The organism is Kitasatospora sp. NPDC089509 (assembly GCF_044749365.1).
Taxonomy (GTDB): Bacteria; Actinomycetota; Actinomycetes; order Streptomycetales; family Streptomycetaceae; genus Kitasatospora.
On the sequence record NZ_JBIVHS010000002.1, the window covers coordinates 173,015 to 228,984 of the forward strand.

Here is a 55,970-nt window from a genome sequence, read left to right on the forward strand (position 1 = left end):
TGATCAGCGTGGCGGCGGTGGCCCGGCCGCAGCCCTCGCCCACCCCGCCGCGCTTCCTGCTGGACGTCCACCTCGGCACCCTCACCCGCCGGCTGCGCCTGCTCGGCATCGACGCCGCCTACGAGAACCCGGACATCGGCGACGCCGCACTGGCCGCCCGCTCCGCCGCCGAGCAGCGCATCATGCTCTCCCGCGACCGCGGCCTGCTGCGCCGACGCGAGCTGTGGGCCGGCGCGTACGTCTACAGCCACCGTCCGGCCGAGCAACTGCGGGACGTGCTCTCCCGGTTCGCGCCGCCGCTCGCCCCCTGGAGTCGCTGCACCACCTGCAACGGCACGCTGCGCACCGTGCACAAGACCACGGTGCGCGAGCAGCTGCACGACGGCACCGAGCGCTCCTACGACGCCTTCGCCCAGTGCGCGGACTGCGGGCAGGCGTACTGGCGCGGCGCCCACCACGCCCGGCTGGAGGCGATCGTCAGCGAGGCCGTGCGCGACTTCGGCACGGTCGGACGCCCGGACGGTGACGGGGGAGTCGGCAGCGGCATCGGGGGCGTCGGCGGCGCCGGGGGCGCCGTCTCGGGGTAGCGGCCCCGGAATCCCTCGGGGTTGTCTCGGGGTCGGATACGGACCGCTGAGGATGGCGGGCGCTCCGAGCCGCATGGTCTGATCGTCGGCGGGGGACGAGCCCAGGAACTCCGTCGTACGAGAGAGGCCGGGTCGTCGGATGAACGATCAGTCGAACGATCAGTCGAGAGAACGAACGGCGCACCAACCCTTCGAGAGCATCGAGACCGGTGACGCCCCCGTGGTGACCGCCCCGGACGGCGCCCTGGTCCGCCCTCTGCTGGTCCTGGACGGGCGCGGCAGCCTCGCCGTGTTCGAACTGACCCCCGGGCAGGTCACCCGGGCGGTCTCGCACGCCACCGTGGAAGAGCTGTGGCAGGTCACCGCGGGCGGCGGCGAGGTGTGGCGGCGCCAGGACGGCCGGGAGGAGATCCACCGGCTCGGCCCCGGCACGGCGGTGTCGATCCCGCTGGGCACCGCCTTCCAGTTCCGGGCCGACCCGGACGGCGCCGGGCCGCTGTGCATCACCGCCGTCACCATGCCGCCGTGGCCGGGCACGGACACCGAGGCGCGCCCCGAGGAAGGCCCCTGGAAGGCGACCGACCGATGAACCGGGGGACGATCAGCCGGGGGATGCTGCGCCGGCCCCTGGTGGCCGCGCTCTCCGCGCTCACCCTGCTGGGACTGGCCGCGACCCCGGCCGTCGCGGACACCGCCGTCGTACCGCACCTCCAGTCACGGTACGTCACCATGCCCGACGGCGTCCGCCTCGCCGTCGACGTCTACGTCCCGCAGGGCACCCGACCCGGCGCCGCGCTCCCCACCGTCCTGGTCACCCAGCGCTACTGGCGGGCCCGGGTCCTGGCCGGCCAGACGGGCGGCTCCAGCGGCGAGGCCGAGGACTGGAACGCCCGGGGCTACGCCTATGTCGTCGCCGACCTGCGCGGCACCGGTGCCTCCTTCGGCACCCTGACCGCCGAACTGGGCTCCGACGCGGTCGCCGACAGCGGCCCGCTCAGCGACTGGATCGCCGCCCAGCCCTGGTCCAACGGCCGGGTCGGCACCACCGGCGTCTCCTACGGCGGCGACACCGCGATGCTCGCCACCGCCCTCGGCGACCACCACATCGCCGCCGCCGCCCCGATCTCCTACGACTTCGACCCGTACGAGGACCTGGTGCGCCCCGGCGGCCTGCTGATCGAGCCCCGGCTCGCCCCGTACGCGCTGCTGCTGCGCATCCTGGACGGCACCGGCGGCACCACCTGCGAGACCAGCGCCGAGACCCGGCAGCTCTGCGCGCAGGGCGGCCTCACCGGACTGACGCCCCGGCCGGTCGACGGCCCGGACGGCCCGGCGCTGATGGCCGCCGCCCGCGCCGAGCACGCGGACAACGCCAACCTGGTCGAGCTGGCCCAGACCGGCGTCCACCGCGACTACCGCAACGGACCGCAGAGTTGGACGGTCGGCAGCGTCGGGGAGAAGACCGACGCGGTCGAGGACGGCGGGGTGCCGGTGCTGACCCGAGCCGGCTGGCTGGACGCGGGGACGGCCAACGGCGTGCTGTCCCAGTTCACCGGCCTGTCCAACACCCAGGACGACTGGATCGGCCCGTGGAACCACGGCGCCGGCTGGCTCGCCGACCCGTTCCAGCCCGCCCGGCGGCTCACCCGGGCTGAACACGAGGTGAACGACCAGCGGGTGGTCGACTTCTTCGACCACTACGTACGGGACGGCGCCCGCCCCGACGGCAAGCGGCAGGTGCACTACTACACCTTCAACGAGGACGTCTGGCGCACCACCACCCGCTGGCCGGTGCCCGGCACCCGCACCCGGCCGTTCCGGCTCGGCGCCGGCAACACCCTCGGCGGTCAGGACCCTTCCGCCGGCTCCGACCTGCTGCGCCTGGACCCGACCGCCGGCACCGGACCGCTCGACCGCTGGAACACCAACCTCACCGGGGACGAGGTGAGTTACCCCGACCGCGCCGCCGTGGACGCCAAGCTGCTCAGCTACACCACGGCGCCGCTGGCCGAGCCCACCCGGGTCACCGGCAACGGCAAGGTCGCCCTGGACGTCACCGGCCTGGCCGGCTCGGCGAACGGGGCCCTGCACGTGTATCTGGAGGACGTCACCCCCGACGGCCGGACCACCTATCTGACGGAAGGTCAACTCGCCCTCGCCGACCGGGCGGTGGCCGACCGCGAGGACAACCCCGACTGGCGTCGGCTGCGCACGCCGCGCAGCTACGCGGCCGACGACGCCACGCCCTTCCCACCGGGACGGGCGCAGCGGGTGGTGATCGACCTCCAGCCGGTCTCGGTGCTGTTCAGGGCCGGCGACCGGATCCGGCTCACCGTGGCCGCCGCCAACCCCGACTCCTTCCAACTGCTCCCGGCCGACGGGCAGGTGAGCTACCGGATCGGGTACGGCGGGGAGCACGGCTCGGTGCTCGACCTGCCGGTGGTCCGGCCGTGAGGGTGCGCGTGAACGGATAGGACGGACAGGACGGACAGGACGGACAGGACGGACGTTCAGGACCGGTGCAGGCCGAGGGTCCAGGTGCGGGTGGAGTAGCCGCCCATCCGGGTCGGGTGGCGCTCCACCAGCGTCGCCGTCAGGCCCTCGGCCGTCCGGTGCAGCGCACCGGTGTAGCGGTGCCGCTGCTCGGGCGGGAGCGGGTGCAGTTCGGCGAGCACGGCGTCGTCCAGTGCCGGTCCGACGGCGCGCAGCACCCCCGCGTCCAGCACCAGCAGGGTGCCGTCGTCCAGCACCAGTGGCGCCGGGGCCTGGGCGTCGGCCAGCAGCGGGCCGCGCTCGACCGCCCCGCCGGGCAGCAGCCGCACCACCCGGCTCCCGGTGGGGTGGCGGCGGTCCGTCTCGACCACCCGCAGGCCGTCGCCGACCACGTAGTGGCCGTAGCTGCGCCAGGCGTCGACGACGGCGCCGTCCCGGTCGTGGGCCCAGGTGTCGAAGGCGCCGTAGCCCTCCAACCCGAGGACGAAGCGGCCGTCGGCTCCAGGGGTCGTGCCGCGTGTGCCGAGCGCCGCGCCGTGCTCGCCGCGCAGCTCGGCCACCAGAGCGCCGTCGGCGAGGTCCAGCAGCAGGGCCGGGCCGAGGTGGCCCCAGGCGGTGTACTCGAAGGAGCTGGTGGTGACCAGCACCCGGTCGGCGGAGAGGTGCGCCGCGTTCGGCCGCCCCGGGCAGGGCCGCCGCCAGCGGACCCGGCCGGCGGCGTCGGTCAGGCTGAGCTCGCCGTCCCCGCCGTGCACCTCCCACCCGTCCCGCCGGGCCAGCGGCCCCTCCGGGCGCCCCTGCGGACGCCCGCCCGGCTCGTGACGGTGGTCCATGACCGTGGCCTGCCAGCTCCCCATGGCCCGGATGCTATCGGCCGGGCCCGAACGACGGAGGCCGTTTCGACGGGTGCCTACGCGGCCCGTACGGCGGACAATCGCCCCAGGCCCAGGCCCAGGAGTCGAGGAGGAGGCGACGGTGGAACCCGCCGAGTTCGACGTGATGATCGAGATCCCGCAGGGATCGCGGAACAAGTACGTGATGGACTTCGACGCGGGCCGGATCCGCCTCGACCGCACCCTCTTCACCGCCACCCGCTACCCCACCGACTACGGCTACGTGGAGGGCACCCTCGGCGGCGACGGCGAACCGCTGGACGCCCTGGCCCTCGGCGGCGAACCGGCCGTGCCCGGCTGTCTGCTCAGCTGCCGGGCGGTCGGGATGTGGGTGATGCGCGACGAGCGCGGCCCGGACCAGAAGATCCTCTGCGTCCCGGCCCGGGACCCGCGCTACGCCGACCTGCGGGACATCGGCGACCTGCGGAAGTTCGACCTGCTGGAGATCACCCACTTCTTCCAGGTGTACAAGGACCTGGAGCGCGGCGCGTCGGTCGAGGGCTCGCACTGGGCGGGGCGGGACGCGGCGTACGCCGAGATCGCCGGGTCCCGGGAGCGGGCGGCCGGGACCCGCTTCGCCGGCCCGGTCTGATCCCGCCCCGCCGGTGCCCCCGCCCCGGTGCCGCGCGCCCGGCGCTGCTCAGAACCGGGCGTGGCCGAGGATCGCGCGGACCTGGTCGGCGATCGCGGCCTCGTTGTGCTCGAACTCCGGTGAGGTGACCTGGTCCTGCCGGTCCGGCAGTCCGGTGAGGACCGGGGTGTGGAGGTGGCCGCCGGGCAGGTCCGGGTTGAGGTCCAGGCGCAGCCGGTTGGAGCGGTAGGCGACCTCGTTGGAGAGGTAGCCCCCGCCGCCGCCGGCCACCGCGCGGGAGCCGGGGGTGGGCCCGTCCTGGCGGACCACGGGGGCGGTGGCGCCCGCCGGGATCTCGGTGACGGGCGTGTTGAGGAGGACGGGGTAGGGCTGTTGGACGGCCGTCATGGCGTCGGTGGGCAGGGTGGTGCGGATGAACTGCGGTCCCTCGGCGAGGCCCGGGGCGTCGACCGGGTGGGCGCTGGTGCCGCCGGAGAGCGCGCCGACGTTGTCGGTGGCCGGGTCGGCGGAGCGGGCCCGCCCGGCCCAGGCCTCCAGGGTGAACTTGCCGGGGTAGCCCTGGCTGATGCTGGTGACCAGGTGGGCGGACTGTGGGCCGCCGGGCTCCAGGTGGGGGCCGAAGGCGCGCTCGATGATCCCGTGGTCGAAGTCGCCGTAGCGCACCGGCAGCACGACGGCCCGCACCTCGGCGGTGCTGCCGTCGGCGAGGGTGATCCGCCGTCCGTGCAGCTGCAGCACGGCCGCGCCGGCGGGGTTGGCGCGGCGGGGCTCGGTGTCCAGGCCGTACGGGTCGAAGCCGCTGACGAAGATCCGCCGGACGTCGTCGCCGTCGGAGCCGGTGTTCCGGGGATCGCTGAAACCGTCCTCCAGACCGCGCGAGGCGTCCTCGAAGCGGGCCCGCAGGGCGGTGTGGTCGACGTCGAACCGGGGCTGCCACTGGGCGAGTTGGACGGTCATGGCGAGTCGGGCCCAGTACAGCGGCCGGTCGTCGAGGGCGGGCAGCTCGCCGCCGGGCCGACGGCCCTGGGCGCGGTCGAGGCCGGCCTGCCAGAGGGCCCGGCCCCAGGCGTCCACGACGTGGCGGGCGCGGTGGGCGGTGCGGGCCGAGCACAGGGCGGCGGGGAAGCCGTGGAGGACGTCGGCGAGGCCGGAACGCTCGGTGAAGACGGCGGTGCGGGGGTCCCGCAGCCGGGACTGTTCGGCGTCCAGGGGAGCGGTGGTGACCGTCCGGCAACCGGCGGGTGCGGCCTGGGCGGTGGTCGCGGCGGTGGCGGCGGCGGGGGTGAGCAGGGCGGCGAGGGAGGCGGCCACGGCGGTGGCGCGTCTGGCCGTGCGGCGGGCGATCCGGCTCGCGGTGCGGGGTGTATTTGTCATGCCCACCGACGATAGGCGGCGGGCTGACGCCCCGCCAGAGCGCCTGTCCCGTACCCGTAGGCTGAGCGGGTGACACCCCTCGATCCGACCGTGAAGTCCCTGATCACCGACCCGTACGGCGCCTACGACGCCCTGCGCGCCGAGGCGCCCGTCCACCGGGTCGTCGGCCCGGACGGGCTGCCCGTCTGGCTGGTCACCCGCTACCCGGACGTCCGCCAGGCGCTCGCCGACCCCCGGCTGGCCCTCGACCGGACGCACGCCGCTCCCGGCAACTACCGGGGCTTCGCGCTGCCGCCCGCGCTGGACGCCAACCTGCTCAACATGGACCCGCCGGACCACACCCGGATCCGCCGCCTGGTCGCCCGGGCCTTCACCCCGCGCCGGGTCGCCGCCCTGCGCGCACCGATCGAGCGGGTCGCCGAGCAACTCCTCGACGCCGTCGAACCCTCGGGCCGCGCCGACCTGCTGGCGAGCTACGCCGCCCCGCTGCCGATCACCGTCATCTGCGACCTGCTCGGCGTCCCCGAGGAGGACCGGCTGGACTTCCGGGCCTGGACCGACACCCTGATCACCCCGGACCCGGCCCGCCCCGAGCAGGCCCGCGACGCCGTCAAGGCGATGCTCGGCTTCTTCACCGGCCTGATCGCGCGCAAGCGCGCCGAACCGGCCGACGACCTGCTCTCCGACCTGATCGCCGCCCGGGACGAGGAGGGCGACCTCGGGTCCGAGGGCACCGGTGACCGGCTCAGCGAGGACGAACTCACCTCGCTGGCCTTCCTGATCCTCTTCGCCGGCTACGAGAACACCGTCCACCTGATCGCCAACGCCGTCCTCGCCCTGCTCACCCACCCCGAACAGCTCGCCGCCCTGCGCGCCGAACCGGAGCTGATCGAGGGCGCCGTCGAGGAGTTCGCCCGCTTCGACGGCCCGGCCCCGCTCGCCATCCGGCGCTTCCCGCGCGAGCCCGTCACCATCGGCGGCGTCACCGTCCCGGCCGGGGAGACGGTGCTGCTCGCGCTCGCCTCCGCCAACCGCGACCCCGACCAGTTCACCGACCCCGACCGGCTCGACCTGCGCCGCCGGGAGAACGGCCACCTCGCGCTCGGCCACGGCATCCACTACTGCCTGGGCGCCCCGCTGGCCCGGATGGAGACGGCGCTCGCGATCACCGCCCTGCTGCGCCGCTTCCCCGACCTGGCCCTGGACGTCCCGGTCGAGCGGCTGCGCCACCGGCCCACCATGCGGGCCCGTGGCCTGCTGGAACTCCCCGTCCGGTTCTGACCGAACAACACCGGACGGGAGGGAACCGGCGCGAGCTCTACAGCGTTGTCGTGGTCGAACAGCAAGTCGTAGTGAGGTGCAGCGTGATGCGGACGACGGTGGAGGAAACCCGATGAGCGTGGCCCTGACGAAGGGTGGCAACGTCTCCCTGAACCGGCAGGCGCCCGGTGTGCGGTCCGTCCGGGTGTGCCTCGGCTGGACGGTCGGCGCCGGGTACGACCTGGATGCCAGCGCGCTGCTCTGCGGCGCGTCCGGGAAGGTCCCCACGGACCAGCACTTCGTCTTCTTCAACAACCTGCAGAGCCCGGACGGCGCCGTCCGTCACCTCGGTGGTGAGGGCGCCGGCCAGGACCGGGAGCGGATCGAGATCCGGCTCGACGGGGTCTCGGCCGACGTGCAGAAGGTCGTCTTCGCGGTGGCGATCTACGACGCGGCGCAGCGTCGGCAGACCTTCGGGCAGGTGCGCGGCGCGTACGTCCGGCTCACCGACGCGGACAGCGGCGCCGAGGTGGCCCGCTACGACGTGGCACCGGAGGCCGGCAGCGAGACGGCCATGGTGTTCGGCGAGCTCTACCGGCACGGCGCGGACTGGAAGTTCCGCGCCGTCGGACAGGGCTACGCCTCGGGGCTCGCGGGCATCGCCGCCGACTTCGGCGTCGACGTCCTGCAGCCCGCGCCGGCCGCCGCCCCGGCGCCGACCGTCGCCCCGCCCGTCCCCGCCGTCCTTCCCGCTGTTCCTGCTGTTCCTGCTGTACCGAAGACCCAGCCAGCAACAGGGAGTTCACCCGTGACCTGCTTCTTCGACCCCACCCACGGCGTCGGTTCGGCCGTGGTGCTGTGGCAGCCCCAATGGGGCGTGCCCCGCCAGGTCGAGACCTGCGCCGCCTGCGCCCAGCGGGTGCAGACCACCGTCCCGCCGTTCTACACCCCGGCGCAGGCCGGCTACCCCCAGCAGGGCTATCCGCAGCAGGGCTACCCCCAGCAGGTCCCGCCGCAGGTGCCCGCCCAGCACCAGCAGGAGCAGGGCGGCCGCCGCTTCGGCACCGGGGCGATGATCGGCGCCGGCGCGGCCGGCCTGGTCGGCGGCATGCTGCTCAACGAGGCGCTGAGCGACGACGAGCCGCAGGTGGTCGTCAACAACTACTACGAGGACGACGACGACTCCTTCTTCTGAGTCGTCGATCCGGCGGGTTCAGCTGATGACCACGGCCATGTGCTTGTAGGTGGCGTAGCCGTCGGCGAACTCCTCCTCGGAGACCGTCGTGCGGCCCCGCGCGGGGTCGTTGAGCGACACCTTGCCGCCGCTGAACCCGGTGACCACGACGGTGTGTTCGGCGGGCCCCGCGTACAGCACGCTCCGCCCGTCGTACGCCGTGTAGGGGGTGTTGGGGAGGTGTCGCCACAGGTAGTCCACCCAGGCGATCGCCGGGTGGCCGGCCGCCAGCTCGTTCTTCAGCGTCTGGAGGGAGATTTCCTCGCGGTCGTGGAGCACGGTGAGGCCGAAGGTACGGGCGGCCTTGGCCACCGGCGGGTAGTAGACGCCGTAGCCGGTCCCGTCCACCTCCGAGCCGTCCGGGTCGCCGACGAAGGCCACGTAGGGGTCGCCGGACAGCGGGCCGGAGTGCCCGAACTCGTAGTGCACCCGGTCGACGCCGATCTCGTCCAGGATCAGCTGGTCGTCCGCCTTGGTGCCCCGGGCGGCGAGGATCATGCGCAGGGCGGCGGCCTCGCAGTCGTTGGCGAGCTGCTGGTGGTAGTACGGGACGCTGACGGCCGACGCCTCGGACGCTGACGCGGGCGGCGCGTAGCCGGGGCCGGCGGCCAGGGTCGCGGTGGTCAGGACGGCGATCAGTGATGTTCTCAAGGTCATCATCATGACCATGACGCTACGAAGGCCGGTTGCGCTCCGCAGCCGCTGAGCCCCGATCAGGTGACGGAGCGTACGCAATCAGGCCCTGACCCGTGGTCGGCGGCCGTCGCCGCCGTGTGTGCGCTCACCCCTCCGGCCGCCGATACGCCCCCGCCCGGGCGGCCGCCTCGGCAGCCGCGGCCGCGCGGTCGGCGGCGGGTTCGTCGAGCGGCTCGGCAGTGGTCAGCATCCGGTAGTAGAGCGGCGCCGAGACCGCCCGGATCACCTCGAACGGGTCGGTGTCCGGCGGGAGTTCGCCGCGCTCGACGGCCTCGGTGACGCACGGCGCCCACTCCTCGACCCGGCGCCGGTAGAAGAGCCGCAGCGCCTCGGCCGTCCCCGGGTCGCCGTTGGCCGCGACGATGACGGCGCGGAACAGCGCGCCCTGCCGGGGGTCGGCCAGGGTGCGCTGGACCAGGCGGGCGTTGGCCCGCAGGTCCTCGGCGAGTGAGCCGCTGCGGGAGCGCGGCAGCGACTGCTCGGCCATGTCGGCGAGCAGGTCCGCGACCAGGGCGCCGGTGCCGCCCCAGCGGCGGTAGACGGTGGTGCGGCCGACCTCGGCCCGCTGGGCGAGGTCGCCGAGGTCGAGGCCGCCGAAGCCGTGCTCGACCAGGGCGTCCTCGGCGGCCCGCAGCACGGCGGCGCGGACCCGGGCGGTGCGGCCGCCGGGGCGGACGGTGCCGGGCGGGGTGGGCTCGTCGACCATTAACGGGATTCCTGTTCCATTAGCTGGGTGGAGTCTGTTAGCTTCGGTGCCATCCTAACGGAACAGGAGTCCCATTAGGGGCTCCGAGGGGAGCACTCTCATGTCCACGACCACGGAATCCACCGGCATGGAATACCGCCGGCTCGGCGCCTCCGGCCTCAAGGTCCCTGCCCTCAGCCTCGGCACCGGCACCTTCGGCGGCCGGGGCCCGCTCTTCGGCGCCTGGGGCACCACCGACGTTCAGGAGGCCCGCCGCCTCCTCGACATCGCCATCGACGCCGGCGTCACCCTCTTCGACACCGCCGACGTCTACTCCGACGGCGCCTCCGAGGAGGTCCTCGGCCAGGCCGTCCGCGGCCGCCGCGACCAGGTGCTGATCTCCACCAAGGCCGGACTGCCCGTCGGCGACGGCCCCCAGCAGGCCGGCACCTCCCGCGCCCGGCTGATCCGCTCCGTCGACGACGCGCTGCGCCGCCTCGACACCGACTACCTCGACCTCTTCCAGCTGCACGCCTACGACGCCGCCACCCCGATCGAGGAGGTGCTGGCCACCCTGGAGGACCTCGTCCGCGCGGGCAAGATCCGCTACACCGGCGTCTCCAACTTCTCCGGCTGGCAGCTGATGAAGTCCCTCGCCCTCGCCGACCGCCACGGTCGCCCCCGCTACGCCGCCCACCAGGTCTACTACTCCCTGGTCGGCCGCGACTACGAGTGGGAACTGATGCCCCTCGCGGCGGAGGAGGGCGTCGGCGCCCTGGTCTGGAGCCCCCTCGGCTGGGGCCGCCTCACCGGCCGGATCCGCCGCGGCCGGCCCCTCCCGGCAGGCAGTCGCCTGCACGACACGGCCGACTATGGTCCGCCCGTCGAGGACGACCAGCTCTACCGCGTGGTCGACGCCCTCGACGAGGTCGCCGCCGAAACCGGCCGCACGGTACCCCAGATCGCCATCAACTGGCTGCTGCGCCGCCCGACCGTCTCCTCCGTCATCATCGGCGCCCGCAACGAGGAGCAACTCCGCCAGAACCTCGGCGCGGTGGGCTGGACCCTGACCCCCGACCAGATCGCCCGCCTGGACGCGGCGAGCGCGCGGACGGCGCCGTACCCGTACTTCCCCTACCGCCGCCAGGAGGCCTTCGCCCGGCTCAACCCGCCACTGGCCGGCTGACCCGGGAGGGCGCCTACGTTCGGGCGGCGGGTACGACGTTGCGGAGGTGGTAGCCGTCGCCGAAGCGGACCAGGTTGTGGAGTTCGGCCGAGGGGTTGAAGGCCAGGCCGTGGCGGGACCGGCGGGACGGGCGGCGCCGGTGACGGCGGCACCATGCCGCCGCCGCGGCAGCACCGGCTGATCCGAGCCCGCGAGGCGAACGGCCCCTGCGTCCCGACTGTTCGGGGCGCGGGGGCCTTCCCGTGCCAGCGGTACCGAAGTGGTTGCTGAGACGGCAAAAGACTGCAGCGTCTTCCGTTCCCCGCCGTCGCCTGCCAGCATCGGCGCACCGTTCCCGCCCGAGGAGCCCGTCGAGTCGTCGGGTCATCGGGTCGTCAAGTCGTCAGGCCGTCACGTCGTCGAGGAGTCACCGATGCACCGCCCGCCGTCCGGCCCGATCGACCTGCTGCTGCGCGGCGGCACCCTGGTGGACGGCACCGGAGCCGTCGCCCGGCGGGCCGACGTGGCGGTGGTCGGCCGGCGGGTGACCGTCCTGCCGCCGGGTGCCACGGCGGACGCGGCCGAGGTGCTGGACGTCACCGGGCGGGTCGTCACCCCGGGCTTCATCGACGTCCACACCCACTCCGACGCCCTGGCCGCCGCAACCGCCCTCGACGGCGAGGAGCACGGCGCCGGGGACCGTGCCGGGGACGGCGCCGTCGAGGAACTGCGGCTGGCCCCGCTGCTCCAGGGCGTCACCACCGAGATCGGCGGCAACTGCGGCAGCAGCCTGTTCCCCGGGCTGCCCGGCCGGCTGCCCGGGCTGGCCGAGCACCTGCGGCTCACCTTCGGCCTCGGTCCGGTGCGTCCGGCCGCGGACTTCGACGCCTTCGCCGCCGGTCAGCGGCCCGAGCTGCGGCGCAACCACCTCGCCTCGCTGGTCGGGCACGGCACCCTGCGGGCCGGGGTGATGGGCTTCGAGGACCGGCCGCCCCGGCACGGGGAACTGGCGGCGATGTGCGAGCTGCTGGACCGTTCGCTCGCCCAGGGCGCGGCCGGGTTCTCCACCGGTCTGATCTATCCGCCCGGCGGTTACGCCGACACCGAGGAGCTCGTCGCGCTGGCGAGGGTCGCCGCGCGGCACCGCAAGCCGTACGTGACCCACCTGCGGGACGAGATGTCCCAGGTGGAGAAGGCGTTGGAGGAGGCGCTGGAGATCGCGGCACGCTCCGGCGCCGCGCTGCAGGTCTCCCACCACAAGACGGCCGGGCGGCACGCCTGGGGCGCCACCCTGCGCACCCTGCCGCGGCTGGAACGGGCCCGGGCCGAGGGCGTGGACGTGCTGTGCGACGTCTACCCGTACACCGCGGGCAGCACCGTGCTGCACGCGATGCTGCCGCCGTGGGTGAGCGAGGGCGGGCCCGCCGCCCTGCTGGCGAGGCTGGACGAGGCCGAGGTCCGCGAGCGGATCAGGGCGGACATCGCCAACGGCCTGGAGGGCTGGGAGAACACCGTGGGCAACGGCGGCTGGGACCTGATCTCGGTCGCCGCCGCCCCGGCGCGGCGGTCCGCCGAAGGCCGTCGGATCGCCGACCTGGCGGCCGAGCGCGGCACCGACCCGGTGGACTACGTCTGCGAGTTGCTGCGGGAGGGGCGCGGCGAGGTGACCATCATCAGCCACTCGATGCGCGAGGACGACGTACGCCGGGTGCTGGCCAGCCCGCTGTCGATGATCGGCTCGGACGGGGTGCCCAAGCCCGGTCGCCCGCACCCGCGCTGGGCGGGCAGCTTCGCCCGGGTGCTCGGCCGGTACGGGCGCGGGCAGGGGCTGCTGTCGCTGGAGCTCGCGGTGCACAAGATGACCGGGCTGCCGGCCGGGCGGTTCCGGCTGGCCGGGCGCGGGGTGGTGCGCGACGGTGCGGTGGCGGACCTGGTGGTGCTGGACCCGGCGACCGTACTGGACCGGGCGACCTTCGACCGGCCGCTGCTGCCGCCGGAGGGGGTGGAGACGGTGGTGGTGGCCGGCCGCGTGGCGGTCCGCGAGGGGCGGCCGACAGCGGTACGGGCGGGCGAGGTGCTGCGGGTGCGGTGATTCCCGGGCCGGTCCCGCGGCCGCCGGGTCAGGTCGCCCAGCGCTGCTCCAGCGCGGAGCCGATGTCCCGTGCGGCGGCGGAGAGTTCGGCGAGGAAGGCGCGCAGCACCGGGTTGCGGTTGGTGGCCCGGGTGGCCACCCCGACGCGGCGGTGCAGCTGCGGGTGCTCCAGTCGGCAGACCTGGACGCCGGTGCAGTCCGCCAGGCCGAGCGCCGGGATCAGCGCGACGCCCATTCCGGCCCGGGCCAGGTTGACGGTGACCTGGTAGTGGTCGCTGCGGCAGCGCACCCGGGGGCGGAACCCCTCGGCGGCGCAGGCCCGTTCGAGCACCGGTTCGCCGCTGCCGCCGCCGTGGGTGCCGATCCAGTTCTCGTCCGCCAGCTCGGCCAGCCGGACCACCGGGCGTCGGCCGAGCCGGTGCCGTGGCGGCAGCACGATCAGCTGCGGCTCCTCGAAGAACATCCGCACCTCCACCGCCGCCCGGCGGCACCACGGGTCCAGCGGGTGCTCGAAGACCACCGCCGCGTCCAGCCGGCCGGCCTCCAGATCGGGCATCGCCTCGTGCGGCTGGCCCATCACCAGTTCCAGTTCCACCTGCGGATGCCCGGCCGCGAACGCGGACAGTGCCCGGGGCAGCAGTTCCAGCCCGGCCGAGACGAAGAAGCCGATCCGGAGCAGTCCGGCGGCCGCCGCCGAGTGCTCCCGCAGGTCGTCCTCGGCGACGGCCATCAGGTCGGTGATCGCCTGGGCGTGCTCGGCCAGCCGGTGGCCGGCCGGCGTCAGCCGCAGCGACTGCGGCCCCCGCTCCACCAGTGCCACGCCCAACTCCTGCTCCAGTCTGGCGAGTTGGTGTGACACGGCGGAGGGGCTCAGGTGCAGCGCCTGCGCCGCGGCCACGATGGTGCCGCGGCGGGCGATCTCCAGCAGGACGAGCAGTCGGGCACTGTTCAGCATCGACCCAGGGTAGGCTTCCGGGCTTCTCCAGGCTCTTCCGGGCTTCTTCCGGTCCGCTTCACGGCGGCGCGGGCGCCGCTCCGGTCCGCTCCGGTCCGCTTCCGGTCTTCCGGTCAGGCGCCCTGGTGCGCGCCCACCAGCTCCGGAGCCGACCGCGCCGGTCCCTCCCCGGCCACGTCCAGGCGCAGCAGGTCGTACTCGGTCTCCCGGCGCACCACCAGCCGGGCCCGGCCGTCGCGGACGAAGACCACCGCGGGCTTCGGCAGCTTGTTGTAGTTGGACGCCATCGCGTAGCCGTAGGCGCCGGTGACCGGGGTGGCCAGCAGGTCCCCGACCCGCAGGTCCTCGGGGAGGGCGGCGTCGTCGATGATCACGTCGCCGCTCTCGCAGTGCTTGCCGACCAGCCGGGCGCGCAGCGGGCGGGACGCCTCCGGGCAGCGCGGCAGGAAGGCCTCGTAGCGGGCGTCGTACAGCGCGGGGCGGAGGTTGTCGCTCATCCCGCCGTCCACGCTGACGTAGGTGCGCACGTCCGGGATCCGCTTGACGGTGCCGACCCGGTAGAGGGTCAGTCCGGCCCGGGCGACGATCGAGCGGCCCGGCTCGACGCCGACCTCGCCCGACCAGCCCGCGCCGCGCACCGCGGCGTGCACCCGCTCGGCCCAGACCTCGAAGGAGGGGGCGCTCTGCCCGCTCACGTACGCCACGCCCAGGCCGCCGCCGACGGTCAGCCGCTCGACCCCGCTTGCCACCGCGAAGCGGGCCACCGCGGCGGCCCCGTCGGCGAGTTCGGCCGGGTCGAGCACCTGGGAGCCGACGTGGGCGTGCACGCCCTCCAGTCGGACGGCCGACGAGCCCTCGGCCCGGCGCACGGCGGCCTCGGCGGCGCCGTCGGCCAGGCCGAAGCCGAACTTGGAGTCGTGGCCGCCGGTCCGGATCGCCTCGTGGGCGCCGGCCGCGACGCCGGGGGCGACCCGCAGCCGGATCCGGGCCGGGGGCAGGCCCTCGACGTGGTGCAGTCGCTCGATCCGCTCCAACTCGTCGAAGCTGTCGACCACGATGTGGTGCAGTCCGGCGGTCATCGCGGTGCGCAGCTCGGCCTCGTCCTTGTTGTTGCCGTGCAGCACGATGCGGTCCGGCTCCACCCCGGCGTACAGCGCGGTGCGCAGTTCGCCGCCGGAGGCGACGTCCAGCAGCAGGCCCTCCTCGGCGGCGAGCCGGGCCATGGCCGTGCAGAGGAAGGCCTTGGAGGCGTACGCGACGTTGCCCGGGCCGAAGGCGGCGACCGCCTCCCGGCAGCGGCGGCGCAGGTGCTCCTCGTCGTAGACGAAGAGCGGGGTGCCGTGCTGGCGGGCGAGCTGCTCCAGCAGGACGCCCCCGACCGCCAGGCCCTCGGGCCGGATCTCGGCGGTGAACGGCAGCAGACCCGGTTCGACGGGCGGCACAGCGGACACGGCTTTCCTCTTTCGTCCCAGCAGGCGGATGCGCTGCTCATCCTGCGTCCTGGGGGAGGGGGCGAGAAAGCGCATTCTTCCGGGCCTGAGCGGTACCTCTGTCGATGCTCCGGGATCGCCCGTACCGCCTCTGACCTGGTTCGCAGCCGATGAATCCATCGTTGGATCCATTCATAGATCCATCCTTGCATCTATGTTCGCATCCATGGTGCTACGGTGACTCCATGCCCGACACCCAGCCCCCCGCCCGGATCCCGGCCGCGGACCGCGCCTACGAGCTCACCAAGGACCTCATCCTCGGCGGCGGCCTGCCCGGCGGCACGCTGATCAGCGAGGGCGAGATCGCCGAACGCACCGCGCTCAGCCGCACCCCGGTCCGGGAGGCGTTCCTGCGGCTCCAGGCCGAGGGCCTGCTGCAGCTCTTCCCCAAGCGCGGCGCCGTGGTGGTGCCGGTCGGCCCCGGGGAGGCCGAGGACGTGCTGGAACTGCGCGAGGCGCTGGAGAGCACCGCGGCCCGCCGGATCGGCCGCCGCGGCGACGCCGAACTCGCCGAGCTGGTGCGCGGGTTGACCGGGCTGATCGACCTCCAGCGCGAGCCCGCCCGACGGGCCGACGTCGGCGCCTTCGCCGAGGCCGACGAGGCCTTCCACCGGGGCATCGTCACCGCGGCCGGCAACGCGCTCGCCGAACGGTTCTACGAGACGCTGCGCGACCGCCAGCGCCGGATGACCGTCCAGCTGCTGCGGCCGCGACCCGAACGGCTGGCCGGGCTGGTCGACGAGCACACGGCCCTGGTCGAGCGGATCGCGGCCCGGGACCCGGAGGGCTTCGCCGAGGCGCTGCGCGCCCACCTGGACGCCCACCGCTGACGTCCCCTTCCTCGCACCGCCCCGACGGACCGCCGGGACCACCGATTCCGACAAGGAGCAGCACCACCATGAGCACCACCCGGTCGTCCGCCGGTCCCGTCCTGTCCGTCACCCCCGCCCGGCCCTCCGGCCGCCGCCGCTCCTGGCCGGTGGTGGCCCTCGCCCTGGTCTGCTGCGGCTGGGGCGGCAACCAGTTCACCCCGCTGCTGCTGATGTACCGCCACCTCGGCGGCTACTCCGAGGTCACCGTCGACGCCTTCCTGGGCGCGTACGTCCTCGGGCTGGTCCCCGGACTGCTGGTCGGCGGCGCGGCCTCGGACCGCTACGGCCGGCGCCCGCTGATGACCGGCGCGGTGGTGGCCTCGCTCGCCGCCAGCGCGGTGCTGTGCGGCGGTACGGCCGGTGAACTCCCCATCTACGCCGGGCGGTTCCTCTCCGGCATAGCCGTCGGCATCGCGATGGCGGTCGGTACCAGCTGGGTCAAGGAGCTCTCCCAGGCCCCGCACGACCCGGCCGCCGACCCCGGTGCGGGCGCCCGCCGTGCCTCGCTCGCCCTGACCCTCGGCTTCGGCCTCGGCGCGGGCGTGGCCGGGGTGCTCGCCCAGTGGGGCCCGTGGCCGATGGTCACCCCCTACCTCGCCCATCTGCTGGTCACCGTGCCCGTGCTGTTCCTGCTGCCGAGGGCGGTGGAGACCCGGCGCCGCACCGACGCGGTGCGGAGCCTGTGGGCGGACCTCAAGGTCCCGGCGGCCGGGCACCGCCGCTTCCTGCGGGTGGTGCTGCCGATGGCCCCCTGGGTGTTCGGTTCGGCGGGCGTCGCGTACGCCGTCACCCCGCAGCTGGTCGGCGACCGGCTCGGCCACTGGTCACTGGCCTACGCGACCCTGCTGACCGTCCTCACCCTGGGCACCGGCGCGCTGGTCCAGCCGCTCGCGAAGCGCCTGGACTCGCTCTCCTCCGCCCGCGGCATCATCGCCGCGATGGTCCTGATGGCCTGCGGCCTGGCCGTCTGCGCCGCCGACGCCGCCGTCCGCTCACCCCTGCTCGGGCTCGGCGGCGCCGTCCTGCTCGGCGCGGCCTACGGCATCGGCGTGGTCTCCGGCCTGCTGGAGATCCAGCGCCTGGTCGGCCCCGACGACCTGGCCGGCCTCACGGGCGTCTACTACGCCCTCTGCTACTCCGGCTTCCTGCTGCCCGCGCTGCTCGCCGCCCTCTCCTCCCTGGCCTCCTACACCGTGATGCTCTCGGCCCTCACCGCCCTGGCCCTCATCAGCCTCGCCGTGATCACTCTCTCCTCCCGCCAGCGGGCGTCGGCGGCAGATCCGGTCACGGTGCAGAGCCAGGACGGCTAGAACGTGTCGAAAGCGGTCATCCGGCAGGGTGGCCGGACGACGTGGGGCAGAATCGCGGGACGGGAAGGAGAGGCGTTGTGAGCACGGCATCCCAGAGCCCCGATGACTACGGCACCGTCAGCGACCCGGAGCGGGCACTCAAGTACGCGATCCGGCACGTCGCGGGCGACCGCGCCGAGATCATCGAGGGAGTCATCACCCCCATGTCGCCGTCCTGGGCACACGAAGCCGCGGCCGAGATCGTCCGCCGCCAGCTCGGCCCCCGCCTGGACCAGCTCGGCCTGGTGTCCGGCTCCGGCAACCTCGACCTGCCCGGCAGCGAGAACTGGTACATCCCGGACCTGGCCGTCGTGCCCGCCGACCTCGCCGCGAAGACCGAGGGTGCCCTGCTCCCCGATCAGACCCTCCTGATCGTCGAGGTCAGCTCCCCTTCCAACGCGGAGACCGATCGGGTCGTCAAGCGCCGGCGGTACGGCCAGTACGGCGCCCCGCTCTACCTGCTCATCGACCGGCAGAACCGTACCTGCACGCTGTACAGCGAGCCGACCCGCCTCGGCTACGCCGAGGAGAGCGGTCCGCACCCGTTCGGCGCGCCGGTCCACCTGCCGGCACCCTTCGACCTCGCCCTCGATACCACGCGCCTGTAGCTGCCCGCGCGACCGGTTCCGCCCCGCCCGCGCTTCGGGCGGGGCGGAACCGTTTTCGGTCCTGCCGGCGGGGGAGCGCCTGGTCGCGGTGGTCGGACGGGACATAGCAGCAGGCGGTCAAGGGAATTGATCGGTACAGGCACAAAAAGGTAACTCCCGAGAATACTCTCAGTAAATTTCCAGCTAAGTCGAATACCATCCCCTGCAACGCGACGAGCCCCGTCCGCCGCAGCTGAGCGGTGGGGGAGGAAACCGGCGCTATCGGATGTCCAGGTAAAAAACTCGGTCTTATGCCCAATGTGGCGATAAGGCCACCAGCCCCCCCCTTGGAGTTTTCCGTGTCCGACCGCCCGGTCCGTCTCGCCGCCGCGATGCGCCCGCTCGCCGCCCTGGCGCGTCGGCACTGGCCCTCCGCGGGCGAGGGCGCCGGACGGGCTCCGGCGTCGGACCCGGCGTCGGATCCGGTGCAGGCTCCGGCGCAGGGCGGGGCGGAAGCCGGGGCGGAGGAACCGCCGCCGGTGGCCGAGCGGCTGGCGCTGGCGCGGTCCGCCCGGGAGGCGGAGCTCGCCGCCACCGTCACCGGGTTGACCCGCTGCGGCGGTCTGCTGGCCGAGCCGCACCGCGCGCTGCTGCCCGGGCAGCGTCGGGACAGCAACCTCGCCGAGGTGGCCGAGGCGCTCGGCGCGGCCGGGATCGACCACGGCCTGGTGCCCGACCGGCTGCCGCGGCACCGGCTGGCGACAGCCCCCGGCGACCGGCCGGCGGTGCTGGCCGCGTTGTCCGCCGCGTTCGCCGGACAGGCCGTGTACGCCGACCTGCTGGAGCACGGCAGGACGCTCGGCACCGTCCTGGCCGAGCAACTGCCCACCGCCGTAGAGCTGTTGGAGGCGGCGCCCGCGCAACTCCCGGCCGCCGAGAAGCCGGAGCAGGAGCAGGAGCAGGAGCCGGCGCCGGTCGAGACCGGTCCGGTCTGGCCCCCGGACCGGGTCAAGGGCGTGCGGATCTACCGACCCGCCGCGATCGGCGACCTGCTGTACGGCCCCGACACGGGGTGCGACGTCGAGTTCTGGGACGCGGCCGACTCCTCGCCGGGCGCGGTCGCCTCGATCGACGAGACCCCGTTGGGCTGGTGGGTGCCCTCGCTGGCGGCGACCGGCACCACGACCGTCGCCGGGCGGTCCTACCCGGTGGTCGACGTCTTCGCCGCCGACCTGCCGGACCGGGTCACCTTCCCGGTCGACGCCGTGATCACCTGGGTCGACGACACCGACCCCGCCTGGCAGCAGCGCCGGGCCGCCGCCCGGGAGCGGCTCACCGGCACGACGGAGACGGACGGCAGCACGGCCGACGGCCTGGAGGGCGACGCCGACCTGCGCTTCCGCAACCGTGACGAACTGCGGTACTGCCTGCGCTCGTTGGCCGCCCACGCGCCCTGGATCCGGCACGTCCACCTGGTCACCGACGACCAGGTGCCGCAGTGGCTCGCCACCGACCACCCCGGGCTGACCGTCGTCCCGCACCGCGAGCTGTTCGCCGGCACCGGTGTCGGCCCGGTGTTCAACTCCCATGCCATCGAGAGCCGGCTGCACCTGATCCCCGGCCTCGCCGAGCACTTCCTCTACCTGAACGACGACTTCTTCCTCGGCCGCCCGCTCACCCCCGAGGACTTCTTCCTCGGCAACGGCCTGCCGCGCTACTTCCCCGACAGCCGGATCATCCCGCCCGGCCTGCCGGGCCCCGAGGACGACGTCTACGTCGCCGCGATGAAGAACACCCGTGCCACCCTGGCCGACGCCGTCGGCAAGACCTACCCCCGGACCCTCAAGCACGCCCCGCACTCGCTGCGCCGCAGCATCCTGGCGGAGAGCGCGGAACGCTTCGCGGCGGAGCTGCACGGGACGGTCCGGTCGACCTTCCGGTCTGCCGGCGACCTCGCGCCGGTCACCCTGGCCGTCCACTACGCCCACGCCACCGCCCGCTGCGTGGAGGGGCACGTCCAGGACGGCTACTTCGCCACCGACAGCGCCGAGGACCTGGTCCGGCTGGCGGAACTGCGGGACGAGCGCTGGGCCGACTGCTTCTGCCTCGCGGACGGCGAGCTCCTCCCCGGTCCGGCGCAGGAATCGGCCGTCACCGAGTTCCTGCGCTCCTACTTCCCGGTCCCGTCCCCGTTCGAGGCGAAGGCCTGAGCGGGGCCGGCCCGGTGACCGGCTCGTCCTCCGCGCGGGCTCAGACCTCCGCGCGGGCTCAGACCTCGGCGCCGGCCTTCGAACGGGCCTTCGCCGGAAGGCCGTTGGCGAGGTCCTCGGCCAGCAGGCGCCAGGCGATGGCGTCGGCTGCGGTGCGCAGCTGGGGGCTGCGGGGGCGGCCGGCGTCCGCGTCCAGGCGGGCGTTGAGCCAGTCGGACCAGGCGCGGCCGAGGGCGCGGACCTCGTGGCGCCCGGTCTCGGTGGGGGCGAGGCCGTCGCCGTCGCGGGTGAGGTAGCCCTCGGCGGCCATCCGGTCGAAGACCGGTTCCAGCACCTCGGGCGGCAGCTTCTTGCGGGTGGCGATGAGGTCGAGGGAGGCGTGGCCGACGGCCTCGGTGTGCCGGGCCACCTCCATCAGGGCCCAGGCGCCGGCCAGGTCGACCCGGGTGTCGGCGTTGCCGACGATGGTCCGTACGGTGTCGAGGTCCACGCCGCGCACGATCTTGCAGACGGCGTACTCCAGGTGGGGGTCGGAGTCGCTGGTGGTGGGCTGGGCGAAGCCCTCGCCCATGTCGGTGGAGCCGGCCCGGGTGGTGTCGCGCAGCGGCACCTGCTTGAGGAACAGCGCGACCAGGAAGCCGACCACGGCCACCGGGATGGTCCACAGGTACACGGTGTGCAGGGCGTCCGAGTAGGACTGGATGATCGGCGCGGCCTGGTCGGCGGGCAGCCGGTGCAGGCCCTGCGGGCTCTCGGCGGCGTGCACCAGCACCGCCGGGTCGGCGCCGGTGAGCCGGGCCGAGGCGGCCACGCCCTTGGCGAGTTCGGTCTTCAGGCCGTTGGCGTAGATGGTGCCGAAGACGGCGGTGCCGAAGGAACTGCCGATGGTGCGGAAGAAGGTCACCCCGGAGGTGGCGGTGCCGAGGTCGGCGTAGTCGACGGTGTTCTGCACGGCGATGGTCAGCACCTGCATGCTCAGCCCGATGCCGACGCCGAGCACGAACATGTAGAGCGAGGCCAGTGCGGTGCCGGTGCCCGGTTCGAGCCGGGAGAGCAGATAGAGGCCGAGGGCCATCACCAGGGTGCCGGCGATCGGGAACACCCGGTAGGTGCCGGTCTTGCTGACCACGTTGCCGCTGGCGATGGAGGCGATCAGCAGGCCGATCACCATCGGCAGCATCCGCACGCCGGACACGGTGGCCGAGTCGCCGTCCACGTACTGCAGGAAGGTCGGCAGGAAGGTCAGCGCGCCGAGCATCGCGAAGCCGACGATGAAGCTGAGCACCGAGCAGACCGCGAACACCGGGTTGCGGAACAGCCGCATCGGCAGCATCGGTTCGACCGCCCGGGTCTCCACCCAGCAGAACAGCCCGAGCGCCAGCGCGCCGCCGACGAACAGCGCGATGATCACCCCGGAGCCCCAGGCGTACTGGTTGCCGCCCCAACTGGTCGCCAGGATCAGGGCGCTGGCGCCGACCGAGACCAGGGCGATGCCCAGGTAGTCGATCACCGGCCGTACTGCCGAGCGCACCGCGGGGATGGTCCGGGCCGCCGCGAGCACCACCACGACGGCGATCGGGACGTTCACGTAGAACGCCCAGCGCCAGGACAGGTGGTCGGTGAACAGCCCGCCCAGCAGCGGTCCGATGACGGTGGCCAGGCCGAACACCGCGCCGATCGCGCCCTGGTACTTGCCGCGTTCGCGCAGCGGGATGACGTCCGCGATCAGCGCCATGGCCGTCACCATCAGCCCGCCCGCGCCGATGCCCTGCACCGCCCGCCAGGCGATCAGCAGGGTCATGTTGGTGGACAGGCCGCACAGGAACGAGCCGCCGACGAAGACGATCGCCGAGAGCTGGAAGATCATCTTGCGCCCGTACAGGTCGCCGAACTTGCCGGCCAGCACGGTGGCCACCGTTTCGGCCAGCAGATAGGCGGTCACCACCCAGGACATGTGGGCGGCGCCGCCGAGGTCCGAGACGATGGTGGGCAGCGCGGTGCCGACGATGGTCTGGTCGAGGGCGGCCAGCAGCATGCCGAGCACGATGGTGGCGAAGACGACGTTCCGCTGCCGTACGTCGAGCACCGGCGGGGCGGAGGGCTGGGTCTCGGGGGCGACAGTCATGCCGCCAGCCTCGGGGGCGGGCGGGCCGGTCGCGATCCGGTTCGTCCGTTCGAGTGAGCCGGGCGGGCGGTGGGGCCCGGGTGGCGGCCCGTTGCGGGGCGGGCGAGGATGAGCCGCAGCAGAGCCAGGACCAGTCCCCGGACACCGGGAAGAGGCTCCCATGACCTCCCCAGCCGCCCACGACCGCGACGCGGCGCACCCGCACGTACCGCCGCCCGAGACCCCTGCCGTGCCCACCACCCCCGCCGCGCCCGGTCCCCCTGCCGTGCCCGGTACCCCCGCCGCGGGCGGCGCCTCCGCCGCGTCCGGCGGGCGGGCCGAGGCGCGCCGCTGGCGGGCGCTGGCGGTCTGTCTGGTCGCCGGGTTCATGACCCTGCTGGACGTCAGCATCGTGAACGTCGCCCTGCCGACCGTCCGGGCCGGACTGCACATGTCGGACAGCGGCCTGCAGTGGGTGCTCAGCGGTTACGCGCTCGCCTTCGGCCTGGTGCTGGTGCCCTCCGGGCGGCTCGGCGACGCCCGCAGCCGACGGGCCGTGTTCCTCACCGGGCTCGCCCTGTTCACCGCGGCCAGCGCGCTGGCCGGGGCGGCGCAGAACCAGGAGTGGCTGGTGCTGGCCCGGTTGTTCCAGGGCGCCGCGGGCGGGGTGCTGGTGCCGCAGGTGTCCGGCTTCATCCAGATCCTGTTCCAGGGCGCCGAACGCGGCCGGGCGTTCGGCGCGCTCGGCGCGACCATCGGACTGTCCACCGCCGTCGGGCCGCTGCTGGGCGGCCTGTTGATCCACCTGTTCGGCCCGCAGGACGGCTGGCGCTGGGTGTTCCTGGTCAACCTGCCGATCGGCGTGGCCGCCCTGCCGGTCGCCTACCGGCTGCTCCCGCCGCCCCGCCCGGCCGCCGAGCGGGCCGGGCACCGGGACTTCGACCCGGTCGGGGTGGTGCTGCTCGGTGCGGGGACGGTCGCCCTGCTGCTGCCCTTCGTCCAGGAGCAGCAGTGGCACGGCGCGGCCCGCTGGCTGCTGCTGCCGCTGGCGGCGGTGCTGCTGGCCGCCTTCGTGGCCTGGGAGCGGTACTACGCGCGGCGGCGCGAACCGCTGGTCAGCATGGCGCTGTTCGCGGTGCGCCCGTACGCGGCGGGGGTGCTGCTGTCGCTGGTGTACTTCGCCGGGTTCACCGCGATCTTCTTCATCTTCACGCTCTACCTCCAGGCCGGCCAGCACTACTCGGCGTTGACGGCCGGCCTGGCGATCACCCCGTTCGCGGTCGGCTCCGGCGTGGCGGCCGCGGTGGGCGGACGGCTGGTCAGCCGGTTCGGACGGCGGCTGGTGGTGCTCGGGCTGCTGCTGGTGCTGCTGGGCCTGCTGGCCTCGGCGCTGGCGGTGCAGCTGTGGTCGGGGCCCTCGGTGGGCTGGACCACGCTCGGCCCGCTGCTGGTCGCCGGGGTGGGCAGCGGGCTGGTGATCGCCCCGAACCAGACGCTCACCCTCCAGCACGTCCCGATCGCCCGGGCGGGCAGTGCCGGCGGCGTCCTGCAGACCGCCCAGCGGGTCGGCTCGGCGGTCGGCATCGCGGTGGTCGGCTCGGTCTTCTTCGCCCGGGCGACCGGCCCCCACCCCGACTGGGCGCTCGCCTTCCAACTGGGCGTCACGGTGGCGGCGGGGCTGGTGCTGGTGGCCCTGCTGGTGGCACTCGCGGACGAGTGGGCGGGCCGGCGGCAGCGGACCGCCCGAGTCCGCTGACCGTACGGCGGGTTCAGTGGTCGCGGCGCTGGATCACCACCGTCGCCAGGACCACCGAGGCGAGCGCCCACGCCGCGTAAGTGGTCCAGGAGCCGGCGACCGTGGCCGGGTACTCGGTGGGCCGCATCCCCGCCAGGCTGGTGCGGGCCAGGCGCTGCCAGGCCGCGAAGGGCAGGGCGTGCAGCAGGTCGGCGCTCCAGCGGTAGCGCTCGGTGACGAGGGACGGCAGGAAGAACAGCACCACCACGGTGCCCACCACCGCCCCCGCGCTGTGCCGCAGCAGCGTGCCGAGGCAGAGCCCGACCAGTCCGCAGACCGGGGCGAACAGGGCCGCGGCCGCGACGTACCGCAGCGCCGTCGGGTCGGTGATGGACTGCCCGATGCCCCGGTCGGCCAGCACCGCCTGGGTGAGGCCGAAGGACAGGCCCGCGGTGAGCACGCCGAAGCCGAGCAGCACGGCCGTCAGCACGCCCGCCTTGGCCAGCAGGACGGCCCGGCGGTCGGGCACGGCGGCCAGCGTGGTGCGGATCAGCCCGGTCGCGTACTCGCCGGCGATGACGATCGAGCCGAGGCCGCCCGCGAGCAGCATCACGATGTCGGCGGAGCCGATGACGAAGGAGACGTTCAGGGCCTCCTGCTTCATCACCGCCGGATCGCCGTCGCCGGGCGTGTAGTGGTCGTGGGTGTACTGGGCGGACTTGAGGTTGAAAGCGAGGATGAGCAGCCCGCCGACGGCGAGCACCCAGGGGATCGAGCGCAGTGACCAGAACTTCAGCCACTCGGCGGCGAGCAGGTCACCGAAGCGGGCACGGCGTACAGGGGTCCGGGTGTTCATCGGGGCTCTCCGGCGAGGTACTCGACGCTGTCGGCGGTCAGTTGCATGAAGGCCTCCTCCAGGGAGGCGCCGCGCTCGGTCAGGCCGTACAGCAACAGGCGGTGCTCCAGGGCGAGTTCGCCGATCCGGCCGGGGTCGAGGCCGGTCACGTCCAGGCTCCCGTCCGGCCCCGGGCGGACGGTGGCGCCGGCGGCGCGCAGCACGGCGGTCAGCCGCTCGGGGTCGGCTGCGCGGACGGCGACGGCAGCGCGGCCGGCCCGGGCGGCGAACTCGCCGAGGCTCTCGTCGGCGATCAGCCGGCCGCGGCCGATCACGATGAGCCGGTCGGCGGTGTGCTCCATCTCGGCCATCATGTGGCTGGAGACGAAGACCGTCCGGCCCTCCGCCGCGAGCCGGCGGAACAGCCCGCGGACCCAGAGCACGCCCTCCGGGTCGAGCCCGTTCAGCGGTTCGTCGAAGAGCAGCACGGGCGGGTCGCCGAGCAGGGCGCCGGCGATGCCGAGGCGCTGCTTCATGCCCAGCGAGTAGCCGCCGATCCGCCGCCCGGCGGCCTTGCCGAGGCCGACCTCGGCGAGCACCTCGTCCACCCGGCGGCGCGGGATGGCGTTGGAGAGGGCCAGCGCCCGCAGGTGGGCCGCGCCGGTGCGGCCGCCGTGCACGTCGCCGGCGTCCAGCAGGGCGCCGACCTCGCGCAGGCCGCGCGGCAGACCACGGAAGTCCCGTCCGTCCACGGTGGCGGCGCCGGAGGTGGGGGCGTTCAGGCCCAGCACCATCCGCAGGGTGGTGGACTTGCCGGCGCCGTTGGGGCCGAGGAAGCCGGTGACGTGGCCGGGGCGGACGGTGAAGTCGAGGTGGTCGACCACCGTCCGGCGGCCGTAGCGCTTGGTCAGTTCGTTGACTTCGATCATGGCCACCACGGTGCCGGAGCGGCCCGGCACGCCGCATCGGACCGCCGTCGACACCGCAGGTCGGCCCGGGTCGTACAACCTGGGGTGGATGCCCGGGCCCGGGGCCGTCACTACGATCTCGATCATGCCCGCGACACCGAGAGCCCCGCTGTTCCGGCGCGTCCCGCCCGAGGCCTGGGTTGCCCTCGCCTGGTGCGTCGCCGTCGCCTACCCCGCCGTACTGCTCGGCGGCACCGCCCGGCTGCACCAGGGCGCCGCCCTGCACGGCGGCCTGGCCTTCACCCTGGGCGACACCGCGATCGCCTTCGTCGGGGCGGCGCTGGTGCGACGGCTGCCGGTGCTCTCGGTCGCCCTGCTGCTGTTCGCCACCTGGATGGAGACGGACGGCTTCTCGGCGAAGAACCAGGTCCCGCCATGTGCGCTGCTGGCGGTGTACGTCGCCCTGTTCCTGATCACCGCCCGCTCCCCGCGCCGCAGTTCGCGCGCCGCCTTCGGGCTGGCGGCGCTCTTCCTGGTGCTGCACATCGGCCTGGTGCGCGGCAACACCGTCGGCATCTTCACCGGCACCCACATCGGCGAGGCCGACGGCGCCGCGCTGCTCGCCCTGGTGGCCTGGCTGGCCGGGCGCTCGGTGCGGCAGAACCGGGAGCACGCCGAGACGCTGAGCAGCCGGGCCGCCGTCGAGGCGGTGACCGCCGAACGGCTGCGGATCGCCCGGGAGATGCACGACACCGTCGCCCACAGCATCGGCATCGTCGCCCTCCAGGCCGGCGCGGCCCGCCGGGTGATCGACCGCCGGCCCGAGCGGGCCAAGCAGGCGCTGGGCGAGATCGAAACCGCCGGACGGGAGACCCTGGCCGCGCTGCGCCGGATGCTGGTCGCGCTGCGCCAGGCCGACGGCGAGGTGTCGGACACCGTCCCGGCGGGTCTGGCCGACCTCGACCGGCTGGCCGAGGCCACCACCGCGGCGGGCGTGCGGGTCGAGGTGCGGCGCACGGGCGAACCGGGCCCGCTGCCACCGGAGATCGACCTCTCGGCCTTCCGGATCGTCCAGGAGTCGGTCACCAACGTGGTGCGGCACGCGCAGGCCCGCGACTGCCTGGTGACCGTCGGCCGTACGGCGGGGGAGCTCTCCGTCGAGGTCACCGACCGGGGCCGGGGCCACGGCAGCACGCCCGGCACCGGCTTCGGCCTGGCCGGGCTGCGCGAGCGGGTCGCCCTGTTGCACGGCGAGTTCGAGGCCGGGCCGCGCCCGGACGGCGGCTTCCGGGTCGCCGCCCGGCTGCCGATCCCGGAGAGCGTCACCCCGGTCGCCCGCAAGGCGGTGACGGCATGATCCGGGTGGTGCTGGCCGACGACCAGCCGCTGGTGCGGGCCGCCCTGGAGATGGTGATCGCCGAGACGACGGACGTCGAGGTGGTCGGCGAGGCGGGCGACGGCGCCGAGGCCGTCCGGCTGGCCGCCGAACTGCGGCCGGACGTCGTGGTGATGGACATCCGGATGCCAGGCACCGACGGCATCGAGGCGACCCGGCGGGTCACCGCGGCCGGCGGACCGACCCGAGTGGTGGTGCTCACCACCTTCGACGAGGACGAGCACGTGTACGCGGCGCTGCGCGCCGGGGCGTCCGGCTTCCTGGTCAAGGACATGGCGCTGGACGACATCCTGGCCGCGGTCCGGGTGGTCGCCGCGGGGGAGGCGCTGATCGCGCCGAGCGTCACCCGCCGGCTGATCGGCGCGTTCGCGGCGCAGCGGCCCAGGGGTGAGGCGCCGCCGGCCGGCCGGCTCGACGTGATCACCGACCGGGAGCGGGAGATCCTCACCCTGGTCGGCCGGGGCCTGTCCAACCCCGAGATCGCCGCCGAACTGGTGCTCAGCATCGCCACCGTGAAGACCTACATGACCCGACTGCTCGCCAAGCTGGACGCCCGCGACCGGGTCCAACTGGTCATCCTGGCCTACGAGACGGGCCTGGTCGCCGTCCCCGGCTGAGCCGGCCCCCGCCGGTCAGTGCTTGACCGCCACGCCCGCGTACATCGCGATGTCCTGGTCGCGGATCACCGGGGCGTCGGCGTCCGGCCGCCAGTGGTGGACCAGGGCGACGCCCGGGTCGAGCAGTTCGTAGCCGTCGAAGAAGGCCTCGGTCTCGGCCTTGTCGCGGATCTGCAGCGGGATGCCGCGGGCGTTGTACTCCCGACCGACGCCGCCCACCCCGACCGGGTCGGTGTCACCGGTGAACACGGTGAGGGCGAGGAAGCTGCCCGGCGCCAGCGCGTCCATGAAGCGGCGCACGATGCCCTGCGGGTCGTCCTCGTCCAGCACGAAGTGCACGATGGCGATCAGTGACAGCGCCACCGGCCGGGTGAGGTCGAGCACCTCGCGCAGCCGGGGGTCGCCGATGATGGACTCCGGGTCGCGGAAGTCGGCGTCCACGTAGCAGGTGCGGCCGACCGCCGTGCCGGACATCAGGGCGCGGGCGTGGGTCAGCACGATCGGGTCGTTGTCCACGTACGCGACCCGGGCCTCGGGGGCGATCGCCTGGGCGATCTCGTGCACATTGGGCGAGGTGGGGATGCCGGTGCCGATGTCCAGGAACTGCCGGACCCCGTACTCCCGGGTGAGGTGGCGCACCGCCCGCTGCATGAAGTCGCGGGTGGTGCGCATGGAGACCGGCAGGGCCGGCCAGGCCCGCACCGAGGCGTGCGCGGCGGTGCGGTCCGCCTCGAAGTTGGTCTTGCCGCCGATGAGGTAGTCGTAGACCCGCGCGGAGTGCGGTACGTCCATCCGCAGGTCGACCGACGGGTGGTCCTGGTTCGTCATCGCGCGTTCCCCGTTGCTGTCGGCATCCGTCGCCGGCCGTCAGGGCGGTCGGCCTCGGTGCGCATGGTAACGGTTTACCGGTACGACGAACTGACGAAAGCTCAGATTTGTGGCGCCTCTGCCCCCCGTACCCCGATCGCCCCGGACTGCCGGGGGACCGCACCCCGCCCGCGCCGCCCGGCCGCCGGCTCCACCGCCGCACCGATCCAGGCCGCGCCGAAGGCCCAGGTGGCGACCCACTCGCACAGGTACATCGGCCGGACCGGCCAGTCCGCCCCGAAGCCGGAGAGCCCGCTGACCGCCGCCGCCAGCAGCGCGACCACGATCAGCACCCCCGCCGCCAGGTAGGCCGTGGAGACCCGGGCGGGCTGCGCCGAGCGCGGATCGCGGAAGGAGAACAGGCAGAACAGTGCCAGCATCAGGAACAGCAGCGCGGCGAAGACCAGGTGGAACACTCCGATGGTGCGCTGCAGCCCGGTCGGATCCGACGGCGCCGTCGGACACATCGCGACCCCGAGCGCGAACGCCCCGGCCGCCGTGCTCCACCGGTCGTCCCGCCGGTCGAAGCGGTAGCAGACCAGGAACACCCCGAGCGCGCACAGGGCGCCCACCAGGATGTTCCGGGTGCTGCCGTAGTACGCGGCGCTCATCGAGGCGGGCCAGAACCCGTCCGTGGAGCGGCCGGTGAGCTCCGCCGCCAGCCAGTTTCCCAGCGGCAGGGCCGGTGGCAGCAGCACGCCGATCGCCCCGACGCCGAGGCGCAGCAGGGTGATGGTCCGTTCGTCCTGAACGGTCTGAGTGCTCTGATTGCTCTGAGTGCTCTGATCGGTTCGAGTGCTCTGATCGGTTCGAGCGGTCTGTGGTGAGTCGATGGTCCCCCGGTCACTCCGGTCGTCGGTCACGGACGCCTCCTCGCAGGTCGGCGCGCTGGTCGGTCGCCAACTGGTGTACCCGCAGGGGGAGATCGACCACCACCGGATCAGGTGGTTTTCCATGGTGCCGGGTTGACGCTACAGCGCGGCCTCGGCGCCGGGTTCGAGGACGAACTCGGCGTCGTCGGCGTCGTAGTCGTAGAGCTCGCCGTAGCGGCCCCAGTCGATGGCGGTCTCCAGCTGGCGGCGGGCGTCCTCGGAGTCGAAGCCCGCGCGCAGCAGGTCGAGGAAGAGGTCCTCGCGCAGCTTGTGGTTCTCGGTGGCGGCCAGTGCCTGGACGATGGCGCGCACCAGCGGCGCCCGGTGGGCGGCGTTGCGGGCGAACAGCTGCTTGCTGGTGAGGATGTCGGCGTCCGCGAACTCGCGGCCGGCCGCGGTGATGGCGAAGCGGCCCTCGGTGGTGCGGGCGAGGTCGAGCAGGACGGCGGCGTCGACCAGCGGGAGGAGGTCGTCGACCTCGAAGTTCAGCTCGTCGGCGATCTCGGCCAGGCCCTCCTCGCCGCCCATGGCGAGCAGGATCTCCAGCAGGCCGGCCAGTCCGCCGACGGTGGCGGGCGGCAGCGGGGTGGTGATCGGGGTGGCGGCCGGCCGGGCGGCGTGGTGCTCGGCGGCGGCGTGCTCCTCGCGGCCGGTGAGGATGCCGTAGACGGTGTCGACCAGGGCCTCGAACTGCGGGGTGCGGCGGTCGCGCGGGCGGGGCAGGTCGACGGTCAGCTCGGAGCGGATCCGGCCGGGGTTGGAGGAGAGCACCAGGATGCGGTCGGCCAGCAGCACCGCCTCCTCGATGTTGTGGGTGACGATCAGGATCGACTTGACCGGGGCCTCGTGCCCCTCCCAGAGGCCGACCAGTTCGTTGCGCAGGTTCTCGGCGGTCAGCACGTCGAGGGCGGAGAACGGCTCGTCCATGAACAGCGCGTCCGGTTCCACCACCAACGCCCGGGCGAAGCCGACCCGTTGCCGCATGCCGCCGGACAGCTCCTTGGGGTAGGCGCCCTCGAAGCCGTCCAGGCCGATCAGGTCGATCGCCCGGAGGGCCCGGTCACGCCGCTCCTCCTCGTCCACCCCGCGCGCCTGGAGGCTGAGTTCGACGTTCTGCTGGACGGTCAGCCAGGGCAGCAGGGCGAAGGACTGGAACACCATCGCGACCCCCGGGTTGGCCGCCCGCAGCGGGGTGCCGCGGTAGGTGACCGTGCCGGAGGAGGGCGAGATCAGCCCGGCCAGGCAGCGCAGCAGGGTGGACTTGCCGGAGCCGGACTTGCCGAGCAGGGCGACGATCTCGCCCTCGGCCAGGTCCAGGCTGATGTCGTCGAGCACCGGCAGCGCCCGGCCGTCCGGGGTGGTGAAGGTCTTGGTGACGTCGGCGGCCTCGACGATCGTGGTGCGGGTGGCGGCGGCGGTCATGGTGCTCCTCGGAGGACTGGAGGTCAGAGGGCGTAGCGGGTCTCGGCGAGCCGGTAGAGGCGGCGCCAGAGGAGCCGGTTGAGCGCGACCACGTAGACGCTCATCACGCTCACCCCGACCAGGATCCTCGGGAAGTCGCCGGTGCCGGTGGCGTCGGCGATGTAGGCGCCGAGCCCGGTGGCGGTGAGGTGGTGCGAGCCGTAGTCGACGACTTCGGCGACGATCGAGGCGTTCCAGGCGCCGCCGGCCGCGGTGATCCCGCCGGTGACGTAGTACGGGAAGATCGCCGGGAGGATGAACGCCCGCCAGCGCAGCCGCCCCCGGACCTGGAAGCCGGTCATCGCCTCGCGCAGGTCGCTGGGGATCGCGGAGGCGCCGGCGATCACGTTGAACAGGATGTACCACTGCGCGCCGAGCGCCATCAGCAGCACCGAGCCGATGTTCAGCGAGATCCCGAGGGCGACGAAGGCGGCGGTGGCGAAGGGGAACAGGAAGTTCGCCGGGAAGCTGGCCAGCACCTGCACCACCGGCTGGGCGAACCGGGTGACCTTGGGGTTCATCCCGATCCACACCCCGATCGGCACCCAGACCAGGGTGGCCAGCACCAGCAGCACCAGTACCCGCCCGAAGGTGGCCGCGCCGACCGCGAAGGCGTGGCCGAACTCGCCGAGGCCGACCGTGGTGTGCAGGTAGTCGAAGGCCCGCCAGGCGCCGTAGACCACCACGACGGCGACCGCCCCGGCGAAGAACACGTCCCCGGTGCGCTCCCGGGTGGCCGGGCGGGACAGCGGGTGCTCGGCCAGGCCGAAGACCCGGGTGGCCCGGTCCAGCGCCATCCCGAGCGGCCGGAACGGGCGGCCGGCCAGCTCCGGCAGGCTGGAGCGGCGCAGCAGGTCGAGGACGACGCTGCGCGGCCGGTCGGCGGCCTCCGACTCCTCCACCCGGAACCGCTCGGACCAGGCCGTCATCGGCCGCCAGAACAGCACGTTGACGCCGATCACCATGATGATCATCACGCCGATCGCGATGCCGACCTGGTCCAGGTTGCCGTTGGCGATCGCGGTGGCCGCGTAGGAGCCGATGCCGGGCAGCGCGTAGTGGTGGTTGAGCACGCTGATCGACTCGGAGGCGGCGAGGAAGAACCAGGCCCCGCCGAAGCTCATCATCCCGTTCCAGACCAGCGGGATCATGCCGCTGGGCACGTCCAGCCGCCAGAACCGCTGCCACTTGGTCAGCCGCATCACCCGGGCCGCCTCGTCGAGTTCGACCGGCTGGCTGACCAGCGAGTAGTAGAACGCGAAGGTCATGTTCCAGGCCATCGAGGTGAAGATGGCGAAGATCGACGCGCACTCCAGACCGAGGGTGGAGCCGGGGAAGAGGTTGATGAAGGCGGTGACGGTGATCGACAGGAAGCCCAGGATCGGCACCGACTGGAGGATGTCCAGGATCGGCAGCAGCACCTTCTCGGCCCGCCGCAGCCGGGCCGCGGCGGTCGAGTAGACGAAGGTGAACAGCACCGAGGCGATCAGGGCGACGAACATCCGCAGCAGCGAACGGACCGCGTAGAACGGCAGGTTCGACGGGTCGGTGGAGACGGTGGCGGGGGCCTGGTCGGGCAGGAAGGGCGCGTCCAGCGAGGGGGCCAGCCGCAGCAGCCCGTACAGTCCGGCGATCAGGGCGGCGGCGACCAGCAGGTCCACCCAGCGCAGCTCGGGGCGGCGCCACACGCCGCGCGAGGGGAAACCGCCGCCGGCCACCCGCACCACCGTCCGTCCGCTGTCCGCCGCTGCCCGCTGCCGTCCGGCGCTGCTCGGCGACCGGGTCCGGGCACCGGCCCGGCCGCGCACCAGCCTCGCCGCAGACGGCCGGGCCCGCCACCGGAGGGCTGCTCACGGGTGGCGGGCCCCAAGGGTCCGGGCGGGGTGCGGCGTCACGGAGCCGCGTGCGGACGGGCTCAGTGCGCCGCGGTGTCGGCGGTGCGGGCGATCAGCGAGTTGAGCAGGGCGGCGCCGCGCTCGGCGTCGTCGACGCTGACCGTGAACTCCGTACCGCGCCTGGTGCGGACCACCAGGCACTCGCCCCGGCGCAGGAACACGGTGGTGCCCCGGCCGTTGATCCGGTAGCCCCAGCCGCCGGCCTGGCGGCCGCTCAGTTGCTCGACCCGGGCCGAGACCAGCTCGGTGGGGGCGAGGTGCCGGACGGGTCGGCCGAACGGGCCGAAGCCGACGTGCAGGCCGGTGTCGGTCACCCGGACCCGCACCGAAGAGCAGAGCAGCAGGACGACGGCGGCCAGGCCGTAGAGGACGACCGACGCCCAGTCGACGGAGTCGGTGCGCCCGCCCGCGGCGAGCAGCAGCCCGGCGGCGGAGAACAGCCCGAGGACGGCGGCGCCCAGCTGCATCCAGTGGTTGGCGGCCTGGGAGAGCCAGACCACCCGCTCGCCCGGCGCCGGGGCCGGCAGCTGCACCCCGGGCCGGGGGGTCTCGGTGGCGGCCGGTCGGGTCGCCAGCCAGGTCAGCACGCCCGCCACTCCGGCGGCGAGGATGATCAGGACCACCTCGACGCCCATCGGCGCGGCGTCCTGCCAGCGGGCCCGGTCCAGGTTGGCGCGCACGATGGAGGCCTGCGCCCCGGTCAGCAGCACCCCGGTGCCGGCCAGCACCGGGCCGGTGAAGCCGCGGGTCCGACCGGGCCGGAACCGGAGGCCGAGGGCGAGACCGGCCGCGACCAGCAGCCAGACGCCGGCCGGGAACAGCGCCGCCGCCGTCAGCGGCATCGAGCCGTCCGGCCGGCTGCCGCTCCAGTGGGTCGCCACCTGCTCCGGCAGCCGGTCGCGCGCGGTCAGCGGCAGGGCGACCAGCAGGGCCGCCACCCCGACGACCCAGACCGCCGTCGCCCACCGGACTCCCCGGCGCACCGGCCGGTCTGAGACGGGTTCTCCGGCGGTTTCCTCGTCCTTCACGACATCCCCCTGATCAGATCCACGAGATCGTTCCTGCTGTAGCCGGCCTGGGCCGCGTCGGCGACCAACTGCCGTACCCGGTCGACCAGTTCGGCGCGAGTGTCGGCGTCGGTGGCGACCGTGATGCCACGGCCCCGGCGGAACTCCAGCACCCCTTCGTCGCGCAGGGCGCGCAGCCCGCGCAGGACGGTGTTGGTGTTCACGCCGAGGGCCCGGGAGAGCTCCCGGGCGGGCGGCAGCTTGTCGCCGGGGGCGCACTCGCCCTCCGCGACGGCCCGTCGGATCGCGCCCGCGACCTGCTCGTGCAGGGGGCGGGAGTCGCCAAGGTCCAGCTTCAGCAACATGGTGCTAGTGACGATAGCACCATTCGATCGTGGTGCCAGGGGCTGGCATCGCTGTCGGCGCGGGCATTCGGCCCAGCTCATCGCCCCCTCCGGAGCTAATCCCCGCCCGCTCCTGGCGCGGCGTCAGCGCCGAACAGTTATTCATATGGCATGAAGATCAACCTTTGTGCCGCTCTCGGCGTCCCGCTGATGGTCGCCGCCGCCCTGACCCTGAGCGCCGGCCCGGCCGCCGCCGCCACCGGAGACCTGGCCATCAACGGCGCGACCCAGACCGACCCCGCCGGCTGCTACGCCCTGGACGACTCCGCCAGCATCATCGACAACCTCACCGACCGGGCGGCGGAGATCCACTCCGGCGCGGACTGCACCGACGACGTCCTCGACGTCATCCAGGCCGGCGACGACAGCCGAGTCACCGAGGCGCAGAGCCTCTACATCCCCTGACCCGGCCGGAACGCCGGCCCGCCCCCGGTGGGCGTCTCCCACCCACCCATCCGGACCAGCTGCTCGCCCGTCGGCTGAGCCGGACGGGTGAGGGCGGGCCGCCGTGTAAGGAGTGCGTACGGAACGCCGCGCGGGGCGTCAGGAAGGCGTCAACAAGGCCGGGGGAGCGGTCCGCCGGGGATTGGGTGGAGCTCGACGGAAGACCGAACCACACGAGGACGGACCATGCACGGCAACGGGCGGCACCAGGACGGCACGGCACCCAGGGTGGTGGTCGGAGTCAGCGGGTCGCTGGGGAGCCTGGCGGCGCTGCACCGCGGCGTGGCCGAGGCCCGGGACCGCGGCGCCGAGCTCTGGCCGGTGCTCGCCTGGGAGCCCCCGGGTGGCGAGCACGGCTACCGGCGTTCGCCCTGCCCGCCGTTGCTCGCGGCCGCCCGGGACGCCGCCGAACGGCGTCTGGACGAGGCCCTGGAAGCGGCCTTCGGCGCGGACGGGCCGGGCGTGACCATGCAGCCGGTGGTGATCCGCGGCGACACCGGGCCCGCCCTGGTGCAGGTCGCCGACCGGCCGGACGACCTGCTGGTGCTCGGCCGCAGCGGCGGCCTGCTGCACCGTCGGCTGCGGCGTTCGGTGACGGCGCACTGCGCCCGCGCGGCCGGCTGCCCGGTGCTCACCGTCCCGGTGCCCGCCCTGCTGCACGACCTGCACGACCTGGAGGCGCTGCACCGCCGCGCGCGCTGGCACCTGCCGGTCCTGCCCGCCGCCGAGCTGCTCGCGGCGAAGGGCTGATCCCGACGAGCCGTCGACGCGGTCCGGGCCGTCCGCCCGCACCGCCCATGAACGGTCCGCTCCGGTGTGGAGCGGACCGCACCGAACCCCGCACGGACCCGGCCGGTACACCGGGGCCCGCGGTGACCGGTGGAAGACAGGTGAAGGGGCGCGCGGTCGTGTGCGCCGGTTCGGACAACGGGACTGTTCGTGGGGAGCGGTCCCGCCGCGTCCGCGCCGCGCGCCCCGGCCGGCGCCCCTGCCCGGTCGGGCGCGGCGTGGAGTCGGTCCTCGGCGGGGAGTTCGGCCGGGACACCGGCCGGTCGCGGGCGAGGTCGTCCGGACCCGGGCTCCGGCTGGTCGCCCGCCGTTCCTGACGCGTTCTTGACGCGCGGAGAAAACTAAAGAACAGGAAAAGTGCGAGTATTGTTCGCGTAAAGCCCGAAGCCTAAAGCCGCATCCGTGGGAGGGGCCGATGGAGACGACCGAGCAGGAGCACGAGCAGGAGCAGGGCGCGCGGCCGGACGCCGCCGTGGCGAAGGGCCTGGACCCGCTGCTGCACCCCACCCGGGAGGCGCTGCTCGCCCGCGGTGCGCGCCGGGCCCCGCGCTGGAAGCGGCTGCTGCAGCCGGGAGCGGCCGGGAGCCCGGCGTGGATCCGGTCGGAGGCGGACGCCCAGGCCGAGCGGCTCGGTCGTCGGACGCCCGGCACCGAGCACGTCCTGCTGGCCCTGCTGGCCGTCCGCGAAGTGGCGCTCCAGGAGCCGGAGTTGGCGCCGGAGGGGGTGGGCGGCGAACTGCTCGACGGCCTGGCTCTCGGGTACGCCCGGGTGTTCGCCGCGCTGGAGGCCGCGACGGTGACGCTGCCCGCCGACCCGCGCTCGGTCGAGGCCTACCTGACGGCCGCGGCGGCGGACGGGGGCACCGAGCCGCTGCTCCGGGCGTTGTTGGGGGAGGAGACCCGGGCCCGTCGCCTGGTCGAGGCGCTGAGTCGGTGAGCGCCGGGTCGATGGAGGAGGAAGGAGTCCCGATGCCCGTGACCCTCGCCGAGGAGCTGGTGCTGCTCTCCCTGGACGACGAGTCCGGTGCGCCGAAGGAGGGGACGAACACCGCCTGGGCGGCGGCGGGCGGCCTGCTGGCCGAACTCGTGCTGGCCGGGCGGGTCGAGGTGGCCGACGGCCGGCTCACGGTGACCGACCGCACCCCGATCGGGGACCCGTTGCTGGACGGCCGGTTGGAACGCCTCGCCGAGTGGGCCGGCAAGCGGCGCCCCGGCCGGGCCAAGGCCGCCGACTGGCTGGCCAAGGACCGGTCCACGGTGGTCCGGGACGCCGAACAGCGGCTCTGCGAGCGCGGCCTGGTGCGGGAGGAGCGGCACCGGGTCCTCGGGCTCTTCCCGGTCCGGCTCTACCCGGAGGCGGACGGCAGCGTGGAGCGGGCCCTGCGGGGCCGACTGGCCGCGGTCGTCCTGGACGGCGCCGATCCGGACCAGCGCACCGCCGTGCTGATCGCCCTGCTGCACTCCGCCCGGCTGCACCGGCTTGCCTTCCCCGCCCTGCCGCGCCAGCAGGGCAAGCAGGTCCGGGCGCGCTGCGCCGAGATCGCCGAGGGCGACTGGGCGGGCGAGTCGGTCCGCGAGGCGATCAGGAACATGCAGGCCACCATGGTCGCGGTGATCACCGCGGCGACCGCGGCGAGCACCGTCGCGGCGACCGGGTGAGGGCTCCGGGGCCCGGGCCCGGGCCGGGTCGTCCGCCCGGGCCCGGGCCCCGGAGAGCCGGTCAGCGGGTGGTGTAGCCGCCGTTGGCGAACAGCGTCTGTCCGGTGATCCACCCGCCCTCGGTGGCCAGGAAGGTCACGATCGGCGCGATGTCCTCGATCCGGGTCAGCCGGCCGCCCATCGCCTGGGACTTGTGGAAGGCGACCCGCTCCGGGGTCTCCTGGCCGTAGAAGAACGGGGTGTCCATCGGGCCCGGGGCGACGTTGTTGACCGAGATCCCGCGCCCGGCGAACTCCTTGGCCGCGGCCCGGGTGTAGTGCTCGACCGGGGCCTTGGCGCCGGCGTAGGTCGAGTAGCCGTCGGTGAAGGCGGCCAGCAGCGAGGTCAGCACGGTGATCACCCGGCCGCCGTCGGCGAGCTGCTTGCCCGCCTCGCGGATGAAGAAGTACGCGGCCTTGGCGTTCACCGCGTGCATCAGGTCGTACTCGGCCTCGGTGGTCTCGGTGATCGGCTTGCGCAGCACCATGCCGGCCGTGTTCACCGCGACGTCGATCCGGCCGAAGGTCTCCTTCGCGGTGGCGAAGACGCGCTCCACCTCGGCGACCACGGTCAGGTCGCCCTGGACGGCCACGGCCTCGCCGCCGGCCTCCTTGACCGCCGCCACGGTGGCCTCGGCGTCGGGCGCGGTCGCGTCCGAGTGGTAGTGCACGACGACCTTGGCGCCGTCCGCGCCCGCCGAGCGGCTGATCAGCCCGCCGAGGTTCTTCGCGCCCGCGCCGACCAGGACGACCTTGCCCGCCAGGGAGTGGTTGTTGCTCATGATCTACGGCTCCTTGCCGGAAGAGTGGAAGTGTTCGCCCGACCACTGTCCGGGGCGGGGGCCCTCCGGGGCTTGAACAATCCGACGGGCGCTGGAACGAACCGCTCACGATCCGCGGGCCGGGGCTCCGGGCGTTCGTCGTTCCGCACCCGGACGGACCACAATCGGCGGTATGGGAACAACCCCCGCACGCCCCGCATCCGCCCGCGACGCCGGCACCGGCGCCACCTCCGCGATCAAGCCGCGCCTGGTCCGGCTCTCCGGCAGCGGTGCCGACCTGGACGAGGGAGTGGTCGAGCGCGGCCTGGAGCGGGCCGGCGGCAGCGGCGAGGCGGCGGACGGCCCCACCCGGCACGTGGTGGTCGTCCACACCGGCCGCTCCGCCGACCTCAGCTGGAGCGCCGACGGGCGCCCCCGCCGGGAGCGGTTCCACCGCGGCCAGGCCCTGGTCAACCCGGCCGGCTGGGCCTCCCGCCCGCGCTGGGAGCAGGACGCCGAGCTGATGCTGGTCGCCCTCGAACCGGCCTGGCTGGAGAAGCTCGCCATCGAGGGCGACCGGCCCGGCCCGCTGGAGCTCGCCCCGCTCTACCACCTCACCGACCCGTTCCTGGGCATGCTGGTCGAGCGACTGGTCGCCGAGTACGAGGGCCCCGGGCCCGCCGACCCGCTCTACGCCCAGTCGATGCTCCAGGCCCTGGCCGCGCATCTGATCCGCACCGCCGCCACCGGCGGCCCCGGGCTGCCCGAGCGGGAGGGCGGGCTCACCCCGAAGCGGCTGAACCGGGTCGTCGACCACATGAACGGCTACCTGGACGGACGGCTGTCGCTGACCGAGCTGGCCGCCGTCGCGGGCGTCAGCCCCTCCCACTTCACCCGGGCGTTCCGTGCCTCCACCGGGCAGTCCCCGCACCAGTACCTGGTCCGGCTGCGGCTGGAGCGCGCCCGCCGCGTGCTGCTGACCACCGACACCCCGATCGCCGCCGTCGCCCAGCTGTGCGGCTTCGCCGACCAGAGCCACCTCACCCGCACCATGCGGGTGCACACCGGCCTCACCCCGGCGGGGCTGCGGGCCGGGCGAGAGCGTTAGGGCGTGTCCGGCCGAAGCGGCGGCCCGTCCGGGAGCGCCGGGGGACGGCCGGGCGAGCGGGCGCTGCGCCGGGGAGGCCGGAATCCGCCGGATGATTCCGGTCGTACGGTGGACTGTTGACGAATCCTCAGGAGCCGCTGGCTACGCTGGGGACCATGGAACCCACCGCGATCCCCCACGGGCCGACCGGCCCCGGCACCTCGGCGGCCAGGCTCCACCGCTCGGCCCGGGACGCCGACGAGGGCGAGTTCCTGCGCGCGGTCGTCCGGGCCGGATACCCGCGGCGGCTGGAGGCGTGGGCGGACGGTTACGTCCCCGGCACCGATCCCGCACACGTGCGGGCCGAAGCCGAGTTCCTCACCGCCGAGCTCGCCACCTTCGGGATCCGCCACGACCGGGCCTACGTCGAGATCATGGCCGCCTACCGGCAGTTGATGATCCCGGTCGAGGACCCCGAGCTGGGGCTCGCCCTCACCCGGGACTGCCTGGTCCCGCTGATCGTCGACGACGCCTGCGGCCGGAGCGAGGTCGACGCGCACCGGGCGCTGGGCGCCGTGATGCTGCGCGGTGCGGTCCACCCGCGGCACAGCCGGGCCGCCCTGGACAGCGTCCTGCACCCGCCGTCGGTCTACACCGAGCACTCCTTCAACGCGCTGGCCCGGTTCTGTTCACCCGAACTCCTCAGCCTGCACAAGGAGTTCTACTACCAGTCGTTCATCGGGGTGGTCCTGGAGTCGGGCTTCAGCACCGATGTCTCGGACGGCATCGACACCGAGTACACCCGGCAGCGCTCCGGCTTCTGCGAGTTCTACGCGACCGTGGCGGCGGTGGCGTACGACTGCCTCGACTTCGTCCCCAACCTCCGCTACTGGGGCGCCACGCTGCGGTTCTGGGTCGACTACCTGAACCTGGTCAACGACCTGATGTCCTGCTACAAGGAGGTGCTGAACGGCGAGTTCACCTCCAACAGCATCCACCGGCGGGCCGTCCAGGGCGGCCTGAGCCGACTGGACGCCTACGCGTACACCTTCGACCGGGCCGAGACCGCCCACCGCCGGATCCTGGCCGCCGCGGACGCCCGGCAGCGCCCGCACGTGCTGCGCTACCTCCAGGGGTACGTCCACTGGCACGCCACCTCCGAGCGCTACCGCTGGGCCGAGTTCACGGCGTCGGCGTAGCGTCATCGCCGATCGCTGATCTCGGAGTGCTGATCTCGGGGCGAGGATCAGAGCACGGTGGCACCGAGGGTGATCGCGACCAGCAGCATCAGCAGCCCCAGCGCCGCGAAGGCGTACTCCAGCAGGCGGCGCTCCCGGCCCTCGACCACGACCTGCCGGGGGTCGGCCGGGTCGTAGCGGACCGGGACGTACCCGCCGTCGGGCAGCGGATGGCGGGTGGTCGACGGCACCGGGGAGAACACCTCGACCACCCGGCCGTCCTCGGTCTCGAACTGCAGCAGCGGGCGCGGCGGCAGTGCCCGGTCCTCCGGCGCGGGGACGCGGGCCCGCACCAGGGCCTGCACCGGCACCCCGACCCGGCGCATCCGCCGGAGGTCGCGCAGCCCGACCACTCCGGCGAGGTAGGCGACCACGCCGCCCAGCGCACCGAACACCACCACGGCGAACCCGGCCGTCCCGCCCACCGCGCGCCTCCCAGCCCGACCGAACCCGACAAGCCCGGGAATCCCCCGAGATCCCAGTATCCCGCACCGGCCCGGCGGTGTGCGCTGCGGTCCGGGGCGGGCCGACCGGCTGGCCGGCGCGCCTCAGACCCGGTCGAGCGGGACCTTCGGGTCGGCCAGCGCCGCGACGTCCACCTCCCGCCCCGAGCGGACCAGTTCGCGGATCGGGTCGACGACGTCCCAGACGTTGACGTTCATCCCGGCGAGCACCCGGCCGCCGGAGAGCCAGAAGGCGATGAACTCGCGGCCGGCCACGTCGCCGCGGAACACCACCCGGTCGTAGCCGCCGGGTTCGACGTAGCCGACGTACTCCAGCCCGGCGTCGTACTGGTCCGAGAAGAAGTACGGGACCCGGTCGTAGACGGCGTCCGGCTGTCCGAGCATGGCGCGGGCGGCGGTCTGCGGCTGGTTGAGGGCGTTGGCCCAGTGCTCGACCCGGATGTGCCGGTCGAGCAGCGGGTGGAAGGCGCTGGCGACGTCGCCGGCCGCGTACACGTCCGGGTCGGAGGTGCGCAGGTGCTGGTCGGTCCGGACGCCGTTGTCGACGTCCAGTCCGGCGGCCTCGGCCAGGGCCGTGGCGGGGGAGATGCCGATGCCGACCACCACCGCGTCGGCCGGCACCTCGCTGCCGTCGCCGAGCCGCACCCCGGTCACCGTGCCGTCGGTGCCGGTCAGTTCGGTGACCCGCACGCCGAGGCGCAGGTCGACGCCGTGGGCGCGGTGCAGGTCGGCGAAGACCTGGGCGACCTCCGGGCCGAGCACCCGCAGCAGCGGCAGCTCCAGCGACTCCAGCACCGTCACCTCGGCGCCCGCCGTCCGGGCCGCGGCCGCCACCTCCAGGCCGATCCAGCCCGCGCCGACCACCGCGATCCGGGCGCCCGGGCGCAGCGCGGCCTTGATCCGTTCGCTGTCCTCGACCCGGCGCAGGTAGTGCACGCCGTCCTGGTCCGCGCCCGGCACCGGCAGTCGGCGCGGCACCGAGCCGGTGGTCAACAGCAGTTTGTGGTAGGCCACTTCGCCGTCGTCGGCGAGCGTGACGGTGTGCCGGGCGGGGTCGATCGCGGTCACCGCGGTGCCCAGCCGCAGTGTGACGTCGTTCTCCGCGTACCACTGCGGCGGGTGGACGTAGATCTTCTCCCGGGCCTCCTTGCCGAGCAGGTAGCCCTTGGACAGCGGGGGCCGCTCGTACGGGAGTTCGTGCTCCTCGCCGATCAGGACGATGCCGCCCCGGTACCCGGCCCCGCGCAGGGCCTCGGCCGCCTTGGCGCCGCCCAGGGAGGCCCCGACGATCACGATCGGCCGCTCACTGCCTGACATGCCCAACTCCTCGCGCTCCGTGGAAGACCAGGGGTCAGCCTGCCGTCGTCGGGGTGGGGTGTCGAGACCGCGCCGGGCGCGCCGCACCGTGCTCGCCCGTTCGAGTGAACGGTGGTGCGGGCGGTGCGGGCGGTGCGGGCGGTGCGGGCGGTGCGGCGCGGACGGCGTGCTGCGGGCGGTGCGGTTCAGCCGGTCATCGCGTCCCGGACCAGCGCGGTGTCGGTGAACTGCTCGAAGCGGACGATCCGGCCGCCGCGCACCGTGAAGTGGTGGGCGACCCGGACCGCGAGCGGCTTCCCGGTGGCCTTGTGGACGGCCGTGTAGCGGGCCAGCACCACCACGTTCTCGCCGTCCACCACGTAGCGGTCGTCGTGCGCCGTCCAGTGGTCCCACTCCTCGACCAGGCGCTCCATGACGTTGGCGGTGACGCCCTTCGGGGTGCGGTAGGTGCCGGCCAGCGGGAAGCCGGCCATCTCGGTCCACTCGACGTCCTCGGCGAGGGTGGCGCGCAGCGCGGCCAGGTCGCCCCGGGCGGAGGCCAGGTACTGGCGGCGGACCACGTCGGCGGGGGCGCCGGACTCGGCGAACGCGGCGACGTCGTGGGGGATCTCGATCATCGGCCGCTCACCCCCACACCAGCTCGCCCATGGCGACCTTGGTGCCGATGTCCACCGCGATCCGCAGCCCCAGCTCCGGGAAGCGCCGCTCCAGCGCCTCCCGGGCGGCGTCCGCGTTCGCGGCCCGGCCCAGCTCCGTCTCGAAGGCGCGCAGGTAGGCGCGGGTGTGGTCGATCGCGTTCAGGTCGGTGGGGGCACCGGCGATCCGGTGGCCGGCCGCCACCCAGGTCGGGTGGAGCGCCTCCATGCCGTCCAACAGGTCGATCCAGGCGGCGCGTTGGGCAGCGGTGGGGGTGTCGGCGGTCCACACGTGCAGGCCCTCGAAGAGCAGCACCCCGCCGAGCAGCGCGCGGTGGTGGTGCTGCCACAGGTACTGCCGGTCGGGGAGGTGGAAGTCGGCGCCGCGCAGCTCGAACCGGTGGCCCTCGAAGACGATCTCGTCCCCGTGCAGCGGCTCGGGCCGGACCAGTCGGGTGGGCAGCTCGGAGCCGAGGTGCGCCCAGGCGCGCAGCTTGGCCTCGTAGGTCTCCTGGATGTGCGCGACGGTCGAGGCGGTGGCCAGGAAGCGGGCCTCGGGGAAGGCTTCCTGGACCTCCTGGGCGCCGAAGTAGAAGTCCGGGTCGCCGTGGCTGACGAAGACCGTGGTCAGCCGCTTGCCGGTGGCGCGCACCCGCTCGACCAGGCGGCGCCCGTCGGAGCGGGTGAACCCGGCGTCCACCAGCAGGGCGTCGTGCGGTCCGGTGACCAGGACGGCGGTCTTGTTCAGCGAGCTGTCGGGGGCGTCGATGATCTCGAAGTCGAGAGCGCTCATGCTGCGGAGTCCTTCCTCGGGGCCGGGCACGCCTCGTCGCCAGCATCCGTGCTGGGCCGGGCGGCCGCATCCGGAGCGCGGGCGGCCGGGCCGGGAGCGCCCGCTCGCCGGGCCGGGGCGTCGCGGGTGCCGCCGATCGGGTGCAGTCCGGGCTGTGCCCGGAGGACACCGCGTGCGCGTCGCTGATGCTCCGGGCGCCGCCCCAGAAGACTTCCAGGGCCCCATCGTGTTCACGTCATGAAAGGACCGCGGTGAAACCCGCACCAAGACCGACGGCAGCAGCCGTCCCCTGGAGACGCAGACTGGGCAGGGCGATGAGTTCCGCCCTCGCCCTGACGCTCGTCCCCTTCGCCATGTCATTCGTCGCCGCGACGCCGGCCGCGGCCGCCGGGCTACCGGGCGGGCTCGGGCCCTGCCTGGGCGCGGACTGCCCGGCGACCTTCCCCCCGGTCAACAACAGCGCCTTCACCGGCCGCGACGCCGGGGTGAACATCTTCGTCGGCGGCGACTTCAACGTCGGCGGCTCGGCCGCCGAGGCCGAGGGACACGTGGTCACCCTCGGCAACTTCTCGCAGAACAAGGCCGCCGGCGTCAGCTCCGTCTACAACATCGGCATCGTCGGCGTCGGCTCGCGCGTCCCCCCGCCGGACGGCGCGGACTTCCTCACCGCCGGGGGCAACGTCACGATCGCCTCCGGCCAGCGGCTGCTGGCGGAAGGCGGCGTCGTCCGCTACGCGGGCACGGCCTCCGGCACCATCACCGGCACCCAGACCCAGGACGCCCAGGCGGTGGCCGCCTACGTGCCGCTGCGCGGGCAGCTGCAGACGGCCAGTGAGTGCTACGCCGGGGTCGGCACGCCCCGCCCGCCCACCGGGACCGCCGTCAACCAGGGCTACCAGACCCTGTTCACCGGCGACGGCAGCTCCGCGCTCCAGGTCTTCAACGTCGACTTCGACATCGCCGGCAACGGCGGCGGCGCCCAGGGCGTGGCCTTCGCCAACATCCCCGCGAACGCCACCGTGCTGGTCAACATGGTCGGCGGCGCCCGCACCATCAACACCTACAGCGGCAGCCTCGACGACAGCGACCCGTGGAACCAGCTGCGCCCCCGGCTGCTGTGGAACTTCCCGACCGCGGCGACCGTCACCCTGACCGGCTCCGGGCAGTTCCAGGGCAGCGTGCTGGTCGGCAACCCGGCCAGCACCAGCACGATGAACCTGCCCGGCCTGAACGGACGGTTCTTCACCACCGGTTCGCTGCTGCACAACTCCGGTGGCGGCATGACCGGCACCGAGTTCCACGCCTACCCCTTCAACGGTGACCTGCCCGACTGCGGCAACCCGCCGGCCCCGACCGCCGCGACCAGCGTGACCAAGGTCGACTCCGCGACCGGTCAGCCGCTGGCGGGCGCGGTGTTCCAGCTGTGGCGGGAGACCAACGGCGTCCCCGGCCTGCAGACCACGGGCACCACCCCGGACACCAAGGTCGGTGCCCCCTGCACCACCGGCGCGGACGGCCTCTGCTCGGTGGGCGACCTGCCGCTGGGCACCTACTACTGGCAGGAGACCACCGCCCCGCCGGGCTACGACCTGCCGGCCCAGCCGGTCACCACGGTGGTGCTGGACACCAACGGGCAGACCGTCCCGGTCACCGTCGCCGACACCAAGAGCCCGGTGGTGGAGACCGCGTCGACCTCGGTGAAGAAGATCGACTCGGCCACCTCGGCGCCGCTGGCGGGCGCGGTGTTCCAGCTGTGGCACGAGACCAACGGCGTGCCCGGGCTGCAGACCACCGGGGCCAACCCGGACACCGCCGTCGGCGCCCCCTGCACCACGCCCGCCTCGGGCGTCTGCACCGCGACCGACCTGCCACTGGGCACCTACTACTGGCAGGAGACCGCGGCGCCCGCCGGGTACGACCTGCCGGCGCTCAACGTGACCGAGGTGGTGCTGGACACCAACGGGCAGACCGTCGCGGTGACCGTCGCCGACACCAGGACGGCGGCCCCGACCGCCTCCACCACCGTCACCAAGGTGGACTCCGCGACCGGTCAGCCGTTGGCGGGCGCGGTGTTCCAGCTGTGGCGGGAGACCAACGGGGTCCCCGGCCTGCAGACCACCGGGGCCAACCCGGACACCGCCGTCGGTTCGCCCTGCACCACCGGCGCGGACGGGGTCTGCTCGGCGCAGGGCCTGCCGCTGGGCACGTACTACTGGCAGGAGGTCTCGGCGCCCAACGGCTACGAGCTGCCGGACCTGAACGTGACCACCGTGGTGCTGGACACCAACGGGCAGACCGTCCCGGTGACCGTCCAGGACACCCAGACCGTCGCGCCGACCGGCTCCACCTCGGTGACCAAGGTCGACTCCGTCACCTCGGCGCCGTTGGCGGGCGCGGTGTTCCAGCTGTGGCGGGAGACCAACGGCGTACCCGGGCTGCAGACCACCGGGACGAACCCGGACACGGCGGTCGGGTCGCCCTGCACCACGCCGGCCTCGGGCGTCTGCTCGGCCGACGGCCTGCCGCTGGGGACGTACTACTGGCAGGAGACCGCCGCCCCGGCGGGCTACGACCTGCCGGCCCAGCCGGTCACGACGGTGGTGCTGGACACCAACGGGCAGAACGTGCCGGTCACCGTGCAGGACACCAAGTCGGTGGCGCCGACCGGCTCCACCTCGGTGACCAAGGTGGACTCGGCCACCGGTCAGCCGTTGGCGGGTGCGGTGTTCCAGCTGTGGCACGAGACCAACGGGGTGCCGGGGCTGCAGACCACCGGTGCCAACCCCGACACGGCCGTCGGTGCGCCCTGCACCACCGCCGACACCGGGGTCTGCTCGGCGGACAACCTGCCGCTGGGGACGTACTACTGGCAGGAGACGGCGGCCCCGCCCGGCTACGACCTGCCGGCGCAGCCGGTGACGACGGTGGTCATCGACGCCAACGGGCAGAACGTGCCGGTCACCGTGCAGGACACCAAGTCGGTGGCGCCGACCGGCTCCACCTCGGTGACCAAGGTCGACGCGGACACGGGCCAGCCGCTGGCGGGTGCGGTGTTCCAGTTGTGGCACGAGACCAACGGGGTGCCGGGGCTGCAGACCACCGGTGCCAACCCCGACACGGCGGTCGGGTCGCCCTGCACCACGGGCGCGGACGGGGTCTGCTCGGCGCAGGGCCTGCCGCTGGGGACGTACTACTGGCAGGAGACCGCCGCCCCGGCGGGCTACGACCTGCCGGCCCAGCCGGTGACGACCGTGGTGCTGGACACCAACGGGCAGACCGTCCCGGTGACGGTCAAGGACAAGAAGACGGCCGCCCGGACCGGTTCGACCTCGGTGACGAAGGTCGACGCGGAGACGGGCCAGCCGTTGGCGGGCGCGGTGTTCCAGCTGTGGCGGGAGACCAACGGCGTGCCCGGGCTGCAGACCACGGGTGCCAACCCGGACACGATGGTCGGCCCGATCTGCGTCACCGACGTGTCGGGCGTCTGCTCGGCGGACAACCTGCCGCTGGGCACCTACTACTGGCAGGAGGTCTTCGCGCCGCCCGGCTACGAGCTGCCGGAGAACGCGGTGAGCACCGTCGAGCTGACCCCGGACTGCCCGTGCGTGGAGATCACGGTCCAGGACAGCAAGTGCCCGCCGGTGCCCTGTCCGCCGGAGCCGTGCCCGCCGGAGCCGTGCGAGCCGCCCGGCCACCAGTGGGGCACCCAGCCCGACGACAGCGCCGACCGGGGCGCCAGCCCCTCGGCGGCCACCGGTCAGCACGGGGCTCGGGTCTGACCGACCGTCCCCGGGCCTGAGCGCTGAACCGATGACGTGGCCGGAGGCGCCGACAACGGCGCCTCCGGCCACCGTCGTCGACCGGCCCGGTGGTCAACTCCCGGGCCGGGAGCGGGTCCAGAGGGTGAGGTCGCTGCTGGTGGCCACCGCGAGGGTGCGGCCGGAGGGGGAGAACCCGGCGGCGCGGAAGGTGGACCAGGAGGCGTGGAGGACGTGCCACCAGGTCTCCCCGTGCCGGCCACCGCGGGCGGGCTCGGCGCCGCCGATGAGCAGCACCCGGTGGTGCGGCCACTCGGGGCTCGCGACGTCGGTCCGCCAGCCGTCGTCCGTCCCGGTGTGCAGGCCGCCGCCCCACAGCCCGGCCACCGGGATCAGGACGTCGGCGACCGGGCCGATGCCGGGGCAGCGGAGGTCCGGGCCGTCCGGGTCCTGCTCGGGGTCGTACTCGCGCTCCAGCTTCTCGCCGGTCACCGCGTCGAACAGGCCGTGCCCGCTGCTGGAGACGGTCAACACCAGGTCGTGGCCGGTGTCGGGGTGGACGGCGAAGCCGATGCCGAGCAGTCCGCCGACCGGGACGGTCCCCCGGCCGACCTCCCGCCACGGCTCCGGCGCGGGAACCACCTCGGCGGCCAGGACGCGGTCGCGGAGCTCCTGCTGGTACGGGGTCAGGGCCATGCGGATGATCATCCCATCGTCACCCGTGCGGCTGCTCCACCGGTCCCAGCCGCAGCACCGCCGCCGCGCCGATCGCCGTGGCCGCCGCGAGCACGCCCCACAGCGTTCCCGGCCCCACGGCCAGCAGGGCCGTCAGCGCCGCCGGTGCGGCCGCCCGGCCCACGCCCGTCGACAGCTCCCAGCGGGCCACCGCCCGGCCGAGCAGGTGCGGCGGGGCGGAGGCCGCCACCAGGGCCGGACCGGAGCCGGTGTAGAGGATCTCGCCCAGCGTGTACAGCACGGCCACCGCCGCCACGCCCACCGCCCCCGGGGTGCCGCCCAGCGACCCGGCGGCCCAGAAGCCCAGGTAGGAGACGCTCAGCACGACGCCGGCACTCGCCAGCACCGCGCGCCGGGAGCGGTTCGCCAGCCGCAGTACCAGCGCCAGCTGGAGCGCGATCACCAGCACCGTGTTGCCCACGAACACGCCCGAGGACCAGGCCGGCGAGGCGTGCAGCCGGAGCACCAGCAGCGCGGGCAGCGCCACCTCCAGCACGTCGAAGCAGAACGCGTACGGCAGATTGGCCAGGCTCAGCAGGGTGATCCGGCGCAGCGGCTCCCCGGTCGGCCCGGCGGCCCGGGCCTGCTCGACCACCCGCTGCGGCGCCCGCACCCGCCGCGACGCCACCAGCGCGGCGGCGACCAGGCAGGTCACCGCCGTCACCCCGGCCAGCGCCCGGATCACCTGCGGCCCGCTGGCCACCGCCACCGTCGCCAGCAGCGCACCCGCGCCCATGCCCGCGTTGCGCAGCGACCGCCCGGCGGCCAGCGCGGCGTCCCGCAGCCGGCCCGCGGTCAGCGTGCTCACCACGGCGGTGTGGGTGGTCGGCCAGGACTGGCTGCCGGTGCCGAACAGCACGGCGGCCGCGGCGAACAGCGGCAGGCCGTCGGCCGCGAGCAGGGTGAACGCGCCCGCCGCCCGCAGCACCAGGGTGACGGCGGCGGGCAGGGTGCGGGCCCCGCGGTCGATCCAGCGGCCGGTCAGCGGCACCACCAGCAGGCCGGCCACCATGCCGGCCGACAGGGCCAGGCCGACCGCCCCGGCGCGCAGGTGCAGCACCCCGATGCCGTACAGCAGCAGGAACGGGCGCAGCAGGCCGCCGCCCACCGCGTCGACGACGAGGGCCGTCGCGTACCGGGGGCCGCCGGCCGCGGTGAGCAGGCCCAGCAGGGCGGCGGGGCCGGTGCGGGCGGCGGTGCGATTGTCGGCGCGGTTGTCGGAAGCAGCGGTGCGGGCGGGGTCGGCGGTGCGGGCGGGGTCGGACTTCTCCCGGATCAGGCTCATGGCCGGTACCGTCCGCCCGGGCGGGGACGGGTGTCCCGTGGATTGACGATCGGCGTCAATCCACGGCGGAGCCGGTGGCAGGGGGTGGCAGGATCGCAGCCGTGAGCGTGACCATCGACATCACCGGACTGCCCGAGGAGCGCGTGCTCTTCACCCCCTCCCCGCTCGCCGAGCTGAACGCCATGCTGCACGTGCTCGCCGAGCCCGCGCACCACCCGGCGCTGCACGGCTGGGCGGCCGGCACCACCACCCGCATCCCGCCCGAGCTGGCGGAGCGGCTGTCCGAGGCCGACTTCCTCTGGCGCTCCTCGCGGGCCGACTTCCTGGCGCCCGGCCTGCCCGGGGGCACCCTCGCCGAGGAGCTCGACGCCATCGACCGGATCGACGACGAGCTGTACGTCCGCGGGGCCCTGATCACCACCTGCGGCTCCGCCCGGTTCTCCCGCCGGCTGGGCTCCCCGCTCACCGACCCCGCCGCGAACGAGCGGGCCCGCGACCTCGCGACGGCCCGCGGCCCCCGGCAGGCCGCCTTCGCGGACCGGCTGCTCGCCGACCCGCCCGCCGTCCGGGCCCTGGTCCGGCGGATGCTGGAGGACTGCCACGCCGTGTTCTTCGCCGACGCCTGGCAGCGCGTCCTGCCGGACCTCGCGGCGGACGCCCGCCGCAAGGCCGACCTGCACGCCCGGCACGGGCTGGCCGAGGCGATCGCCGCGGTCTCCCCGGCCGTCGCCCTGGAGGAGGACGGCGGCCGGCGGCGGATCGTCATCGACAAGCTGCAGGACAGCACCACCAGCGGGACGGACGGCGGGGGCGTCACCTTCATCCCGACCGTCTTCGGCCGCCCGCACCTGCTGGTGGTGCACGCCCGGGGCTGGCGGCCGGTGCTGCAGTACCCCGTCGCCGAGGCCGGGCCGGCCGAGCCCGTCTCGCTCGCCCTGGTGCAGCAGCGGCTGGAGGCGCTGGCCCACCCGATCCGGCTGCGGCTGGCCCGCACCATCGCCCGCGGCCCGCACACCACCGGCGAACTGGCCGCCGCCTGGCAGCTGAGCGCTCCCGAGGTGTCCCGCCACCTGGCCGTGCTGCGCAAGGCCGGGCTGCTGATCACCGAGCGGCGCGGGCGGTACATGCTCTACCAGCTGGACCTGTCCGGCAGTGCCCGGCTGGGCTCGGACTTCCTGGAGGCGGTGCTGCGCTGACCCGGCGCGCCGCGAACGGCGGGGCCACCGGGAACAGTGATCGCCGGGAACACGTTCGTCCGGTCATGACCGACGACGCTCCTGAGACCACCGCCCCCGAGATCCTCCGCTACGCCGCCTTCGCGATCCGCCCCGAGGGCGGCAACCCGGCGGGCGTGGTGCTCGACGCCACCGGGCTGACCGAGCAGCGGATGCTCGCGATCGCCGCGGAGGTCGGGTACTCCGAGACCGCCTTCCTGGCCCCCGGGAGTGCCCAGGGCGCCTACCGCGTGCGGTACTTCAGCCCGCTCACCGAGGTGCCGTTCTGCGGGCACGCGACCGTGGCCTCGGCCGTCGCGCTGGCCGACCGGATAGGCCCAGGGCGGTACGTGTTCGAAACGGCCGCCGGGGACGTCCCGGTCGAGGTCGAGCGGGGCGCCGACGGCCTGCGCGCGACGCTCACCAGCGTCGAGCCCAAGGTCGAGGAGGTGTCGGCGGCGGACGTCGCGGAGGCGCTCGCGCTGCTCGGCTGGACGGACGGGGACCTGGACCCGGCCCTGCCGCCGCGGATCGCCTACGCCGGTGCCCGGCACCTGGTGCTGGCCGCGGGCACCCGTTCCCGACTGGCCCGGCTGGACTACGACTTCGACGGCCTGGCCGCCTTCACCCGCGCCCGCGACCTGGTCACCCTGCAACTGGTCTGGCGGGAGGCCCCCGAGGTCTTCCACGTCCGCGACCCGTTCCCGGTCGGCGGCGTGGTCGAGGACCCGGCCACCGGCGCGGCCGCGGCCGCCTTCGGTGCGTACCTGCGCGAGCTGGGCGAGGCGACGGCCCCGGCCGTGCTGACGCTGCACCAGGGCGAGGACCTCGGCCGCCCGGGCGTGCTGCGGGTGGAGCTGAGCGCGGCGGACACCCGGGTGCGGGTCTCCGGCACGGCGGTGGCGATCGTCTGACGGAAGGGGGCTCCGGCGTGGCCGGAGCCCCCCGCAACGGCTTCAGGACCGGTCGGCGATCAGGGCGGCCAGGGCGTCCAGCCCCCGGTCCACGGTCGCCGGGTCGACCTGGCTGACCGAGAGCCGCAGTTGACGCTCCCCGCCCGCGCCCGGGTGGAAGTGGCACATCGGCGTCCAGATCACCCCGTACCGCGAGGCCGAGAGCTCCAGCAGCGCGTCGTCCACCACGCACGGCACCGTGAGCACCAGGAAGAACCCGCCGCGCGGCTCGTTCCAGCTCACCCCGCCGCCGGGCGGGAAGCGCCGGGCCAGGCCGTCCAGCACCAGCGCGAGGTTGCGCCGGTAGAGCGCGGCCACCTCGGAGTTGGCGGCCCGCAGGCGGAAGCCGTGCTCCAGCAGCGCCCCGCCGATCACCGCCTGGGCGATCGGGGAGGTGTTCACCGTGGTCATGCTCTTGATCATGCCGAGCAGGTCGGCCAGCAGCACGGTGCCGCCCGCGCCGTCCGCGACCAGCTGGTCCGCCACCACGTACCCGACCCGGGCGCCGGGCAGGGCGGTCTTGGCGAAGGAGCCGAGGTGGACCACCCGGCGCACGGTGTCCAGCGCCTTGAGCGAGGGCAGCCGCTGCTCGCCCGCGAACACGCCGTACGGGTTGTCCTCCAGGATCAGGAAGTCCTCCTCGGCGGCCACCGCCAGCAGGTCCCGGCGCAGTTCCAGCGGCAGGCTGGCACCGCTCGGGTTGGCCACGTCCGGCACCAGGTAGAGGGCGCGCGGCCGCAGCCCCTCGGCCCGGGCGGCGGCCAGCTGCCGGCGCAGGTCGGCGAGGTCCAGCCCGTCCGGGCCGTCGGCCACCGGGCGCACCGGCAGGTCCGCCAGCAGGGCGGCGCCGGTCAGCCCGACGTAGGTGGGCGAGACGGCCAGCAGCACGTCCTCGGGGCCGCGGCGCAGCGCCCGGAGGGTCAGGAACATCGCCTCCTGGCAGCCGACCGTCACCACGATCGACTCGGCGGGCACCTCGATGCCCTCGTCCACCGCGAGGTACTCGGCGATCAGCTCGTGGATGATCCCCTTGGTCCGCCCGTACTGGAGCAGTTGGCGCCGGGCCGCCTCCTCGGACAGCCCGCGCTCGGCGCGCAGGTGTCCGACGTAGCGGTCCAGGTGGCGGTGGACGGCCGCCAGCTCGAAGAACTGCTCGGCCGGGCGGCCGGCCGCGAAGGAGACCGCCCGCGGGTAACGGATGGAGATCTCGTTGAGCAGGTTCATCGAGGTCATCGCCGGGTCGGCGAGCGAGGGGTGCAGGTCGGTGAGGTGCAGGTCGGTCAGGTGGAGGTCGTGCGGCGGGGCGGTGGCGGTCACGGGGCACTCCAGGCGGGGCAGGGCAGCGGGGTGGTGCGCAGTTCGGCGGCGGCGGCCGGGTCGGCGCAGCCGGCCAGGCCGAGGGCGTGCCGCAGTTCGGCGGCCAGCAGCTCCAGCACCCGGGTGCAGCCCGGTTCGCCGTCCGCCGCCAGGCCCCAGATCAGCGGGCGGCCCAGCAGCACCCCGGAGGCGCCGAGGGCCAGTGCGGTGAGCACGTCGGAGCCGCCGCGCACCCCGCTGTCCAGCAGCACCTGGCAGTCCCGCCCGGCGAGCGCCTCGGCGACGGCCGGCAGGGCGGTCAACGAGGGGACGGCCCGGTCGAGTTGGCGGCCGCCGTGGTTGGAGACCACCACGCCGGCGGCGCCCAGCCCGGCGGCCCGCAGCGCGTCCGCCGGGTCGAGCACGCCCTTGACCACCAGCGGCAGTTCGGTGTGCTCGCGCAGCCAGGCGAGGTCCGCCCAGGTGACGGCGGGGGAGAGCAGCTCGGCGGTGTGCGCGGCCACCGCCGACTCCTCGGCGGTGGCCCGGTGCGCCCGCCCGGCGGCGCCGCCGTCCAGCAGCGCCGCCCGGACGTGCCCGGGCAGCGCGAAGGCGTTGCGGGCGTCGCGCAGTCGGCGCCCCATGTACGGCACGTCGGCGGTGACCACCAGGCACTCGCTGCCGGCCGCCTCGGCCGCCGCGACCAGGTCCAGCAGCCGGCCCCGGTCGCGCAGCCAGTACAGCTGGAACCAGAGCGTCGCCCCGGTCGCCGCCAGTTCCTCGAAGCCGACGCTGCTGAGCGTGCCGACGGTGAACGGCACCCCCGCGGCGGCGGCCGCCCGGGCCGAGGCGAGCTCGCCCTCGGGGTGGAACAGCCGGTGGTAGGCGATCGGCGCCACCGCGACCGGCAGGGCCGCCCGGCTGCGCACCAGGGTGGTGGCGGTGGTGCGGCCGGAGACGTCCGTGAGCACCCGGGGCACCACGGCCGTCCGGTCGAAGGCCGCCCGGTTGGCGGCCAGGGTGCGTTCCTGCTCGGCGCCGCCGGCCAGCCAGTCCCAGACCTCGGGGGCCAGTGCCGCCCGGGCCGGTTCGGCGTACTCGGCGACGGAGACCGGGAGGTGACGATCCGTCAGGGTCGGCGTGCTCATCTGGCCACTTCGCTGGCGTTGCGCTGGAGTTCGACGGCCTCGTAGAGGGCGCGGATGTTGTTGCTGCCGAAGTTGCGGGCCCGGATGCGCTCGATCACCTCGAAGAAGAAGGTGCCGCGCGGGTGCCGGGAGCGGGTGAAGATCTGGAACAGCTGGCCGTCGTGGTCCTGGTCGACCAGCAGGTTGAGGTCGCGCAGTTCGTCCAGGGAGTGCCGCAGCGGGGTGAGTCGGGCGGGCAGCGCGTCGAAGTAGGCGCCCGGGGTGCGCAGGAACGGCACGCCGCGGGCGGCCATGGTGGAGACGGAGTGGACGGCGTCCTCGGAGGAGAAGGCGACGTGCTGCACCCCGGCGCCGTCGTGGTCGGCCAGGAAGGAGGCGATCTGGCCGCCGGCGTCCGGGGTGAGCGGCTCGATCAGGGTGAGGGTGACGCTGTGGTCGGGGCTCTGCACGACCATCGAGTCCATGCCGAGCGCGCCGACCTCGATCCGCTCCTCGAAGACCATCCGGAAGCCGAAGACCTCGCAGTAGTGCCGAACGGTGTCGCGCAGGTCGCCGGAGGGGACGCAGACCGCGAAGTGGTCCACGGTGCGCAGGCCCACCGACTCCGCGCCGGTCGGCTCGGCGGCGTCGGGCAGGCCGGGGATCCGGTCGGCGGGGACGTCCGGGCCCCGCTCGATCAGGGTGTGCACCACGTCGCCGAAGGCGCCCACCACGGCGGTGACGCAGCCGTCCGCGGCCTGCGGCGGGCGCAGTCCGGCGGCGCCCCGTCCGGTCAGCGTCCGGTAGGCGGCGGTGGCGTCCGGCACCCGCAGGGCCAGCGAGGCCACGCCGTCGTCGTGCCGGGCCAGGTAGCCGGCGGCGGGGTGGCCGGCGGCCAGCGGCTGGGTGAGCAGCAGCCGGACGGCGGCCTGGCCGAGCAGGGCCGAGGCGCAGCGCTCGGCGCTCTCGCCGCGCTCGGTGGGCGGGACGAGCAGCTCGAAGCCGTACTCCTCGGTCAGCCGGGCGATCTCGGCGGCGAGGTCGGCCACGTAGAACTCGACGTGGTCCAGGGTGAGTTCGAGGGGGGTGGTGGGGTCGGTCCGGGGCTGCGACTGGGTCTGGGTCTCGGTCTGGGTCTCGGTGTGGGTCTCGGGAGAGGAACGGTCGGGCATCTGAGGGGCTCTCTCGTGAGGAGTGCGCGGAGGCCCGCCCCGGCGGCGGTGCGGTGCGGCAGGGCCGCCGCCGGGGCGGGCCGGTGACGTGGAGCGTGGGGCGTGTGGGGCGGGCGGGGACGGGTCGGTCAGGTGGACTGGAGGCGCGGGGCTTCCGGGGCGAGTTCCGCGGCCGAGGCCTCGGCGCCCGCCGGGTCCGCGGTCGGCTCCGCCGCGGTGAGTTCCTCGACGGCCGGCTCGGCGGACGCGGCCGCCTCCGCGGCCTCGTCCTCCTCCTCGTCGTCCTCGATGGGGGTGTCGGGCTTGCCGAGCAGGAAGAGGGCCGAGAGGACGGCGCCGATCACCATGGCGGCCAGCACCGTCCGGAAGTCCAGCGCGGCCACCAGTCCGGCACCGACGCCGATGGCGATCGCCTGCGGCGCGGTGAGCGAGAGGTTGACGGCCGCCTGGGTGCGGCCCATCAGCTGGGGCGGGGTGAGCGCCTGGGCGGCGGTGGCCAGGCCGACCACACCGGCCGGCATGCCGGCCCCGGCGATCACCAGGCCCGCCGACACCACCCAGACCGAGGGC

The 55,970-nt window shown here is 74.3% G+C and carries 50 protein-coding genes (2 of these 50 running past the window's edge); 24 read left to right on the plus strand and 26 right to left on the minus strand.

Going from position 1 to position 55,970, the window contains the following annotated elements; translation table 11 throughout:
* The 3 genes from ACIP4P_RS04350 to ACIP4P_RS04360 all read left to right on the plus strand — a co-directional run.
* Positions 1-587: the 3' portion of a Mut7-C RNAse domain-containing protein gene (locus ACIP4P_RS04350; RefSeq protein ID WP_400914644.1), read on the plus strand. 214 nt of this gene lie to the left of the window's left edge; the window shows 587 of its 801 coding nt (coding positions 215-801); its start codon lies beyond the left edge, outside the window; it ends in the stop codon at positions 585-587.
* A gap of 139 nt (positions 588-726) precedes the next feature.
* Positions 727-1,176: a cupin domain-containing protein gene (locus ACIP4P_RS04355; RefSeq protein ID WP_400914645.1), complete on the plus strand. Its 450-nt coding sequence runs from the start codon at positions 727-729 to the stop codon at positions 1,174-1,176.
* Positions 1,173-3,041: a CocE/NonD family hydrolase gene (locus ACIP4P_RS04360; protein ID WP_400914647.1), complete on the plus strand. Its 1,869-nt coding sequence runs from the start codon at positions 1,173-1,175 to the stop codon at positions 3,039-3,041. The genes ACIP4P_RS04355 and ACIP4P_RS04360 overlap by 4 nt, the downstream gene beginning before the upstream one ends.
* Positions 3,042-3,097: 56 nt before the next feature.
* Here ACIP4P_RS04360 and ACIP4P_RS04365 read toward each other — a convergent pair whose 3' ends face one another.
* Positions 3,098-3,937: a hypothetical protein gene (locus ACIP4P_RS04365; protein ID WP_400914648.1), complete on the minus strand. Its 840-nt coding sequence runs from the start codon at positions 3,935-3,937 to the stop codon at positions 3,098-3,100.
* A 142-nt stretch (positions 3,938-4,079) separates the two neighbouring features.
* Between ACIP4P_RS04365 and ACIP4P_RS04370 the strand changes: the two genes are divergently transcribed.
* On the plus strand, positions 4,080-4,565 hold the full coding sequence (locus tag ACIP4P_RS04370) for an inorganic diphosphatase (RefSeq protein ID WP_400915341.1): 486 nt from the start codon (positions 4,080-4,082) through the stop codon (positions 4,563-4,565).
* Between the two features lie 48 nt (positions 4,566-4,613).
* Here the strand turns inward: ACIP4P_RS04370 and ACIP4P_RS04375 are convergent, their stop codons facing one another.
* Positions 4,614-5,939, minus strand: coding sequence for a pyroglutamyl peptidase (locus tag ACIP4P_RS04375; protein ID WP_400914650.1), 1,326 nt, complete (start codon positions 5,937-5,939; stop codon positions 4,614-4,616).
* A gap of 69 nt (positions 5,940-6,008) precedes the next feature.
* Here ACIP4P_RS04375 and ACIP4P_RS04380 point away from each other — a divergent pair, with 69 nt between their 5' ends.
* Together ACIP4P_RS04380 and ACIP4P_RS04385 are read left to right on the plus strand one after the other, a co-directional pair.
* A complete protein-coding gene (locus ACIP4P_RS04380; protein ID WP_400914652.1) occupies positions 6,009-7,220 on the plus strand; it encodes a cytochrome P450 in 1,212 nt (403 codons plus the stop codon).
* Positions 7,221-7,332: 112 nt separating this feature from the next.
* A complete protein-coding gene (locus tag ACIP4P_RS04385) occupies positions 7,333-8,394 on the plus strand; it encodes a TerD family protein (RefSeq protein ID WP_400914653.1) in 1,062 nt (353 codons plus the stop codon).
* A gap of 18 nt (positions 8,395-8,412) precedes the next feature.
* Here ACIP4P_RS04385 and ACIP4P_RS04390 read toward each other — a convergent pair whose 3' ends face one another.
* The gene (locus ACIP4P_RS04390) at positions 8,413-9,084 is read right to left on the minus strand and encodes a C39 family peptidase (protein WP_400914654.1); all 672 of its coding nucleotides are present in this window, start codon (positions 9,082-9,084) and stop codon (positions 8,413-8,415) included.
* A 130-nt stretch (positions 9,085-9,214) separates the two neighbouring features.
* Positions 9,215-9,835 carry a TetR/AcrR family transcriptional regulator gene (locus ACIP4P_RS04395; protein WP_400914656.1) on the minus strand — a complete coding sequence of 207 codons (621 nt, stop codon included), beginning with the start codon at positions 9,833-9,835 and terminating at the stop codon, positions 9,215-9,217.
* Positions 9,836-9,962: 127 nt separating this feature from the next.
* On the opposite strand from ACIP4P_RS04395, the gene ACIP4P_RS04400 reads away from it, so the two are divergent.
* Together ACIP4P_RS04400 and ACIP4P_RS04405 are read left to right on the plus strand one after the other, a co-directional pair.
* Positions 9,963-11,000: an aldo/keto reductase gene (locus tag ACIP4P_RS04400; protein WP_400915342.1), complete on the plus strand. Its 1,038-nt coding sequence runs from the start codon at positions 9,963-9,965 to the stop codon at positions 10,998-11,000.
* A gap of 412 nt (positions 11,001-11,412) precedes the next feature.
* Positions 11,413-13,071, plus strand: coding sequence for an amidohydrolase family protein (locus ACIP4P_RS04405; protein WP_400914657.1), 1,659 nt, complete (start codon positions 11,413-11,415; stop codon positions 13,069-13,071).
* A 28-nt stretch (positions 13,072-13,099) separates the two neighbouring features.
* Here ACIP4P_RS04405 and ACIP4P_RS04410 read toward each other — a convergent pair whose 3' ends face one another.
* Both ACIP4P_RS04410 and lysA read right to left on the minus strand, forming a co-directional pair.
* Positions 13,100-14,026 carry a LysR family transcriptional regulator gene (locus tag ACIP4P_RS04410; RefSeq protein WP_400914659.1) on the minus strand — a complete coding sequence of 309 codons (927 nt, stop codon included), beginning with the start codon at positions 14,024-14,026 and terminating at the stop codon, positions 13,100-13,102.
* Positions 14,027-14,139: 113 nt separating this feature from the next.
* Positions 14,140-15,477: a diaminopimelate decarboxylase gene (gene lysA, locus ACIP4P_RS04415; RefSeq protein ID WP_400914661.1), complete on the minus strand. Its 1,338-nt coding sequence runs from the start codon at positions 15,475-15,477 to the stop codon at positions 14,140-14,142.
* 224 nt (positions 15,478-15,701) lie between these two features.
* Between lysA and ACIP4P_RS04420 the strand changes: the two genes are divergently transcribed.
* From ACIP4P_RS04420 to ACIP4P_RS04435, 4 genes are all read left to right on the plus strand, one after another.
* Positions 15,702-16,346 carry a GntR family transcriptional regulator gene (locus ACIP4P_RS04420; RefSeq protein WP_400914662.1) on the plus strand — a complete coding sequence of 215 codons (645 nt, stop codon included), beginning with the start codon at positions 15,702-15,704 and terminating at the stop codon, positions 16,344-16,346.
* 68 nt (positions 16,347-16,414) lie between these two features.
* On the plus strand, positions 16,415-17,698 hold the full coding sequence (locus ACIP4P_RS04425) for an MFS transporter (RefSeq protein ID WP_400914664.1): 1,284 nt from the start codon (positions 16,415-16,417) through the stop codon (positions 17,696-17,698).
* Positions 17,699-17,775: 77 nt separating this feature from the next.
* Entirely contained in the window at positions 17,776-18,345 is a 570-nt protein-coding gene (locus ACIP4P_RS04430) for a Uma2 family endonuclease (RefSeq protein ID WP_400914666.1), read from the plus strand.
* Between the two features lie 338 nt (positions 18,346-18,683).
* A complete protein-coding gene (locus ACIP4P_RS04435; protein ID WP_400914668.1) occupies positions 18,684-20,534 on the plus strand; it encodes a Stealth CR1 domain-containing protein in 1,851 nt (616 codons plus the stop codon).
* A gap of 58 nt (positions 20,535-20,592) precedes the next feature.
* Here the strand turns inward: ACIP4P_RS04435 and ACIP4P_RS04440 are convergent, their stop codons facing one another.
* Positions 20,593-22,659, minus strand: coding sequence for an MDR family MFS transporter (locus ACIP4P_RS04440; protein ID WP_400914669.1), 2,067 nt, complete (start codon positions 22,657-22,659; stop codon positions 20,593-20,595).
* Positions 22,660-22,888: 229 nt separating this feature from the next.
* Between ACIP4P_RS04440 and ACIP4P_RS04445 the strand changes: the two genes are divergently transcribed.
* Positions 22,889-24,394 (plus strand): MFS transporter, encoded by a 1,506-nt coding sequence (locus tag ACIP4P_RS04445; RefSeq protein WP_400915344.1) that lies wholly within the window; start codon positions 22,889-22,891, stop codon positions 24,392-24,394.
* 13 nt (positions 24,395-24,407) lie between these two features.
* Here the strand turns inward: ACIP4P_RS04445 and ACIP4P_RS04450 are convergent, their stop codons facing one another.
* Positions 24,408-25,229 carry an ABC transporter permease subunit gene (locus tag ACIP4P_RS04450; RefSeq protein WP_400914670.1) on the minus strand — a complete coding sequence of 274 codons (822 nt, stop codon included), beginning with the start codon at positions 25,227-25,229 and terminating at the stop codon, positions 24,408-24,410.
* Positions 25,226-26,137 carry an ATP-binding cassette domain-containing protein gene (locus tag ACIP4P_RS04455; RefSeq protein WP_400914672.1) on the minus strand — a complete coding sequence of 304 codons (912 nt, stop codon included), beginning with the start codon at positions 26,135-26,137 and terminating at the stop codon, positions 25,226-25,228. Before ACIP4P_RS04455 ends, ACIP4P_RS04450 begins: the two co-directional genes overlap by 4 nt.
* A gap of 124 nt (positions 26,138-26,261) precedes the next feature.
* On the opposite strand from ACIP4P_RS04455, the gene ACIP4P_RS04460 reads away from it, so the two are divergent.
* Together ACIP4P_RS04460 and ACIP4P_RS04465 are read left to right on the plus strand one after the other, a co-directional pair.
* Positions 26,262-27,473, plus strand: coding sequence for a sensor histidine kinase (locus ACIP4P_RS04460; protein WP_400914674.1), 1,212 nt, complete (start codon positions 26,262-26,264; stop codon positions 27,471-27,473).
* A complete protein-coding gene (locus tag ACIP4P_RS04465; protein WP_400914675.1) occupies positions 27,470-28,129 on the plus strand; it encodes a response regulator in 660 nt (219 codons plus the stop codon). Before ACIP4P_RS04460 ends, ACIP4P_RS04465 begins: the two co-directional genes overlap by 4 nt.
* Before the next feature lie 15 nt (positions 28,130-28,144).
* On the opposite strand, the gene ACIP4P_RS04470 is transcribed toward ACIP4P_RS04465, so the two are convergent.
* From ACIP4P_RS04470 to ACIP4P_RS04495, 6 genes are all read right to left on the minus strand, one after another.
* The gene (locus ACIP4P_RS04470) at positions 28,145-28,957 is read right to left on the minus strand and encodes an SAM-dependent methyltransferase (protein WP_350517066.1); all 813 of its coding nucleotides are present in this window, start codon (positions 28,955-28,957) and stop codon (positions 28,145-28,147) included.
* Positions 28,958-29,058: 101 nt separating this feature from the next.
* Positions 29,059-29,859: a hypothetical protein gene (locus tag ACIP4P_RS04475; protein WP_400914677.1), complete on the minus strand. Its 801-nt coding sequence runs from the start codon at positions 29,857-29,859 to the stop codon at positions 29,059-29,061.
* A 108-nt stretch (positions 29,860-29,967) separates the two neighbouring features.
* Positions 29,968-31,290, minus strand: a complete 1,323-nt coding sequence (locus tag ACIP4P_RS04480; RefSeq protein WP_400914680.1) for a nitrate/sulfonate/bicarbonate ABC transporter ATP-binding protein — start codon at positions 31,288-31,290, stop codon at positions 29,968-29,970.
* Positions 31,291-31,313: 23 nt separating this feature from the next.
* Entirely contained in the window at positions 31,314-33,047 is a 1,734-nt protein-coding gene (locus ACIP4P_RS04485) for an ABC transporter permease (RefSeq protein WP_400914682.1), read from the minus strand.
* Between the two features lie 197 nt (positions 33,048-33,244).
* A complete protein-coding gene (locus ACIP4P_RS04490) occupies positions 33,245-34,252 on the minus strand; it encodes a DUF1648 domain-containing protein (protein ID WP_400914683.1) in 1,008 nt (335 codons plus the stop codon).
* Positions 34,249-34,596 carry a GntR family transcriptional regulator gene (locus ACIP4P_RS04495; protein ID WP_400914685.1) on the minus strand — a complete coding sequence of 116 codons (348 nt, stop codon included), beginning with the start codon at positions 34,594-34,596 and terminating at the stop codon, positions 34,249-34,251. Before ACIP4P_RS04495 ends, ACIP4P_RS04490 begins: the two co-directional genes overlap by 4 nt.
* Positions 34,597-34,746: 150 nt before the next feature.
* Between ACIP4P_RS04495 and ACIP4P_RS04500 the strand changes: the two genes are divergently transcribed.
* The 4 genes from ACIP4P_RS04500 (at position 34,747) to ACIP4P_RS04515 (ending at position 37,527) form a co-directional block, all read left to right on the plus strand.
* Entirely contained in the window at positions 34,747-35,040 is a 294-nt protein-coding gene (locus tag ACIP4P_RS04500; RefSeq protein WP_400914686.1) for a hypothetical protein, read from the plus strand.
* 225 nt (positions 35,041-35,265) lie between these two features.
* Positions 35,266-35,829: a universal stress protein gene (locus ACIP4P_RS04505; protein ID WP_400914688.1), complete on the plus strand. Its 564-nt coding sequence runs from the start codon at positions 35,266-35,268 to the stop codon at positions 35,827-35,829.
* A gap of 454 nt (positions 35,830-36,283) precedes the next feature.
* The gene (locus ACIP4P_RS04510) at positions 36,284-36,805 is read left to right on the plus strand and encodes a hypothetical protein (RefSeq protein ID WP_400914690.1); all 522 of its coding nucleotides are present in this window, start codon (positions 36,284-36,286) and stop codon (positions 36,803-36,805) included.
* Positions 36,806-36,837: 32 nt separating this feature from the next.
* Positions 36,838-37,527 carry a GPP34 family phosphoprotein gene (locus ACIP4P_RS04515; RefSeq protein WP_400914692.1) on the plus strand — a complete coding sequence of 230 codons (690 nt, stop codon included), beginning with the start codon at positions 36,838-36,840 and terminating at the stop codon, positions 37,525-37,527.
* Positions 37,528-37,588: 61 nt separating this feature from the next.
* On the opposite strand, the gene ACIP4P_RS04520 is transcribed toward ACIP4P_RS04515, so the two are convergent.
* Complete coding sequence (locus ACIP4P_RS04520) at positions 37,589-38,347, minus strand: SDR family oxidoreductase (protein ID WP_400914693.1); 759 nt, start codon at positions 38,345-38,347, stop codon at positions 37,589-37,591.
* A gap of 172 nt (positions 38,348-38,519) precedes the next feature.
* Here ACIP4P_RS04520 and ACIP4P_RS04525 point away from each other — a divergent pair, with 172 nt between their 5' ends.
* Together ACIP4P_RS04525 and ACIP4P_RS04530 are read left to right on the plus strand one after the other, a co-directional pair.
* Entirely contained in the window at positions 38,520-39,434 is a 915-nt protein-coding gene (locus ACIP4P_RS04525; RefSeq protein ID WP_400914694.1) for a helix-turn-helix domain-containing protein, read from the plus strand.
* Between the two features lie 155 nt (positions 39,435-39,589).
* Positions 39,590-40,612 carry a hypothetical protein gene (locus ACIP4P_RS04530; RefSeq protein WP_400914696.1) on the plus strand — a complete coding sequence of 341 codons (1,023 nt, stop codon included), beginning with the start codon at positions 39,590-39,592 and terminating at the stop codon, positions 40,610-40,612.
* Positions 40,613-40,659: 47 nt separating this feature from the next.
* On the opposite strand, the gene ACIP4P_RS04535 is transcribed toward ACIP4P_RS04530, so the two are convergent.
* From ACIP4P_RS04535 to ACIP4P_RS04550, 4 genes are all read right to left on the minus strand, one after another.
* Complete coding sequence (locus tag ACIP4P_RS04535; RefSeq protein ID WP_400914698.1) at positions 40,660-41,076, minus strand: DUF3592 domain-containing protein; 417 nt, start codon at positions 41,074-41,076, stop codon at positions 40,660-40,662.
* A gap of 123 nt (positions 41,077-41,199) precedes the next feature.
* On the minus strand, positions 41,200-42,432 hold the full coding sequence (locus ACIP4P_RS04540; protein ID WP_400914700.1) for an NAD(P)/FAD-dependent oxidoreductase: 1,233 nt from the start codon (positions 42,430-42,432) through the stop codon (positions 41,200-41,202).
* A 185-nt stretch (positions 42,433-42,617) separates the two neighbouring features.
* Entirely contained in the window at positions 42,618-43,049 is a 432-nt protein-coding gene (locus ACIP4P_RS04545) for a nuclear transport factor 2 family protein (RefSeq protein ID WP_400914702.1), read from the minus strand.
* Between the two features lie 7 nt (positions 43,050-43,056).
* Entirely contained in the window at positions 43,057-43,860 is an 804-nt protein-coding gene (locus tag ACIP4P_RS04550) for an MBL fold metallo-hydrolase (protein ID WP_400914703.1), read from the minus strand.
* Between the two features lie 314 nt (positions 43,861-44,174).
* Here ACIP4P_RS04550 and ACIP4P_RS04555 point away from each other — a divergent pair, with 314 nt between their 5' ends.
* Entirely contained in the window at positions 44,175-47,639 is a 3,465-nt protein-coding gene (locus ACIP4P_RS04555) for a SpaA isopeptide-forming pilin-related protein (RefSeq protein ID WP_400914705.1), read from the plus strand.
* Positions 47,640-47,732: 93 nt separating this feature from the next.
* Here the strand turns inward: ACIP4P_RS04555 and ACIP4P_RS04560 are convergent, their stop codons facing one another.
* Together ACIP4P_RS04560 and ACIP4P_RS04565 are read right to left on the minus strand one after the other, a co-directional pair.
* Entirely contained in the window at positions 47,733-48,314 is a 582-nt protein-coding gene (locus ACIP4P_RS04560) for a hypothetical protein (protein ID WP_400914707.1), read from the minus strand.
* A 19-nt stretch (positions 48,315-48,333) separates the two neighbouring features.
* Positions 48,334-49,638 carry an MFS transporter gene (locus tag ACIP4P_RS04565; protein WP_400914708.1) on the minus strand — a complete coding sequence of 435 codons (1,305 nt, stop codon included), beginning with the start codon at positions 49,636-49,638 and terminating at the stop codon, positions 48,334-48,336.
* 101 nt (positions 49,639-49,739) lie between these two features.
* On the opposite strand from ACIP4P_RS04565, the gene ACIP4P_RS04570 reads away from it, so the two are divergent.
* Positions 49,740-50,834: a DUF5937 family protein gene (locus tag ACIP4P_RS04570; RefSeq protein ID WP_400914710.1), complete on the plus strand. Its 1,095-nt coding sequence runs from the start codon at positions 49,740-49,742 to the stop codon at positions 50,832-50,834.
* 65 nt (positions 50,835-50,899) lie between these two features.
* Positions 50,900-51,766, plus strand: a complete 867-nt coding sequence (locus tag ACIP4P_RS04575; protein WP_400914713.1) for a PhzF family phenazine biosynthesis protein — start codon at positions 50,900-50,902, stop codon at positions 51,764-51,766.
* Positions 51,767-51,808: 42 nt separating this feature from the next.
* Here the strand turns inward: ACIP4P_RS04575 and ACIP4P_RS04580 are convergent, their stop codons facing one another.
* The 4 genes from ACIP4P_RS04580 to ACIP4P_RS04595 all read right to left on the minus strand — a co-directional run.
* Positions 51,809-53,038, minus strand: a complete 1,230-nt coding sequence (locus ACIP4P_RS04580; protein WP_400915346.1) for a PLP-dependent aminotransferase family protein — start codon at positions 53,036-53,038, stop codon at positions 51,809-51,811.
* Positions 53,039-53,118: 80 nt separating this feature from the next.
* A complete protein-coding gene (locus ACIP4P_RS04585) occupies positions 53,119-54,249 on the minus strand; it encodes an alpha-hydroxy acid oxidase (protein ID WP_400914715.1) in 1,131 nt (376 codons plus the stop codon).
* Positions 54,246-55,400: a 4-hydroxyphenylpyruvate dioxygenase gene (hppD, locus tag ACIP4P_RS04590; protein WP_400914717.1), complete on the minus strand. Its 1,155-nt coding sequence runs from the start codon at positions 55,398-55,400 to the stop codon at positions 54,246-54,248. Before hppD ends, ACIP4P_RS04585 begins: the two co-directional genes overlap by 4 nt.
* 128 nt (positions 55,401-55,528) lie before the next feature.
* Positions 55,529-55,970: the 3' portion of an MFS transporter gene (locus ACIP4P_RS04595; protein ID WP_400914719.1), read on the minus strand. Its footprint extends 896 nt past the window's final position; the window shows 442 of its 1,338 coding nt (coding positions 897-1,338); its start codon lies beyond the right edge, outside the window — the gene reads right to left on this strand; it ends in the stop codon at positions 55,529-55,531.

What these genes read in the sequence shown, in the direction of transcription:
- ACIP4P_RS04360 (WP_400914647.1), top strand. Translation starts at nt 1,173, where the DNA reads ATGAACCGGGGGACGATCAGCCGGGGGATGCTGCGCCGGCCCCTGGTG.
- ACIP4P_RS04545 (WP_400914702.1), bottom strand. Translation starts at nt 43,049, where the DNA reads ATGATCGAGATCCCCCACGACGTCGCCGCGTTCGCCGAGTCCGGCGCC.
- ACIP4P_RS04550 (WP_400914703.1), bottom strand. Translation starts at nt 43,860, where the DNA reads ATGAGCGCTCTCGACTTCGAGATCATCGACGCCCCCGACAGCTCGCTG.
- ACIP4P_RS04520 (WP_400914693.1), bottom strand. Translation starts at nt 38,347, where the DNA reads ATGAGCAACAACCACTCCCTGGCGGGCAAGGTCGTCCTGGTCGGCGCG.
- ACIP4P_RS04580 (WP_400915346.1), bottom strand. Translation starts at nt 53,038, where the DNA reads ATGACCTCGATGAACCTGCTCAACGAGATCTCCATCCGTTACCCGCGG.
- ACIP4P_RS04530 (WP_400914696.1), top strand. Translation starts at nt 39,590, where the DNA reads ATGGAACCCACCGCGATCCCCCACGGGCCGACCGGCCCCGGCACCTCG.
- ACIP4P_RS04565 (WP_400914708.1), bottom strand. Translation starts at nt 49,638, where the DNA reads ATGAGCCTGATCCGGGAGAAGTCCGACCCCGCCCGCACCGCCGACCCC.
- ACIP4P_RS04470 (WP_350517066.1), bottom strand. Translation starts at nt 28,957, where the DNA reads ATGACGAACCAGGACCACCCGTCGGTCGACCTGCGGATGGACGTACCG.
- ACIP4P_RS04465 (WP_400914675.1), top strand. Translation starts at nt 27,470, where the DNA reads ATGATCCGGGTGGTGCTGGCCGACGACCAGCCGCTGGTGCGGGCCGCC.
- ACIP4P_RS04450 (WP_400914670.1), bottom strand. Translation starts at nt 25,229, where the DNA reads ATGAACACCCGGACCCCTGTACGCCGTGCCCGCTTCGGTGACCTGCTC.
- ACIP4P_RS04425 (WP_400914664.1), top strand. Translation starts at nt 16,415, where the DNA reads ATGAGCACCACCCGGTCGTCCGCCGGTCCCGTCCTGTCCGTCACCCCC.
- ACIP4P_RS04515 (WP_400914692.1), top strand. Translation starts at nt 36,838, where the DNA reads ATGCCCGTGACCCTCGCCGAGGAGCTGGTGCTGCTCTCCCTGGACGAC.
- ACIP4P_RS04495 (WP_400914685.1), bottom strand. Translation starts at nt 34,596, where the DNA reads ATGTTGCTGAAGCTGGACCTTGGCGACTCCCGCCCCCTGCACGAGCAG.
- ACIP4P_RS04440 (WP_400914669.1), bottom strand. Translation starts at nt 22,659, where the DNA reads ATGACTGTCGCCCCCGAGACCCAGCCCTCCGCCCCGCCGGTGCTCGAC.
- ACIP4P_RS04525 (WP_400914694.1), top strand. Translation starts at nt 38,520, where the DNA reads ATGGGAACAACCCCCGCACGCCCCGCATCCGCCCGCGACGCCGGCACC.
- ACIP4P_RS04460 (WP_400914674.1), top strand. Translation starts at nt 26,262, where the DNA reads ATGCCCGCGACACCGAGAGCCCCGCTGTTCCGGCGCGTCCCGCCCGAG.
- ACIP4P_RS04575 (WP_400914713.1), top strand. Translation starts at nt 50,900, where the DNA reads ATGACCGACGACGCTCCTGAGACCACCGCCCCCGAGATCCTCCGCTAC.
- ACIP4P_RS04560 (WP_400914707.1), bottom strand. Translation starts at nt 48,314, where the DNA reads ATGGCCCTGACCCCGTACCAGCAGGAGCTCCGCGACCGCGTCCTGGCC.
- ACIP4P_RS04355 (WP_400914645.1), top strand. Translation starts at nt 727, where the DNA reads ATGAACGATCAGTCGAACGATCAGTCGAGAGAACGAACGGCGCACCAA.
- ACIP4P_RS04505 (WP_400914688.1), top strand. Translation starts at nt 35,266, where the DNA reads ATGCACGGCAACGGGCGGCACCAGGACGGCACGGCACCCAGGGTGGTG.
- ACIP4P_RS04385 (WP_400914653.1), top strand. Translation starts at nt 7,333, where the DNA reads ATGAGCGTGGCCCTGACGAAGGGTGGCAACGTCTCCCTGAACCGGCAG.
- ACIP4P_RS04375 (WP_400914650.1), bottom strand. Translation starts at nt 5,939, where the DNA reads ATGACAAATACACCCCGCACCGCGAGCCGGATCGCCCGCCGCACGGCC.
- ACIP4P_RS04500 (WP_400914686.1), top strand. Translation starts at nt 34,747, where the DNA reads ATGAAGATCAACCTTTGTGCCGCTCTCGGCGTCCCGCTGATGGTCGCC.
- ACIP4P_RS04555 (WP_400914705.1), top strand. Translation starts at nt 44,175, where the DNA reads ATGAGTTCCGCCCTCGCCCTGACGCTCGTCCCCTTCGCCATGTCATTC.
- ACIP4P_RS04365 (WP_400914648.1), bottom strand. Translation starts at nt 3,937, where the DNA reads ATGGGGAGCTGGCAGGCCACGGTCATGGACCACCGTCACGAGCCGGGC.
- ACIP4P_RS04455 (WP_400914672.1), bottom strand. Translation starts at nt 26,137, where the DNA reads ATGATCGAAGTCAACGAACTGACCAAGCGCTACGGCCGCCGGACGGTG.
- ACIP4P_RS04400 (WP_400915342.1), top strand. Translation starts at nt 9,963, where the DNA reads ATGGAATACCGCCGGCTCGGCGCCTCCGGCCTCAAGGTCCCTGCCCTC.
- ACIP4P_RS04420 (WP_400914662.1), top strand. Translation starts at nt 15,702, where the DNA reads ATGCCCGACACCCAGCCCCCCGCCCGGATCCCGGCCGCGGACCGCGCC.
- ACIP4P_RS04585 (WP_400914715.1), bottom strand. Translation starts at nt 54,249, where the DNA reads ATGAGCACGCCGACCCTGACGGATCGTCACCTCCCGGTCTCCGTCGCC.
- hppD (WP_400914717.1), bottom strand. Translation starts at nt 55,400, where the DNA reads ATGCCCGACCGTTCCTCTCCCGAGACCCACACCGAGACCCAGACCGAG.
- ACIP4P_RS04540 (WP_400914700.1), bottom strand. Translation starts at nt 42,432, where the DNA reads ATGTCAGGCAGTGAGCGGCCGATCGTGATCGTCGGGGCCTCCCTGGGC.
- ACIP4P_RS04480 (WP_400914680.1), bottom strand. Translation starts at nt 31,290, where the DNA reads ATGACCGCCGCCGCCACCCGCACCACGATCGTCGAGGCCGCCGACGTC.
- ACIP4P_RS04395 (WP_400914656.1), bottom strand. Translation starts at nt 9,835, where the DNA reads ATGGTCGACGAGCCCACCCCGCCCGGCACCGTCCGCCCCGGCGGCCGC.
- ACIP4P_RS04405 (WP_400914657.1), top strand. Translation starts at nt 11,413, where the DNA reads ATGCACCGCCCGCCGTCCGGCCCGATCGACCTGCTGCTGCGCGGCGGC.
- ACIP4P_RS04370 (WP_400915341.1), top strand. Translation starts at nt 4,080, where the DNA reads ATGATCGAGATCCCGCAGGGATCGCGGAACAAGTACGTGATGGACTTC.
- ACIP4P_RS04410 (WP_400914659.1), bottom strand. Translation starts at nt 14,026, where the DNA reads ATGCTGAACAGTGCCCGACTGCTCGTCCTGCTGGAGATCGCCCGCCGC.
- ACIP4P_RS04510 (WP_400914690.1), top strand. Translation starts at nt 36,284, where the DNA reads ATGGAGACGACCGAGCAGGAGCACGAGCAGGAGCAGGGCGCGCGGCCG.